We start from the raw sequence: 57671 nt of genomic DNA on the forward strand, positions 1-57671 counted from the left end.
CTAGTAAAGCTTAACAAATGGATTGCTTCAAAATAACATTTTAGGTCTCACATCATTGACAAAGGTACACTTTCTTATTTTTTTGCAAAATATTGCTCCCTAGTCAGATAATAATGCACCCGTGTCACTATGCGTCCTTCCTCATGCTTGTCCATGGCTGCGTAAGGCTCTTCGTGCGAAAAGATCATGCCTGACTTTTGCATGACACGACCAGAGGCAGGATTATGGATATCATGGAGGGCTACCAACTTGTTCATCCCAATCTCCTCAAAGGCTAACTTAATCACCGCCTGATTGGCTTCCGTCGTATAGCCCTGATTCCAGTATTTTTTATTGATAATATAGCCGATAGCTGCCGTTTTCAAGTCCAACCGAATCTTATGCAAGTCAATAGTTCCAATAAATGTGCCAGTCTCCTTCAGCTCGATCCCCCAGCGCCCCAAAGGATTAGCTAGGTAAAACAAGGCGATATTATTGCGGGTTTCTTCTAGATTTCTGTTGGTCGCAAAGGTATAGCGAACATTCTCCTCATCCGAAGCATATTCAAACATGGCTGGTGCGTCATCCAAAGTCACCGGGCGCAAGATTAATCGTTCCGTCTCAATTCTGGAATGCTGGCTCAGCTTAACATAAATATTTTCCATCTCTTCCTCCTGATTTTTCTTAACAGAATAGCATAATTCCCTGCCTAAAACAATCCTTTTTTTCTTGCTTTTTGCGACAGTTTCCTTTAAAATGAAGACATCACAATAATTGACCTAGGTTCCTTTGTAGTCCTGTATTCGGAGAGCCTAGCGTTAGAAAAAGGAGTAAAGCTCTATGTTAATCGGAATTCCAAGAGAAATTAAAAATAATGAAAATCGCGTTGCCCTAACGCCAGCTGGTGTGCACAGTCTTGTAGGAAAAGGTCATCAGGTTCTGATCGAAACAAATGCTGGACTTGGATCTGGCTTTGCAGATGCAGACTATGAAAAGCAAGGTGCAAAAATCGTTGCCACTGCTGCTGAAGCTTGGGCAGCTGAGTTGGTTGTTAAGGTTAAAGAACCGCTGGAAACTGAATACCAGTACTTACGTGACGACCTCCTACTCTTCACTTACCTGCACATGGCCGCTGCTCCCGAATTAGCCCAAGCTATGGTAACTGCTAAAACTGCCGGGGTGGCCTACGAGACTGTACGTGACGGCCAAGGACAACTACCACTATTAGTACCTATGAGTGAGGTTGCTGGTCGTATGGCGGTTCAAATCGGAGCTCATTTCCTAACCAAGCAAACAGGTGGTTCTGGTGTTCTCCTTGGTGGTGTACCAGGTGTGCCAAAAGGTAAAGTCACCATCATCGGAGGCGGTGTTGTAGGAACTCATGCAGCCCGTATCGCTCTGGGACTAGGCGCTCAAGTTACGATTCTCGATATTAGCGCCAAACGTCTATCCGTGCTAGAAGAAGTCTTTGGTAACCAAATCCAAACCCTCATGTCCAATCCATTTAACATTGAGGCAAGCGTCCGTGAAGCAGATGTCGTGATTGGAGCCGTGCTTATTCCTGGTGCTAAGGCACCAAAACTGGTGACTGACGATATGGTTAAGCAAATGCGCCCCGGCTCTGTTATTGTTGACGTGGCCGTTGACCAAGGTGGCGTTATCGAGACTGCTGACCGCGTGACCACCCATGATGAGCCAGTTTATGAGAAACACGGTGTCCTCCACTATGCGGTAGCCAATATCCCTGGTGCCGTAGCTCGCACTTCTACTATTGCTCTGACCAATGTCACCCTTCCTTATATCGAAGCGTTGGCTGGCAAAGGCTTCAGACAAGCTATTGCAGACGACGCTGGATTACGTGAAGGTGTCACAACCTATCATGGCCATATCACTAGCCAACCTGTTGCAGAAGGCTTGAACCTCGATTACACTTCTATTGACGAACTTGTCTAATCATTTTTCTCTTATATACAAAACCCGAAAGAACTTCTACTCTTTCGGGTTTCATTTGTCTTAAATTTAAACTTAGTATCACACTGCCATCCATTTAGGCAAGATCAACATTGCTCCAAATCTTTAAATTATCAAGTATGTTACTATTTATAGACATTTTACAAGAAGTATCTAATGCCAGTGATTCCTATTCCTGACTAGGCTCTTCTTTCTGGTACAAATTCATCCCGACCTCAGTATCCTCGACCAGAATATCATCAGTCTGCCCCAACAACAGCAAAGCGATGTAAAAGTCACCAACACAGCCTGCTGCATGAAGACTAGCTAAAGGCATGTAGAGAGTTGAACTGAGCAAGCCCAGCATGGCCAACAAGGTCAGAAGCAAGCTAATCAAAACAAAGGGAGCCAAACCAATGACCAAGAAGTCCTTACGATGGTAGAAGGTTCCTGGACTAGTCGCATAGGCCATCCCATTTTTAAAACCAAACTTAACCTTGGCTTTCCCTTTACCAAAAAACTTGAAGAAGAAAGCGTGGATGTACTCATGGATGATGACAAGTATAAAGGTAAAAATTAACAAGTAGGCCAGATCTAGACCCGAAAAATCATAATGATCGGCTCGGAAGATTAGCTGGGTCAATTTTGCAAAAAGCATGGAGAAAGGAAAAATCAGCAAGAGCCCCGCTACATTTAGACCGATTACATATTTCTTTTCTTCCATAAAGTTGATTTTTTTGATTAATTTCATGATGAACTCCTTTTGGGCTGACAAACAGCTTATTTGAAATATCTTTTAACTGCTTGATAAGACTCCGCATTGATATAGACAAAAATAATGGTTAAGACAATCATACCAGAAGCGACCTGCATTGGTGTCCCAACTCCAAGAATAAAGAGCAAGACATAAAGGCCTGGAATGAGGCGCTGATTGAGATTGAAGAGGGTTAAAAAGCTTTGTTCATAATGAGCCTGCAACTCCCCTTCATCATAAGACAGAGCATAGTCCTTCATCTCCTCAATGGTTGGCATAGCAGATAATTTATATTGACGAACCTTCTGAGTGGTTTTCAATACAAGAATTTGACCTAAAATCAAAGCAAGAAACAGTGCAATATCATAAAATGGAATGTCAATCGTCATGTCTGACCCTAGTAGCGGACCTAGGTAGCTCACTCCTACAAAGAGGGTGAATAGAGTCAGAGCATACGAGATATTATATAAAATCGTCGCATATTCTAGGGTTTTAAAAGTTTGACGATAGAGCTCATAGCTTCTGTCATCATCTTCTTCTATCTGGTAAGCCCCGTGCACTTTATGCGTCTGATAGAGCAAGAAAAAGGTTACGGGATAGAGAATAAACAAACTCGCTCGACCAATGTTCTTCAGCAGTTCAACATTTAAGAAGGTCGGCCAAGAGAAATACTCAAAATGAGCCATTATAAAACTGACTACTCCTCCTCCTAATATAGCAGCAAGAATGAAGATGCCGATATTTCTCAATATTCTTTTCTTTGTTGACATTGTTTTCTCCTATTCTTAAATAAGCGCAGTCAGCCAAGCCATGACTTGACTAATAAAATCAGAGGCAATCTCCAGTATTTCACGGCCAAATAAAGGTAAAATAATCAGCACTGTCATCAGAAAAATAAAGTGATTTCTGACTTTTTTGCTCATTTTATTCCACAAATAATCCTTTTGGAACCATCCTGCCAGATAGGCATAGCCCAAGGCTACAAAAATCCCTAGCTCAGTTGATGTTAGCACTACAACTGCGAAAAGCAGACGAATATAAGCTACTTTTATCCCAAAATAATCTGCCAAACCTGCGCAAACACCAGCAATTTTTGCTTGTTCTTCGTTAACTTTAAAGTTTTCCATAAATTCTTGCATTGTTTTTCTCCTTGTTTTACTTTCTCTCACTTACGGAAAGCACTAATATACTTACACAGCTTATCAGGATCAGCTCAAGTACTACCGTGATACAGAACTTGCTTACTAGTCTTCAAGACAAGATGGCTAGCATAAACTATCTACAGTAACTGATTTTTCCTGACTACCTACTCTTCCTCCACTAGGCGAAAGACATTTTCGACACTTTCGTTGAAAATCTGAGCAATTTTGAGAGCAATGACCACGGAGGGCGTGTATTCATCCCGCTCCAGCAAGCTAATCGTTTGCCGCGACACGCCGGCTTTCTTGGCTAAGTCAGTTTGATTCAGCCCATCTCTAGCCCTCAGCTCTTTCAGTCGATTTTTCAGCTTCATGACAACACCTCTCAGTCTTCTTTCAGTTCAACAGACTTGATATCGTCAATGCGCATGAGCTTGATTCTTGTTTGACCCTTTTTATTAGTATTCCTCAGCTTAACCCAATCCTCATCAGCATCAACTACTTCCCAGTCTTTTGTCCCTAAAACTTCACCGATGATGATCGGTTTTTTCCCAATCATTTCTTTAAAAAAACGTGACATTTCTCCACTCCTTTCTTTATTTCTCTCTAAACGTTTCAACTTCCTTTTCAGATTGTTCAATTCACTGGATGACATCAGCCACAAACCAGAAAATATCGGAAGTAGACACCAAAACAGTATCTCCATTAGTCCCTCCTTTTATCTTTTCTTCTTAACTTAAATACATTGTAACAGATTCTTTTCTTTTTGACAAGTATATTTGTCAAAAAAATAAAGATTTTTGTCAGAAAGACTTGAATCCTTTACAAATGTTTGAGAAAGATACCATGAAGGCTGTGCAGTTGGTAAATCCGAAATAACTTTTTGAAGGCATAAAAAAAGCCCCATATGAAACCAATGAAAAGCATCATTAGAAAGATTCATATGGAACGATATTATTTGATAGAAAGGAACTTGCTTATTTCTCCTTGTATAACTCAAGGAAATCCTGATAAGACTTTAAGAGATGCTCTTGGTCATCAGATGAATAAGAACGATCTAGTTTGACGTTTGTATAGAGATCGGTTTCTCCTTCAGACGCTAGAAGTCTGATACTGGTTTCATAAGAATCTTCTCCAGTTACAACTAAACTCCAGCCGCTAGCAAGTTTTTCCTCTATATTTGGAAATTGCTGGCTTAGCTTCAACTTTTTGATCTGGAGATTTTCTTCCCCCTGAATGAGGGTAAAGTTATGCGGACTATTGAGTAAAACCAAGCCGTACTTCTCTAGTTTGTCATCCAGATTACTAGCACCATAGACAGGATACTTATCACGGATACTCAGGGGCTTAAAATAATCTTTTAGATAAAAAGTCTGCCCGTTTTCAACATTCGTATAGAGAGTATAGATAGGCTCCTCCTCATGAGCGTTCGAGTAATCTTTTTCATCCTTACCGCCTGGTAGATAGACTTCAAAAGCAAAATAATATTGCCCATCCTGAGGATCTTGATAGAGCTGATGGCTAACTTTCCCTGGTATAGATTGGCTATGCAGGCTTTGAGCCAATTGGACTAAATCGTAATCTTTATACAACTCTTCAACTTGATTAAACAACTTAATTTTTACATGGTTCTTATGTTTATTGTCCTTACTAAAGGCCTGATAGCTATCGAAGTGAAAGGATTGATCTGAGTAATTCATTTCTTGCTGTAAGATATACTTATCAGACAAGATAGAAGAATTAGGATTTTTCACCATATAGATCTTGTCTTCAAGTTTTTCTATCTGGACTGCCTCATCTTTCGCTCTTGTAGCTTTCTCTTCTTGGGATCTTTTAGACTGTCTTTGCTCAGACTGAATGGTCGTTTTTTCCCTCTCAAAAACATAAAAAGCCAAAAATAAACCAAGTGTAAAAGCCAAGGTATAGCCAGCAACATTCAAAAAGATTTTATTTTGAAAGCATTTTTTTATATTTATCACTATCTTCTGCACCTACTTTTCCTCCGGAACTTTTACTTGACGAAGCTGCCCATCGATAAGAACATATATAATCCGACCAGACTTGATCATTTCATCGTGATTCAAGCTAGGCACATCATTTGTCTCAAACTGTAATGAATCAAGAAGTTGATGGCCGTTTTGTACTAATATTTTGGTCTTCCCTACTGCAAGATTGCTGTTAGTCCCAGTCTGATTCACTGTCATTTGCCCTTCTTCAAGACTAAATATAGAGAATATTTTGTACAAGATTCCTTGATCCACAATTCCCTTAACGATATTCATATCGGATTCATGTACATTGTTGTTTGCTTTATATTGAAGCCAGGTGATATAGCGTGTCTCTCTGGGTTTACTAATTTTAGAATCCTCAATCATCCTACTGTAATCACTTACAGATTTTGTACCTAATTTATAAGACATGGCTGTGTCGATGCTGACTTGAGCAAACTGTACATTCCATGTATAGGAATAATTGGACTCCATCAAACTTAGCATACCTATATGGTCTTCTAGGTTGAAATTCTGGAGATAAACAGGTCCTTTTTTAAAATCAACGGTGACTATTTCCCCAGTATTGATATCAAAACCGATAGGAATCATTCCTTCTACCGCATTAAGCTTACCTTCTTCTTTTACCCTCTCCATGAAGAAATCATATGAAAGGGGAGTCGATAAATCTTTTGTCTGTTTTAAAGCTCGGTCTGCCTCATAATCTTGTTTCTGTTGAGCAGACCAAAAGGGAGCTTCACCTGGATAATTGAAAAGATTAGCAAAATTTGAAACTTGTTGAGTTAGATCTTCTTTATATTGAAACTGTGGATAGATCGTAAAACTACCTTTTTTAGCCATTTCAAAAACATGAGGATATTCTTGGTAGAGATTGATGAGTTCTCCACCCTGATATGGTCGCATTGTGATGGTATCATTACTAGCAATAACGAAGCTCAGGTTCTTCAAGCGCTCTGCAAAGACAGGATTGGCTCTGACAGCCGATAATTCTCTATTAGTCCTGCTAGTAATCTTTTCCTCAGATGAAGAGCCTATAAGGCGAGTAATGCGACTTTCTAAGGTCCGTAGATCAATGATCAGTGAGAAAGTTCTCGCATCCCCATTGATTTCTTCCAGTCCTATTTCTATATAAGGAGACTTGGTTGGTGAGTCAAAGGCATCTATTTTCGCTGTACTGATGATCTTATATTTCTTCTTTTCTTTAAGGAGGATATCTCTTACATCAATCTTCCTCAGTGACTGAATTCCCTCATCTTCTTTATAAATATCAATTTGATAAAAATACTCAGACTTTTCTTTATCATAAAATGCTTGCCCTTCAGAAGGATCCTGAGTTTTGGGAATGCGATAATTCTGAGCAATAATGTAGCCTTCCTTCTGCTGGACATCACCAAACATATCAATAGCCAAAGCAACATTTCCGATTTTTTGAAAATCTCTTACTTGCCCATAGGCGATTTGATATTTGGACTCGGTCAGTCTAACATCTTCCTCGTTCCTGGCTGTAAGATGAGGGACGAGAGATTGATAGTAGACCTGATAAGTTACTAGAGCGAATAGAAAGAAACTCGATATTTTCAGGATTTTTTTGAGACGTGTTTGATTCATATTTTTCCCTTATAAAACTATAATAATACCATTTTATCATACTTTTCTTGTGCTTATGGCAGGAAGTTTACAAAAAATGTTATAATAGTCCATAATCTATCTAAAAGGAGAATAGGATGAAGAAGCTAGAGAATTTCTCTTGGCAGATGTGGCAGATTTATGCTTTAGCCGTACTAGTCATTTTTGCGGTCGCTGGTACTTGCTCTTTCTTTTTCACAAAAGAAGCTGCTTATGTGGCAAAAGAACAAAATTATGTCTATAAAGGAAAGAATCAGCGTTTAACAAATTATACAACAATTGGTGAGACCGAACCAGAATTCCCTATGATTGCTCTTTCTTTTAAAGAGAGTGACGGGTGGAGTTACTATGATTTCGCTGTCGGACGGAAATTTTTAGCATTTCAGGATTCCAAGCAGTATGTAGGTAGACTGAAAGCAAAGGACAAAGAAGAATACTTCCGAATTCGTTATTATAAACTGGGTCAGGAGCAAGGAGATGGCCAAACGATTGATGTCTTGAAACTCGTTCAAGAAATGGGCTATGTCACCATAGAAGGCGAGATGGACAATCTTATGTATTCTGATGGAAAAGATGAATATGTAAAAATCCAGATAAAAGACGATGTTGAAATCTATGTAAACCTAACCACTAAAAAAGCTACAAAAAAACAGCCCAAAGAGGCGATTCGTTTCGGATATGGAAGGCTCTATCGAGTACTTTCAAGTCCATCATTTATTACAGAGGCATATAAGGATGATAGAAAAAATGTATCCATCTATTGGCCCACTTTGTTTAGTTACAAAAAGAACGATTACCAATCACGTTTAACGGATAGTGATAGTAAACCAGAGGATAGCCTGACACTTTCAATATTGAAAAAATACGGCTTTATAGTAGTTTTAAAAGAAAACATGACTCTCAACGATAGCATCACCCTAACAAAAATGTTTTTCCCCGATGCCGACTCTTTTTACTGGAGCATTAACGAGAAGTATACAAAGAGTGGCAAAGAAGAAATGATCCGTACGGAAGAGGAGTTCAAGCAAGTCATTAAGGAGGAAGCCATTGAAAAAGAATTTAAAGATTGATACGGACAAGATAAAAAGTTTCATGGTACTTATATGTTTTCTAGTGGTCTCAGCTTTATTCTGCTATCGGAATCTAGAAGCTAATCTCAAAGGCTTTTACACCAATCGTAATTTTTGGGGAGAGATTAAGATAACTGGCTTTTCCTGGGCTGAAAAAATTTGGGGCATAGATGTCAATTATAGCTATACTGAAAAAATTAAGGAAAAAACCATCTCTGTTCCTGTAAAAAAATCGGTCCGCTTCAAACAATTAGTCATGCCTTATTTCGACAAGATGGATGTAGACGAGTGGAAGGGCCCTATGTTTGAGTTGGGAACGACTTATGATGAATCTATGAGAGTATATGCGCCAATTCTTGAAAAAGCTTTAGAAATTAACCCTGAGCGAACTAAATTAGAACAATCTTTGACGATAAAATTAAATCAGGCTTCACATCTAAAAGGAGGAACTGTTAAGCTGAGAAGCACTCTGTCTGACCAAAATTGGTTTCTTAGAGGTAAGCTCTGGTATAGCGATCGTATGGGAGATGCCGTTAGGAATAACCATTCTATTCTTGAAGAATTGTACGATTTGCCTTTAAATGATGCTTTATCACATAGCGCGGTTTATGTTCAAATTATCTTGCCAGAAGAAAGATACACGGAACATTTTTATCTAAGAGACCAAATCCAGCAGTTGCTAGAACAATTAAGCTTACCAGATGGAACCTATGTATTGGGAACGGTTGATGAGGAAATTGATCATTATGTTGAGGTTGAGCATGGAAAAATTATAGAAGGGAGATAGACATGTCAGACAATAAAGAGAGAAGGAAAGCAGGTTTCTCCTGGCAAAGAGGATTATTGATTGTATTTTATCTGGTCATCCTTGGCCTACCCTTTTTAAACGATGGATCACATCCAATTTATATTTTTCAAAACGAGGATTCTATCTTTTGGGGAAAAGATTTTAGAAATTTAACTAGTTCCTATTTTTTAACTTGTTTTACCTTATTTGCCATTTTGCCTGCTCTAGCTCTTTTATTCAAATCCATTTTGAAAAAGAGAGGCTATCCTTTTATAGCAAGCCTACAATCCTTCCTACTTTTCATATCTAGTTTTATCTTAATGATGTATACCCTGTTTTCTATCACTATTCAAAGAGATATTTATAGGCTAGATTGGGGCTTTTACTCTTGTCAAATCATTCTTCTAATTTATATTTTTAATGATTTGCGCTTTCTGAGAGCTAGAATTAAAAGTAAAACAGTGGACTAGATAGCAAGGTATGATTACATAGGAGTCATACCTTTTAATTTTTCTTACGAGCTATAACGTGCATTCAGAAGCATAGTAAATTTTACTTTCTATTTTAGCTGTTACAATCAAGCTAAATCCACTCGGATTTGGCTTTTTGAGTATGCAAAAAGATCTACCCAAATGGATAGATCTTTGTTTTCTTACAACTTACCAGCTACTGCATCCAAGAGTTCTTGGATTTTCGCTTGGTTGCTTCCTCCTGCCATGGCCATGTCTGGTTTACCACCACCACGTCCATCGACGATTGGAGCCAATTCTTTAACCAAGTTACCAGCATGGATGTCTTTGGTCTTGCTTGCAACAAGGATGTTGACTTTGTCACCAATAGCTGCGACTAGGACAAGAAGGTCAGAGTAGTCTTTTTGTTTCCAGTTATCCGCAAAGGTACGAAGGGCACCTGCGTCTGATACAGAAACTTGGCTCGCAATGTAACGGTGGCCGTTGACTTCCTTCACGTCCTTGAAGACATCACCTGCAGCCGCTGCTGCTGCTTTTTCCTTCAATTCTGCATTTTCTTTTTGCAATTGACGGAGTTGTTCTTGAAGACCTTCGACCTTGTGAGGTACTTCCTTGAGTTGAGGTGCTTTCAAGGTTGCTGCGACGGCTTTCAGAGCGTCTTCTTGTTCACGGTAAGCTTCAAAGGCTTCCTTACCAGTCACGGCCAAGATACGGCGAGTTCCTGATCCGATCCCTTCTTCTTTGACGATCTTGAAGAGGCCAATCTCAGAAGTGTTGCCAACGTGTGTACCACCACAAAGCTCGACTGAGTAATCGCCGATGGTTACAACACGGACTTCCTTACCGTATTTCTCACCAAAAAGGGCCATAGCTCCCATTTCTTTAGCTGTATCGATATCTGTCTCAACTGTTTTCACTGCAATGGCTTCCCAGATTTTCTCATTGACTTCTTGTTCAATGGCACGGAGTTCCTCTGCTGTCACCGCTTGGAAGTGCGTAAAGTCAAAGCGAAGGAATTCGACTTCGTTAAGTGAACCTGCTTGAGTTGCATGGCTACCAAGGATATTGTGAAGGGCTGCATGGAGCAAGTGAGTTGCCGTGTGGTTTTTCATGACACGAAGACGACGGTTGGTGTCGATGCTAAGTGTGTATTCTTGGTTCAAGGCAAGCGGAGCATGGACTTCAACTGTGTGCAATGGTTGGCCATTTGGCGCTTTTTGAACATCTGTTACAGTAGCCACGATGTTTCCAGCAGCATCCAAGATTTGACCATGGTCAGCAACCTGTCCCCCCATCTCAGCGTAGAATGGAGTCTCAGCAAAGATGAGAGAGGCAGTTCCTTCAGAGACAGCTTCTACTTCTGCATTGTCCGCTACTATTGCCACCAATTTTGAAGACAATTGAGATGCTTCATAGTTAAAGACGCTCTCAACAGTGATGTTTTGAAGGGTTTCATTTTGCATGCCCATTGAGCCGCCTTTAACAGCGGACGCACGCGCACGTTCTTGCTGCTCTTTCATGGCTGCTTCGAAGCCTTCACGGTCTACCGTCATACCAGCTTCTTCTGCGATTTCTTCTGTCAATTCCACTGGGAAGCCATATGTATCATAGAGTTTGAAAACGTCTTGTCCAGCGATCACTGATTGACCTTTTTCTTTCAAGTCTGCTACGATGCCTTGGGCAAAGTGTTGACCTGAATGAAGGGTACGAGCAAATGACTCTTCCTCGCTCTTAACGATTTTTTCGATAAAGTCACGTTTTTCAAGTACTTCTGGGTAGTAGCTTTCCATGATTTTTCCAACAGTTGGAACGAGTTTGTAAAGGAAAGGTTCGTTGATGCCCAATTTTTGACCATGCATGGAAGCACGACGGAGAAGACGACGAAGGACATAGCCACGTCCTTCATTTCCAGGAAGAGCCCCATCACCAATGGCAAAGGAAAGCGAACGGATGTGGTCCGCAATAACCTTGAAGCTCATGTTATCGCCATCTTGGTCGTAGACCTTACCAGACAATTTCTCTACTTCACGAATAATTGGCATGAAGAGGTCTGTTTCAAAGTTTGTTTTAGCCCCTTGGATAACCGCCACCAAACGCTCCAAACCAGCTCCCGTATCGATGTTCTTGTGTGGCAATTCCTTGTATTCACTACGAGAAACAGCAGGGTCTGCGTTAAATTGTGACAAAACGATGTTCCAGATTTCGATGTAACGGTCGTTTTCGATATCTTCAGCAAGGAGACGAAGACCGATATTTTCTGGGTCAAATGCTTCTCCACGGTCAAAGAAGATCTCTGTATCAGGTCCAGAAGGTCCCGCACCGATTTCCCAGAAGTTGTCTTCGATTGGAATCAAGTGACCTGGATCCACTCCCACTTCAATCCAGCGGTTGTAAGAATCTTTATCGTCTGGATAGTAAGTCATGTAGAGTTTTTCAGCTGGGAAGTCAAACCACTCAGGGCTTGTCAAAAGCTCATAAGCCCAAGTGATAGCCTCATCACGGAAGTAATCCCCGATAGAGAAGTTCCCCAACATTTCAAACATGGTATGGTGACGCGCAGTCTTCCCTACGTTTTCAATGTCGTTGGTACGAATCGCTTTTTGCGCATTGGTAATACGTGGATTTTCAGGGATAATGGTCCCGTCAAAGTATTTCTTAAGAGTGGCTACCCCTGAGTTGATCCACAAAAGAGTCGGGTCGTTTACAGGAACCAAGCTGACTGATGGTTCTACAGAGTGGCCTTTGCTTGCCCAGAAATCCAGCCACATTTGGCGAATTTGAGCACTTGACATTTGTTTCATTTTATTTTTCTCCTTAAATCTTTTTAATGTTTTTTATGATGAACTTTCCAGCATTTCCACATAGTCAATAGCGACGCAGAGGGAAATGACCAAATCTGCATAAGCCTCATCATAGACGCTCACCTGATAAGTAGAGGTTAGATGGAAGAGCTCTTTGGTAATCTCTGCTACGACTTGATCGCGGTCATCTAGTAATCGGAAGTTCAGATCCCAGATATTGCCTTCAACCCTGAGACCTAAATTGTCAAACTGATACTTATCACGCAAGATAGTGAACTTCTGACGGATATAAAAGCTATGTCCGTTGCTGAGTTTGATTTCAAACTGGGGCAGGAAGGTTAGAAAGGTTTTGGTGATCTGGCTGACAGTACGCCCCTGTGTGTCGTAGATTGTAAAGGTCTTGGGAATCTGGAAGAAAGAGCCTTCCACTTGGTAATCCACATTTCCTCGATCATCCTTGATATCAAAACGTTCGCCGCCTAAGCGAAATTTTTGTTTGACAAGATAGGTCTTCATCGCTTTACCTCCAGAGTCAAGATAAAAGACAAGTTCCTTGTCTGAAGGGCGAAAAACCGCGGTACCACCTTCATTCAATGAACTTGTCATTCTCATTAGCTATTTAGTTTGACACATGAGTAGCATGATTTTTCCTCTCACATGGCTCGCAGCACCGCCAATTCTCTGAGCTGAGATCTAGAAAATCAATTCTCAATAGTTTTATTATACTGACTTCTTGGCTTTTCGTCAAGCTTATTCTGCTGCAGGAGCTGGGTTTTCTTCAGTATGAGCAGCTTCTGACTTGTTCTCTTCTGAGCTAGAAGCCTCAGTTTTTGCTTCTTCTGAACTTGAAGCTTGTGGTTTCTTTTCCTCTGAACTAGAAGACTGAGACTTGCTTTCTTCTTTAGACGATGAGCTAGAAGTATCTCCTTCTACATATTGGGCAAAGACATTCTGGAAAGCTGGATCCTTCACTTTCAGATTCGCTTCCTTCAATTCTTTAGAAATAACAGAACGAATAAAGCTCGCATCGTTTTGTTTCTGAGTCAGAATTCCCTCTTTTAGTTGTTTCTTGTAATCTGTCCATTTTGCAGATTTTTGAGTTTTCTTCACCAATTTAACAATGTAGTAGCTCGCTGAATAGTTCTGCTTACCTCGTACAGTGATCACATCAGAAACGCCATTTTCTTCTAAGGCAAAAGTAGCTTTTTTAACGGCATCCGCAACTGTTGTTGAGGTTGAATCAAATTTCACCTCGCCGCCCTTATCTTTGGTGTCCTTGTCGGTTGAGTTTTCCTTAGCTAACTGACCAAAGTCTGCTCCCTCAGCCTTGGCTTTTTCAAGCACTTCCTTAGCCTTTTCTTCACTGTCCACCTTGATAATTTGAGCCGTTACTTCTGGTGTGTAAGTTTCAAAGAAAGCCTTGTAGTTGTCATCTGTCAACTCTTTTTCAGCTGCTTTCTTAACAGCGTATTCGACCAATTTATTTGCACGGATCTGATCTCTGTAAGCCTCTTCAGTCATTCCACTTTGGGCAAGAACCTTTTGGAAGGCTGAACCATAAGCAGATTTCATTTTTTCAAAGGCTTCTTCAACTTCTTTATCCGTCACTTTTTTGCCATACTTTTCTTCAAAAACTTGTTTAATTGTCATTTGAAGCAAAACTTGTTGAGAGGCACCATTATTTTTTACTTGATCGTAAAATTCATTAACGGTGATTGTCTCGCCCTTCATTGTCACAATATCTTTATCTTTTGCTGTTTGTGAACATGCTGCTAAAGCCACTACAGAAAAGAGAGTTACTGCTCCTGTAAGGATTTTTTTCTTCATTATTTCATCTACTCCTTCAATAAATTCACTTTGTCTATTGTACCACAAATCTAACTTGATATCTTAATTTTTCCTAAAAATTTTTGGAAATTAAGAAAAAAATCAAAGATGTCATTTTTTTCTAATCATAAGCAGGCCATCTCCCAAGGGAAGCAAGCTAGCAGTCAAATCTGAACTGTCCAAAGTTGCGTCAAAGAGACTGTGCAGTCCTCGGTAAATAGCCCGCTGGCCACGCCTAATATCCTCCAAAGGCTTGGCAACATCGCCACCTTGGAAGACATCATCAATGAGAACCAGACCACCAGGATTGAGGTGCTTGAGAACTTGGGGTAGAAAGACCACATACTTAGACTTGGCAGAGTCCATAAAGACAAGGTCGTAGGAATCCTCCAGTGTCTCAAGCAGATCCATTGCATCGCCTTCCAGCAAGGTAATCTGCTGGCGGCTGTCATACTTAGCAAAATTAGCCTTGGCCAGCTCAATCATCTCTGGATTGCGATCAATAGTCGTAATCTGAGCCTGGGGCGCATGCTCCGCCATCAAAAGGGCCGAAAAACCAATAGCCGTCCCGATTTCTAAAATCTTCTCTGGCTGCAGGCTTTCGAGTAGCAGGCGGAAATATGCCACTGTCTCATGGGGAATCACAGGTACATTTTCAGCTCTGGCAAATTCTTCCAGCTCTTTGAGTCCACCCGTAACTGGCTGGAGACGCTGCCTCATAAAGTCTACAATTTCTTCTTTGACCACTGGCCGCCGCATATTGGGATTGGAGTTTTGATTATAAGTCTCGACCATCTTATGCCAGTCCCAACTTCTCTACTAAGGCTTCAAATTCATCCAGACGACGCTCAAAGACAGCAAAAGCAGCATTTAGGTAGTCTTCTTTTTCCATATCCACACCTGCTTTTTTGATGACATTGAGTGGATAGTCAGAGTTCCCAGCCTTGAGATAATCCAGATACTTGTCCTTGTCTTCCTGACTGCCATGGACAATCTTTTCAGCCAAGGCAGAAGCCGCTGAAAATCCTGTTGAATATTGGAAAACATAGTAATCGTAGTAGAAATGCGGAATCCGAGCCCACTCATACTGAATCTGTGGATTATCTTCTTTTTTCAGTCCATAGTATTTCTCGTTCAAATCAGCGTAGAGCTCATTGAGAAACTCGCTGGTCAAAACCTGACCTTCTTGGTCAGCCTTATGGATGGCATGCTCAAACTCAGCAAACTGGGTTTGACGGAAGACCGTACCTCTAAAGCCATCCAAGAAGTGATTGAGGATAGCAAAGCGGGTAGCATCATCTTCTACTTCTTCCAAGAGCTTCTCTGTCAGGATGTTTTCATTGGTCGTCGAAGCAATCTCAGCTAAGAAGATAGAGTAGTCTCCATAGACATAAGGCTGGGTCTCACGGGTGTAGCTGGAGTGCATACTGTGGCCTGTCTCGTGCACCAAGGTAAAGAGATTATCCAGCGTGTCCTGCCAGTTGAGCAACATAAAGGCGTTGGTGTCATAAGAACCGCCAGAGTATGCTCCTGACCGCTTGCCTTGATTTTCATGAACATCAATCCAGCGCTCTGAGAATGCTTTCTTCACTCGGCTCAAATAATCCTCACCCAGAATAGCCAGAACTTCCTCAGACTTAGACAAGGCTTCCTCATAAGTGAACTTGTAGTCTGTCTCTGACAAAGGTGTGTACATATCATACATCTTCAAGTCAGAAATACCTAAAATCTTCGCTCGCAAAGCGATATAACGCTGCAAAAGAGGCAAATGCTTATTGACAGCTGAAACTAAGCTGTCATAAACACTCTCAGGAATAAAGTCAGATGACAAGGCCGCTTCACGGGCAGATGAAAACTTGCGGACTTTCGCATTGTAGTTGTGAACCTTGACATTGGTCTGCAGAGTCTTGGCATAGGTATGCTGATACTGCTCATAGACGCTGTAAAGAGCCTCGTAGGCTTCCTTACGGATCTCTCGGTTCTTAGACTCGACCAAGGTAATATAGTTACCGTGGCTGAGCTGAACTTCATTTCCCTCTTCGTCATGCACCATCGGAAAGACGATATCTGCATTATCCAAGATAGCAAAGGTTTCGCCTGCTGCGCCAAAAATTTCACCAGCACCAGCCAATAGCTCCTCTTCGCGCTGGGTCAGGATGTGGGCTTTCTTTTCCAAAAGCTTGTCAAAATAATGCTGATACAGCTGCAAGGCTGGCTGCTCAGCCAAGAAGGCTTGGTATTGCTCTTCTGTAATCGCCATAAATTCAGGCTCATAAAAGGCAAAGTTTTGTCCGAATTCGCTATAAAGAGTCATACCCTTAGCCTGATATTCTTGATACTTGGCTACACGAGTATCCTGGTCATTCTTCATGTGAGCATAAGAATAAAGCTTTTCAATCCGGCGCATCAAGTCCAGCTGCACTTCAGTCGTTGTTAAGAGACTGTCCGCTGAATCCAGCAAATGTCCAGCCAGACTAGCTGCTTTCTTCACTTCTTCTGAAACCTGCGCCAACTCTGCTTCAAAGGCTTCATCTGTTGGGAAAATAGTACTCAAATCCCAAGTATATTTTTCTTCAATTTCATTTCTTTGTTTTGCCATAGAAATTTCCTCCATCTTTTCTATTTTATCATAAAAGCTGGGGAAATCCTCGCATAAAATACTGGTGGATAGATAATTTGAAGCTGCTTATTTTTTTCAGTCTGATAATAGCGATGAAAGTGCTGGTAATAGGGAGTTAAATCTTTTGTTATTTGACAAAAAGAAGCACCTTGGACAGGCCGAACCTGCGGATAAAAATCCTCTACTGACTTGGTCAGAAGATTGTCTCCTTTTTGATAAAGCTGGGCTTGGAGCTTCATCCATCGAGGCTGCTGGTAATAAAGCTGCTGACGAACATAGCGACAAATCTCTGGATCCTGCTTAGCCAGATAGCTTTCTAATCCCTGCTTTTGAAAGGGACTGCGTAGGACAGATAAAAGACATCCTTGACCAAAAGGAAAGGATTTGACCTTGTACTGAGCTCGCCCATGCAAGTCCTCGTGGATCAGATACTTAAGCCGAAGCTCCTGCTTTTTCTCATCCAATTCCCAAAGATGAAAGCCCATATTTTGACTAAAATAAAGAAAGTCCTTTTGTAGTTTCGTCAGCGACTGTTTTAACCATAATTTCTTGCCCAAGAGCCAGAGGACCTGATAGCCATGCTGGCGATAGGACAGGGTTCGTTCTTCAAGCCTTTCCTGACTGAGTGGACTGCATTGGACCTCCAACGCTATGCGTCCATCCAGTAAAAGGTCGGCGATCTGCCTTATCTCAGGCAAAAAGGCCTCCACCTGAACCTCTTGGCTTTGCTTTCCCCAGCTATAAAGGCCAGCTTTCAAGTTCAAATGCTCCGCACTTTCATTTTCCGTATAAAACGAACAATTTTCAAGAGAAATATGAGCAAAATGCGGTCGCATGACCCTTCCATTTTTGAAGCGGACCGCCCCCGAACAAGCCGGACAAAAGGTTTGTTCGCCTAGGGACGGCTGGTTTTCCATGGCATTCAGCAAAATCCCCTCTTCATTTTTCGCAAGCAACATGAGCATTTCCCTTTCAAAACAATGTCTTTTATATCTTTATTCGTAATTAAAAAGCCAAAGTGAGAGCTTGTGAAATGGAACGAAGTATTATTTATTCTCTCACTTATGCAATCTCCCAAAACAAAAACGAGCTGAAAAATTTCCAGACTCGTTTTTCCTCATCCAAATAAATTCTGATTCTTCTTTTCAGGAACTTTCAAGAAGAAAGCAAGTAAGAGCACTAGACCTATAATGACTGTCAACATAAGATTCATCCTGTCATAGCCAAAGTGATCCAAGATAGACCCTGACATATTCTGAATGAAAATCGTGCCCAAATTTCTCCCTGTCTGGAGCAGCGCAAAGGCTGTCACCAAATATTTTTCATCCACCAAATTTGCTACAATGCGCAGACTAAGCATGGTCAGTACCATACCAGAAGCATGTTTAGAAAGCAGTGTAACTGCTATTTTCGAACCTAAGCCAAAATTCAGAGCATAAACCGCATACTGAAGGAGCATCATGCCCAAGCAAATATAGAGCAACTTTTTGACAGAGATTTTATCCATGAAAAGGTAGGAATAAAAGATTAAGGGCGCCTCGCATAGTACAGAGACAGCTACGACCGTCGTTGCCCAGTCAACACTCAAACCACTGGCTTCTAGCATGGACGGAATATAAGTGTGACCTGTATTGCCCACACCTGAGTAAAGGGCAACAAGAATGAGATAAAAAAGATAGGTTTTGTTTTTAAGAATGGCTGAAAAGAGCGATCGACCTCTTTTTTCAGTCTTTTTAGTCAACCTATCCCGCTTAGGATTCATGCCAAGAATCCCTATAATACTCAGCAACATAGTCCCAATAAAGACCAGATAAATGGCCTGGGGAGAAATATTTTTATAAATCAAACCTGCCAGCTGAGAACCAAAGGCATAACCGATTGTCCCCCAAATCCGAATTTTCCCGTATTTATAAGGGCTCTGGGTCGCCAATACATCCATCACTGTGCTGACTCCGTTAATGAGCATCAAGACAAAACTGTAGCAGATGGCTAACAGCCAGAGATTGTCAGCTTGCATAAAAAATATGGCTCCCATAATGATCAATCCAAAGCTGACAAGCGAAACTCTCTTGATTCCGAGTGTATCACTCAACATTCCCATGATGGGCTGAGCCAGCATGGAAGAAAAGAAGGAAGCTGATACAACAATGGATACTTGACCCGCCGTGTACCCCTGATCCAGCATATAAACCGATATCAAGGTCGAAAACAACGAAAGTGAAAGAAAATAAAAATTATACATCAGAAAATAAGCAAAATAGCTATTAGAAAACTTTTTCCCCATCATCAAAACCTCTCCAAAAATAGAATAGAGAGTGGGACAGAAAGATGAAATCAGCCTAGTAGAGCCCACTCAACCACTGCGTCTTGCTCGATAATCCAAAGACGATTGAGAGGCTAGGACTTTTGTCCCAGCCTCTATTTCAGCTTGCAAGCTAAATGCAATCATTTATTTATTTTTTCTAACTCTTGCTTTAGCTTTTCTCGATTTCCGATTCTCAATATAGAAAATCAGGATAATAATGACAATTGGCAAGGCAATTAACCAGCGGTTGCTTAGCAAGTCACTATACCAAGTTTTATTATTTTCTTTCTTAGTGACTTCTTCTTTGGCAGACTGGGTAACAGAAGTATCTACTTCCTCCACTTTCATCTCATCAGAGATCTTTGGAGAGAGCGTGTATAGATCATTTCCGGCCTTCAAGACACCATTCTCAACTACAGGCTTTGCCTTCGCATCTCTTTTGATTGTCGCATAAAAATCTTCGGGCAGATTGTAAGTTTTTCCACCAATCTCCTGCTTCCCTTTAGAGAACAGTTTCTTATACTCGTAGTCAGCATAAGATTTTTCGATCAAGGCATTTCCAAATGGATGACGGTAATATTCACCGTCTTGGTCAGACCAGTCGCCAACGCCCATGATAACGCCAATCACGCGCTGATTTCCACGCTTGACAGTTGCAATGTAGTTGAAGGCACCGTTCGGACTTGAACCCGTCTTCAGACCATCTACTCCCTCCAGAGCGTAGCGAGCACCCGGCAGTGAGTAGTTATAAGTCTCAAATGTTTCTTCATAAGGCGTACCAGCCTTGACGGTCACTTTGGCCTGATTGGTATAGTTTAAAATATCTGGATAGTTCTTTACAAAATTATAAACTAAAATTCCTAAATCACGTGCCGTTGTTTGGTTGCTAGCGAAGTTATTATATCTCTGAGGAGTATAGTAACCTTTGAAGGAAACTGCCGCAGCACCACTGGCATTAAACCATTTGGTGTTGGTCATGCCTAGTTCCTGTGCTTTCGCGTTCATCTTATCCAAGAAAGCATCGGGATCATTATCCGATAGGTAATTTGCCAGCATCACTGTTGTTGCGTTAGAAGAAGGCACAACTGTCATGGTAATCAGCTCAGAAACAGTATAATTGACCCCAGCCACGATTTTATTATTGGAAATTTCATAAATTCCCGCAACGGCCTGATCTTGCGGTGTCGCCTTAATCACCGTATCTAAACTGAGTTTTCCCTCTTTAATGGCTTCAAAAACCAAGTACAAGGTCATGATCTTACTCATGCTGGCTGGATCGCGAACCTCATCAATGTTATCCTGCCACAGTATATCACCCGTATTTCCGTCAATCATCAAAGATGACTTAGGGCGATTGATTGCTTGTACATTTTCATTGGGATACATTTTTCGTGCCATATCTACCAATTCATCTGCCGCAGCAGAAAGCGGTGATAGAAAGGCGGACAAAATCAATCCAAACACCAAAAACTTCTTCTTCACATTTATCCTCCAAAAAAATCATTCCTAACTAGTATATCATATTTTTAATCATGTTTTTGATAAATATAAAAAATCCTACCTAAAAATTAGATAGGAAATAAATTGTTAGGCTTCTAATAAACTTAGAGCTTCTTTGTCTGCAATAATTACGACATCTTCATGGCCCTGAAGGGCGCTAGCTGGCACAGTTTCTGTCACCTCTCCTCGGACTGTTCCTGCGATGGCTTGAGCTTTAGAAGCGCCATAGGCAAAGAGGATGATTGATTTCGCATCTAAGATATTCCGAATTCCCATTGAGATGGCTTGAGTCGGTACGTCCTCTATCTTCTCAAAGAAGCGAGCGTTCGCTTGGATAGTTGATTGCTCCAAATCGACGATATGGACAGTGCTATCAAAACTAGTTCCTGGCTCATTAAAGCCAATATGACCATTGGTCCCAATTCCCAAAATTTGCAAATCCACTGGATGATCAGCCAAGACTTGATTGTAGCGTTTCACTTCTACTTCCACATCTTCTGCTACACCGTTTGGCAAAAAGCTTTCTTTGAAAGGCTTTTTATTAAATAGCTGCTCATTCATAAAGTAACGGTAAGACTGGGGATTATCTTCTGAAAGTCCCACATACTCATCCAAGTTTACACTGGTAAGCTCTGACAAATCTAGGTCACTGGCAATGATTTGCTTGTAAAACTCAATCGGACTACTTCCTGTTGCCAACCCCAATGTTTTGGCCCCCTGTGCCAACTTTTCTTTCAAGATTTCTAAAGCTACTTTTGCGCCTTCTACTTGATTCTCAACACGAATAACTTTCATTCTATTCTCCTATTTTCTTGATTGATTCCTTATTTTATTATATGGTATAGACCAATTTTTGTCAAGTAGATTCTGCCTAATTTTTCAAATTTTACTGAAGGACTTAGCGTCAAATCGTGGTATAATAAAAGTATGCTATTACCAATGATTATAATCTTTTTACTAGGAATTGCCCTTTTTACCGCTGGGCTTTTCTTAAAAAAACATCTAGGTTGGCAACTAATTTTTTTATGCTTGGGAATTTTCTTTATCAGTATTCCCTTTTTGCTTGCCGCCTACTATATTTGGATCATGAGAACTATTTAAGGAGATAGAATGAATACTGCTGATTTTGATTTTCACTTGCCGGAAGAACTGATTGCTCAAACTCCTCTGGAGAAGCGAGACTCTTCTCGCCTGCTCATTGTAGACCGGGAAACTGGCCAGTTTAGTGACCAACATTTTGACAATATTATTGACCAACTTGAGCCAGGCGATGCCTTGGTTATGAATAACACCCGTGTCCTGCCAGCCCGCCTTTATGGGACCAAGCCTGAAACCGGCGGTCATGTAGAGCTCCTGCTCTTGAAAAATACCCAAGGAGACTTCTGGGAAGTTCTAGCCAAGCCCGCCAAACGACTCAGAGTCGGAACGCGTGTTTCTTTCGGTGATGGCCGTTTGACTGCTACTGTTACAGAAGAGCTGGAGCACGGTGGACGGATCGTTCGCTTTGATTATCAGGGCATTTTCCTAGAAGTTCTAGAAAGTTTGGGTGAAATGCCCCTGCCACCTTATATCCATGAGAAGCTAGAGGACCGTGAACGCTATCAGACAGTCTATGCTAAAGAAAACGGCTCTGCTGCCGCTCCTACCGCTGGCCTCCATTTCACAGAGGAATTGCTGGATAAAATTGCGGCAAAAGGCGTTAAACTCGTCTACCTGACGCTGCATGTCGGACTCGGAACTTTCCGTCCTGTATCAGTTGACAATCTGGAAGAACATGAGATGCATTCCGAATTTTATAGCTTGTCTGAAGAAGCAGCTGAGACCCTGCGTCAAGTCAAGGCTAGCGGCCACCGCATCATTGCTGTCGGCACCACGTCCATTCGTACTTTAGAAACAATCGGCAGCAAATTCGATGGTCAAATCCAAGCCGACTCTGGCTGGACCAATATCTTTATCAAGCCAGGCTATCAGTGGAAGATTGTCGATGCCTTTTCGACCAACTTCCACTTGCCAAAATCAACCCTTGTCATGCTAGTATCAGCTTTTGCTGGACGCCAACTGACACTGCAAGCCTATGAGCACGCTATTGCTGAGCGCTATCGCTTCTTTAGCTTTGGCGACGCTATGTTTATCAAATAAATACAGGTGAATCTATGAATAAAATCGAAAGTAGGCATCGCCTCATCCGCTCCCTCATTATGGAAAAAAGGGTCCATACCCAGCAAGAACTCCAAGAACTACTGGAAGCAAATGGTGTCATTGTCACCCAGTCTACTCTCTCTCGTGACATGAAAACTCTCAATCTAGTCAAAGTGACCGAAAATGACAAATCCTACTATGTCATTAACAGCATCGCCCCTTCTCGTTGGGAGAAAAGACTGCGCTTCTATATGGAAGATGCCCTCGTCATGCTCCGCCCCGTTCAGCATCAAGTCGTCATGAAAACCTTACCCGGACTAGCCCAATCTTTTGGTGCCATTTTAGACGCTCTAGAGTTGCCCCAGATTGTTGCTACCGTCTGTGGAGACGATGTCTGCCTGATCATCTGCGAGGATAATCAAGCTGCTATCGAATGCTTTGATAAACTCAAAGAATTTGCACCCCCATTTTTCTTTAGTAAATAACAAAAGAGTTGGAAAATCCAACTCTTTTCATTTTGATTCACAGTTTTTACTTGGAAAAATCCTCAACACTGATATCTATCCTAGCAATTTTACTCTCCTGCCAAGCGGCAAATAGTCTCAGCATAGATATCCATCGCACGATAGAGATCATCTAAAGACGCTCTTTCATTGGCTTGATGCTCCGTCTGCTCAGCACCTGGGAATAGAGCGCCGAAGGCCACACAGTTTGGCATGGTTCGAGCAAAGGTAGCCCCACCAGAGGACATAGCTGGACTGGTATCGCCCGTCTTTTCTTGGTAGATAGCCATCAGGGTGCTGACCAGTTCGCTGTCCTTAGGTACATAAAGCGGAGCCAGATAGTCAAATTCTTCATAGCTCAGCTGGTAGCGCCCAGCAATCTCTGCTAGTTTTGCCACTAGCTGATCTTTATCCGCCAAAACAGGAATCCGAATATCAATACGTATTTCAGACTTTTCTGAGTTCAGCGTCAGACCTGCAATATTAAAGGAGAGTCTGCCAGAGGGTTCATCCGAAATGTCGCCAAATAAACGGCCGCCAGTCGCATCTTCTCCCACCGCTTCTGCAATAAAGGCCAAGGCAGGATGAGCTTGTAAAGGCTGCAAAACTGTCGCCAGTCGAACAATAGCATTGATACCTTCAGCTGCATCCTTGGCATGCTTAGGGAGGCCGAGAACAGTAACTTGATGATCACTTTGCTCGTAGTCAAAAGAAGCTGCCTGCAAACCTGCTACGACCTGGTCCAAAAGCTCTCCTTGGTAGCTAGCCTTGCCAGGTACAACATTAAAGGCTGCCCCTGCTTCTAGCTCTAGCTGATCTGAGCCAGGACCGTGTAGCTTGACCTGTAGGAGGCCTTTTTCAGCATAGGTCAGAGGGAAGGAAGAATCTGGTGCAAAGCCAAGCGTCGCTGTTTCTTCTAGTTCATTGTACCGCCCCATGCAGCGCCAGAGGGTCTCCTCGTCTGTACCAAAGATAAAACGTACCCGCTTTTTAAATGTAACTCCTCTATCTAGCAGAGACTTGACTGAGTAGAGAGCAGCCATTGACGGTCCCTTATCATCTTGAACACCACGTCCGAAAATCCAGCCGTCTTTGATAGTTGCCTCAAATGGCGGGGTCCGCCAATCCGCCTCATCACCTGATGGAACAACATCCAAATGACAGAGAACGGCCAGGAGCTCTGCTCCCTGACCGATTTCTGCATATCCGTAATAACCTTTAGGGTCAAGATAGGTAGTGAAACCTAAACCTCGACAAATCTCTAAAGTTTTTTCTAGGACATCTTGGATTGCTTGTCCAAAAGGTGTTCCATTTTCTCCCTCGTTAAGTACAGAAGGATAGGAAATCAAAGTCTTTAATGATGTAAGAAATTCATCCTTCACTTGATTTGTTATATCTATTTTCATGGAATCACCTCACTCACTATTTTATAGGAATGGAAGGAAAGTTCCAAGGAGAAGAAGGGCGATAGTCACTACAATGATAGCGACAACGAGTTTGCCCATGAATTTCCACCAAGTACCGATATTGATACGTCCAAGTGCAAGAGCTCCCATCACAATACCAGATGTTGGTGCGATCAAGTTCAGGACACCTGAAGCAGATTGGTAAGCAGTGATAATCAAGCTAGGACGTACATTTACAAATTCTCCGAGAGGAGCCATGATACCCATAGTCGCGCTGGCAAGACCAGATGAAGATGGGATCAAGAATGACATAGGCAGATAGAAGATATAAGTCAAAACGATAAAGACTTGTGAAGACAGACCACTTAGGCCTTCTTTACCCCAGTTGAGGATAGTGTCGGTAATCATACCATCGTTCATGATAACTTGGATACCGCGGGCAATCGCTACGATCAAGGCAACACTGAGCAAGTCAGCAGCACCATTCATGAAGGCAGAGATAATCTTGTCCTCTTTAAGACCATAAACAACACCGATAAGGATACCCATAAAGGCGAAGAGCATTGCGCCTTCTGGGAAGTACCAAGTACCCAAAGCAGCTGTAGATGAACCAACAATCTTACCGATAACTGGAAGACCAGTCAACCAAGTATTAAAGTCTCCAAAGAAAGTAATGCCCAAGTCACCCCATGGAATGAAACTCAATACCATCAAGACGAAAGTAAGAACAAAGAGTACGAAGACATGTTTTTGTTTCTTAGTAAGAGTTGAGTTGACATTTTCTTCGTCTTCACCAACATTGAAGAATTTCATATCTTCATCACGTGTTGCATAAGTGAGAGACTTAGTTGGATCTTTTTGGATCTTATCAGCATACTTGTAAACGAACCAAGTACTAAGACCAGTCAAGACAAACCAGAAGATTAAACGAAGGATAATTCCTTCCCCAAGACCTACACCAGCAGTTGATGAAGCGATACCTGTCGCAAATGGGTTCAAGGTAGATGCCAAACATCCAATCTGTGAACCGAGCAAGATAATGGCAACCCCAGTCAAGCTATCAAATCCAACAGCCATCATAACTGGCACAAGAAGAGGATAGAAGGCCATGGTTTCTTCACCCATACCATAAGTTGTACCACCAAGGGCAAACAAAGGCATGAGAACCAAAATCAACATCTTTTCGCGGCCCTTGTATTTCTTCACAATAGAAGCAATACCAGTATCTAGCATACCAGTTTCATTGACAACGCCAAGGAAACCACCAACCATGAGGATGAAGAAGGCTACATCAATCGCTGCACTGGTTTCTTTAATCAGCGAGCCTTCCTCTGGATGAGTACCTAGCATAGCCCGAATCGGTGCCATGAGGACATCCCAAATTCCTTGCGGATTTTGCGGTTGAGCCTTGTAAACACCATCTACAAAGGCACCTGCAGGGATAATCCAAGTCAGCACTGCCATAACAGCAATGATTAGTAACAAGACGGTGTAAGATGAAGGCATCTTAAACCCTTTTTTAGCTTTTTCACTCATTTGTTTTTCCTCCTAATGTCTAACAAAGTGCAAAAAACCAACCACTTTCTTAAATAAATATTTAAGAAAAACGCTTTTAATTTATAATTATTTTACCATATTAAGGTCTAAAAAACTAGTATTTTTTGAAAATATCACACTTATTTTCAAAAATTATTCCTAATTTGATATAAAGATGTTAGAAATTAAATACATCTTACCAGTAAAATAACTTATCCTTTTTCAATAATTGTTCCGCTTTCAGATTCAATCAAAGCTCCAAGGTTTTCAAGGGAAGTAATAACTGCTTTTCCTTCTGGACGGCCATTGACAAAAGCGATAGCTGCTTCTACTTTTGGAAGCATGCTTCCTGGTGCAAATTGGTCTTGTTTGATATATTCTTCCAGCTGAGCAACATTCACATGTTCCAATTTTGCTTGGTCTGGTTTATTGTAGTTTACAAAGACATAGTCTACACCAGTCAAGACGATGAAGAGGTCAGCTTCGACTAATTCTGCCAAGCGTTGAGAAGCAAAGTCCTTATCAATAACAGCTTCCACACCAGCCAAATGACCGTTGTCTTCCTTGATGACTGGAATTCCGCCACCACCAGCAGCAACGACCACTTGACCAGCATTCAAGAGGGTACGAATTGTTTCGATTTCCTTGATATCCACTGGTTTTGGTGAAGCAACAACCTTGCGCCATCCACGACCAGCATCTTCTTTGAAAGTTGCTCCGCTCTTTTCAGCTTCTACTTTTGCTTCTTCTTCTGAATAGAAAGGACCAATTGGTTTACTCAAGTTGACAAAAGCTGGGTCATTTTTATCTACAACAACTTGTGTCACAACTGAAGCAACATCTTTTTCTATGCCTTCATCCAAGAGAGCATTTTGCAAGGCATTTTGCAACCAGAAACCGATGCTACCTTCTGTCATAGCAACAAGTGAATCGAGCGGGAAAGCAGGGTTCTTTTCAGAATCAGCCGCCAAGTGTTGGAGCAAGAGATTTCCAACTTGAGGACCATTACCGTGAGTGATGATCAAATCATCCCCGTTTTTGATCAGTTTCACAAGGTGCTTAGCTGTTTCCACCAAAGCTTCCTGTTGAGCTTTTGCTGATGGATCAGAAGAGAGAATCGCATTTCCTCCCAAAGCTACTACAATTTTACGATTTGCCATAAGTTCTCCTTTATCACATTCAATCGAATGCGCTTAGATTTCAGATTAATGATTTTTCAAATACTTTATAAGAAATAACAGATTTCCATCATATAAAAGAGGACTGGACTAAAGCTATTAGTCGCAGCCCTCATAGCTGTTGGTATTACGGTTTATAAATTATACTTTTGGAATGTAAAGGTTGCCGAGTGTAGCAGCCATAACAGCTTTGATTGTGTGCATACGGTTTTCTGCTTGGTCAAAGTGGCGAGCGTACTTGCTACGGAAGACTTCGTCTGTTACTTCCATTTCTTCTACGCCAAATTTTTCAGCGACATCTTTACCGTAAACAGTATTTGTATCGTGGAATGCTGGCAAGCAGTGCAAGAAGATCAAGTCTTCATTATCAGCTTTCTTCACCAATTCCATGTTAACTTGATAAGGTTTCAAAAGTGCAACGCGTTCTGCGAATTTGTCTTCTTCACCCATAGATACCCAAACGTCTGTGTAAAGTACGTCTGCACCCTTAACAGCTTCGTCTGCATCTTCAGTGATGAGGATGTGTGCGCCGCTTTCTTTAGCAAAGCCTTCTGCCAATTCAACAATTTCTTTTTCTGGGAAGAGTTCTTTTGGTGAGAAGATGTGAACGTTAACGCCAAGGATAGCTCCTGTTACCAGCAAGCTGTTAGCAACGTTGTTACGTCCATCACCACAGTAAACCAATGTCAAGCCTTCCAAGCGACCAAAGTTTTCTTGAACTGTCAAGTAGTCAGCAAGCATTTGAGTTGGGTGCCATTCGTCAGTCAAACCATTCCATACTGGAACACCTGAGAATTCTGCCAATTCTTCTACCATGCGTTGGCTGAAGCCGCGGAATTCAATCCCGTCAAACATACGTCCCAATACTTTAGCTGTATCTTCTGTAGATTCTTTCTTACCAAGCTGGATATCATTAGCACCAAGGTATTCTGGATGCGCACCAAGGTCGATAGCTGCTGTAGTAAAGGCTGCACGCGTACGAGTAGATGTTTTTTCAAACAAGAGAGCGATATTCTTACCAGCAAGATAGTGGTGCTGAATATTGCGTTTCTTCAAGTCTTTCAAGTGAGCTGAAAGTCCGATAAGGTATTCTAATTCTGCACGAGTAAAGTCTTTTTCTGCAAGGAAGCTACGTCCTTGGAATACTGAATGTGTCATTCTGTTATTTCCTCTTTCTAGTTATTAAATTTTCTATTGATAAATTGTCGAACACGAATTAAACTTCTTCACGTTCAAATGGCATAGACATACAACGAGGTCCACCACGGCCCCGAACCAATTCACTTCCGCGAATCTTAATCAAGCGAAGCCCGTATTCTTCCAAAATCTTGTTGGTTACGGTATTGCGGTCATAAACCACTACCACACCAGGAGCGATAGTCAAGGTGTTAGAACCATCATTCCATTGTTCACGTCCAGCTGCTACGATATTGCCGCCACCGCAACGAATCAAATGAACTTTTTCTACGCCAAGGTTTTGAGCCAGAAGCTCAGCCAAGTCGCCTTTTTCTTCAACGATCTTCAGTTTTTCGTTTTCATAAGTGACTGAGTAAACGCGAAGGTCGCCTTCGATTTCTGGGTGAATGGTGAACTTGTCATAGTCAACCATAGTGAAGACAGTATCCAAGTGCATGAATTTACGGTTGTTAGCAAATTCAAATGCCAATACTTTCTTGAAGCCAACATTCTTCTTGAAGATGTTCACCAAAAGTTTTTCGATAGATGCTGCGTCTGTACGTTGAGAAATACCAACTGCCAGTACATCTTTAGAAAGAACTAACTCATCTCCACCTTCGATACGAGTATCTTCTTCACGGTTGTAAACCAATTCCACTTTTCCAGCGTATTCTGGGTGATATTTGAAGATGTATTTACCGTAGAGAGTTTCACGATTACGAGTATCTGCATACATGTGGTTGAGTGATACAGCATTACCAATAGTAGCAAATGGGTCGCGTGTGAAGTAAAGGTTTGGCATTGGATCAATCGCGAATGGATAATCAGATTCTACCAAGTCAGTCAAGCCTTTAGCTTCTTCAGGAATTTCTGGCAATTCAACTTTTTGAACCCCGGCCATTGTTTTTTCAACCAATTCTTGGTTGTCCTTGATACCATGCAGCAATTCACGAATAGCTTTCTTCGTTTCGCGTCCACGAATATTTGCTTCTTCCAAATATTCTTCGATGAACTGTTCACGAATTTCTGGAGAAATCAAGGATTCAGCAGCCAATTTTTCGAGATAAAGAACTTCGATTCCTTCATCACGAAGAGCTTGAGCGAATGCATCGTGTTCTTTTTGAGCATCTTCCAAGAAAGGAATGTCATCAAAAAGAAGACGTTCTAGGTAGTCCGGTAGCAAGTTTTCCAGCTCTTTGCCCGGACGGTGCAACATAACTTTTTTCAGTTTTCCAATTTCTGAGAAAACATGAATTGGATGTGTAGACATCTATTGTCCTCCTTTTCGTTGAGGTTTGGTTTCCCAATCCCTTTTATGCTATTATTCTATCATGGATTGGAAAGGCTTACACCTAAAATCTTACATTACAAATGCCAATTCCTTTGCGTTTTTTATAAAACATTATAATATTTATTTATTTTAAAGCGTTTTCTTTGCATATTTTGGTTGTTCTATTATTTTTAGGAATATATATTTTTTTGTAAAAAATATATGTTCAATTAATATTAGAATATGATCAGAAAAAACTTTTAAATGTGTAAAAATGTTTGAAAAAAGCCAATCAAATGATTGATTAGCTTTCTTCAAAATACCTCATAAAGTAATCCTTATTCTTAAATGTCAATTTTTTATGCTCGTAGTCAATCACTTCTTCTTCTCTTAGTTTTTTTAGAACCTGATTGACTGTTTCACGTGTGGTGGCTCCTAGCTTGGCCAACTCTTTCATACTCAATGGAAATGGAAGTGTATCCTGCTCTTTGCACAAATCCATGCATAAAATAGATAGAGACTGGGTTACACGGTCCGTCGCACTTGCTGAGACGACATTCCTCAAGCGTAATTCCTGAAACTCTAAAATTTGTGATAAACGCTTGGTAATAAATAGCAGCTGATCCACGTTCTTTTTAGAATAGTCTTCAAACAAGTCCATCGGAATGCTGAAGTACTCGACATTGGTAACCGCACTAGCTGTATAATGATAACGCTCGTCGAAAAACATGCCCCCATAGGGAAACACACTATTCATTTTAACATAGTCCATATATGAAAAAGTATCGGTCGAATCGTACTGCTCGATACGGACATAACCTCGATGCAGGAGGAAAAGACGATCCCTACGGTCCCCTGAAAAGAAAATAATCTGTCCCTTGGGAATCTTGCGGAATTGAATCTCAATAGCAATCTTATCAAAAATTTCCACAGGAAAATGTGCAAATGCTGGATGCTGTCTAATAATCTGATAATGTTCCTTATTGATCATAATAACCCTTCTTGCTCACTACTAGTATTATAGCATAAATCCGCTTACAAAAGAAACGAATTGCTTTATCCACGTTACTTCTTGCAAAAAGACTGGAATCCATTTCCAGCCTTTTAAGTGTTCTATTTGCTAAAGTATTGATTGAAGCAAGCTGTATCCTGTCATTTATTACTAAGATTTCCTGACTCTAGCTTCAGAAAAATAAACCAGCAGAAATTTCTTGGTCAGATATACCAGAGCAAGAAATTCTACAAAAATCATAACTTCGACCAAGATAGGCTGAGCAAGCCAGCCAACCTGGACAAGAGCAGGCGCTAGATTAATAAGGGCATGGAAGACCAGAGCTGCCAAAAAATACTTTGCTGTTCTCTCTTTTACAGCTGCCCAAACCCAGAAGGTCAGGAAAACTTGAATCGCAAGTGCTAAGATTCGTTCAAAAGCCAGTAAATAAATCTGACTCGCCTGTAGTTTTTGCACATAAGAAATCATCGCTTGGGGTAATTGCGCCAGCAAAGTGCTGTCCCCTTGGCTGACTAGATGAGCGAGGACAAACAGACTCAAGAGACCTGAAATACCGATGAAAAGAGCTTCGATCCCGCCGTGTCCTAAACCATAGGCCAGACTATCACCGATAGTCAGTGGACGCTTCTTTTGTAAATATCGAAAAATCACATAGCGCGCTGTCTCCTCAAAGATAGCCGCCGTTGCAATGCCATACAAAACATAGAGCAAGGGAGCATTTTTCATTAGAGCAATCGTTCCATCAGCCTGAGGCTGTAAAACCAATCGATGTAGGAGATTTTCGAAAATCTGACTAGACAGATAAAATCCAACCCCTCCCAAGAGGAAAACAAGCAGGGAAATCTGCTTGGTCTTTTTAAAATAAATTACTGGAATGACTACAGCGGCTAAAATCAGCACCATAGCAATCAAAATATGCGTTTGAAGCATGAAATCGTCTCCTCAACTATTAAAAGTTTTACTAGAATTATACCTTTTTCCTCCCAGATGTCAATCCTCTAAAAAAGCTGGTCAGAAAACTCACATTAAGAACAAAATGCGAGGATCAATCTCGCATTCTACAACTATTTTCTATAAAGCAGCCTCATTCAGCAGGTTCATTGCAGAGCCTAGTTGCTGGGCCAATTTTAATTCATGTTGACCCGGTGCCACTCATTGATGATATAGGCAATTTGACCAACCTGATCAATACCAACTCCGCTGATCTCCTCACTAGCTTCTGTGCTGCCACCTAGATAGGCTGTATAAAGTGCCACAATATAGGGCTTCTCCTCCATGACAATAGCATCAACATTAAGAGCCTCTCTAACATACCCAGGCTTTTGGTAAATTGTCAAATCGTTTAAATAACGTTTGTAATATTCACCAGGGAAGGAAACACCGATAAAATAAAGAATATCTTTGTATTTTTCTTGATTATTCCACAGATACTCCAGAACTTGAATATAGTAGTCCGTTGTTGTTTTATTTTCGCCGCTGATCGTCTTGATTTTAGCTTTTGACCGACCATACCTTTCAAACATGCTGTAGGCCTTGTCCATCCCACCCAGTCGCTCTGCTAACGCATAAGCGGGCGTATTTTCAGAGTAGACCAAGGAATACTCCTGCATATCAGTAATAGACATGGCGCCATTGAAGGCCGCTACATAGTTATCGTGCTCTCCCTTGTATTCATAGCTGGTGTTGGTAATATCAAACTGCTCTTCCAGCGATAATTTTCCTGCTGCTACCTCATCAACAACCAACATATTAAGGGGAAGTTTATAGGTAGATCCTGCTGTCATAGGCTGGGTATCATTCATGGCATAAGTTTGCCCACTTGTCAGATCTTTATAAGAAAAAGCAATCTGAGAAGAGTCAATTCCCATGTCATCCATGTAAGCCTGAACAACTTGTGGCAAGGTCATATTCGCATAATCGTAAGATAAACCCAAAGCTTCCATGGTTGGAAGATCCTGCTCTATCACCTGTCGCTTCTCTTCCATCGTCTTGCTAGCACGCGCAGTCGCCTCAGATTTTGTTTCTTCTCCTTCTGTAGAATGTGAGGAAGCGATTGATTGACCTGCTTCTGCTATCTTTTTATCAGCTCGCTGTGGTTCCACCAAAAGACCCAAATAACAAATAAATAAGAAAACACCACCGAACCAGCAAGCCAGTTTCTTTATGTCATTTTTAATCAAAGTTTTTCTCCTAATATTTTAGTATTATAAAAGATTCTCATTAAAATGACAAGTAGAAAGATCCATTTAAGGGCATTTTAAAACGAATCATTGCGATCCGTTTTAATTTTATCATTTGATGATGAGAGCATGAGGGGATTTCAACTGGTAGGGAGTCAAATCATGGTTTGCTACTTTTTGACCATGCTCGTCCACCTCGATTAGATTATTCGCAAAAAGGAAATAATAACGACCGTTTTTCATTGTAAAAAATGAAGATCGGCTGTCTTCCTGCTGGATTTCAGGAAAGGTAAGAACCGTTTCTTTACCAGAGTCAAGCTGATAAAGGGTCCAGTAAATGCCTGATAAATGGCTTGGCTCATGGGCGATCAGCAAATTATTGTGAACAGGGTCATGATAAATGTCAAGAGGATAGCTAGTCGAAAGCTGGATGTACTCCTTGCTATGATTGGTCAAGTCATATACCAAAATCTGTCGACCGCCTATATAGCCTTCTGCTGACTTACCATTGAAGGCTTCCGTCAAATAGAGCTTCTCGCCAATATTGACCATACGTAAATATGGATTAGCTTCTTCCAAATTGATTTTTTCTTGGATAGTAAATTCCTTGTCCATCCGCCAAAGCTCCGTCTGCTCGGCGCCTGTCGCACCTCCCACCTGACTGACCAAGAGATACAAATCATCGCCCATGACGACAAATTGATTGCTGGCATTGATGGTTTCGGCATTTTTAATGCTTTTAGAATGGACGACATTCAAGGTCAAATCATACTTATAAAACTCAATACGATCCATAAAGACAGCTGTCGCATAATAGTAAGTTCCGTCTGTTGCAGAAGTATAAATAGTATGCCCCTTAGTAGGAACAAAGCGCTCTTTTAAGGTCTTGCTATCAATAGTTGCTACATAAGATCGATACTGACTATCTTCCTTGGTCTTGGCAAAAAAAGAGTCTCCATCCGCCGCAACAAATCCTTCCTTCCAATAGCTCAGTTCTTTATTTCTGGCAATGGTCTCCAGTTGCTTCAGCCTTCCATTATTTTCCTCAAAGGTAAGGATCTTATTGACATCAAAAATGGCTAATTGATAGTCTTTCTCTTTATCAATAGCATGCTTTTGAGCTAATTGACAGCCTGCCAAGGGCAAGGATAGAAGAAAGAATATAAGGATCTTGATAAGGTTACTTTTCATCATTTCATCACTTTCCTTTCGCAACAATCCACAAAACTATAATATCATGTGCATCTTCTAAAAGCAACTTTATAGAGGTCTCTTAACCTGAGCAATCACTTGTAATTGTTGGGAGCAGTGTCATAGTAAAACGGTCTTTAGACTACTTAAAAAACGAATCATTAAGATTCGCTTTGTACTTTTTATTTAGCTGCTGCGTAGAGTTCATCCACTTTATTCCAGTTGATAACTGAGAAGAAAGCCTTGATGTAGTCAGGACGCACGTTGCGGTATTTCACGTAGTAAGCATGTTCCCAAACGTCCAAGCCGAGGATTGGTGTCTTCCCTTCTGAGATTGGTGTATCTTGGTTTGCTGTTGAAGTTACTTCAAGCTTCCCTTCTTTGTTGACAACCAACCATGCCCAACCAGAACCGAAACGAGTTGTTGCTGCTGCAGTGAAGGCTGCTTGGAATTCTTCGAATGAACCAAATGTCGCATCGATTGCTGCTGCAAGTTCTGCTGAAGGAGCTGTCTTTTCAGGGGTCATCAATTCCCAGAAAAGAGCGTGGTTCAAGTGTCCACCACCGTTGTTGATCACTGCTTGGCGAATATCAGCCGGAATAGACTCAACATCTGCCAACAGTTTTTCTAAGTCTTCACCAATTTCAGGGTGTTTTTCAAGCGCCGCATTTACGTTATTCACGTAAGTCTGATGGTGCTTGTCATGGTGAAGGTGCATTGTTTCCTCATCGATGTAAGGTTCCAAAGCGTCGTATGCATAAGGTAGATCTGGTAAAATAATTGCCATTTACTTGTCCTCATTTTCTTTATTATAATAAAAATCATAACGCAAAAACGCACATTTTTCAACTATTTTGCTTATAAATTTTCCTAATCTTTTAGAAGTTTTCTGTCGCAATTCTCAGCAAGGCAAGGTCAAAAAGGTAATCCTTGTCATAAAGGCCAGACTTGATCTGGTAGTCCGTTTCAATCAAGCAGGTCAGGGTTCTTTTCAGAAAGTTGAGGCTGAGCCCACGCGCATCCTTGAGTGCAAACTTGACTTGGAAGGGATTAATCTTGCGGCCTAGATAGTCTGATAAATCAGCCACGATTTGACTCTCGGATCGGCCATTGTCCGCTAAAATTTTAACCTGAGTAAACATCCGAAACTGGCCTAGCATGATGGCAATCAGCTTGATTTCATCTTCACCCTGCAGTGTTAAGTCTCGCACCAAACTCCGTGCCGCATCAATTTGTTTCTGTAAAATCAGCTGGGTCAAATCAAAAATATTGTCCTGCAAGGTTTTAGGAATGGCCTCAGCGATGTCTTCTAGACTGACTTGCCCCGACTCCTTATAAGACTTGAGAAAAGCCAAGTTTTTACTGATTTCGCTGAAATGAAAGCCTGATTTGATGAGCAAGTGGTCAAAAGCCTTCGGAGCAAAGTCCAGACCTTCAAGCTGGGCCTGTTTGGCAAAATACTGGCGTAAATCCGCTTCCTTAATCTCAGCTGCTTCAAAGATCTGTCCGTCGCGCTTGAGCATCTTGACTAGTCGGCGTTTGCTGTCCAACTTGCCTTCCGCGAAAATGATCAATTTGGTCGTACTACTAGGATTTTCCAAATACTGCTCGAAGGACTTGAGCTCTTCATCCGACAAATAGCGCTTTTTTGCTGTCGTTAGATCCGCAAAATGATCTAAAATAATAATCTTTTCATCCGCAAAAAAAGGCAGGCTGACTAAATCCAGTTCCACATCTGGATAAGGCGTTTCTTTCATATCAAACAGCATCACATTCAAATCTGCTGGATCATAATGAATCTGCTTCAGAAACTCATCTTTTAACAGCTCAAATTGCCCCAAGTCATCTCCCGTCAAAATCGTTAAAGGCGGAAGATTTTCGGGAGTGATTTTCCTAATTTTTTCAATTGCTAACACAGTGGCACTCCCTTCCAATTTCTTGATTCATAGTCATGTATAAATTGTAACAAAAAACAGCAGGAAAGTCTGCTGTTTTTCATCATTCTGACTAGAATATCAGGGACTAGAAGAATTGCCCCAACTGCATGATGATTGTGACCAAGAGGGTGATCAGAAAAAGAACGCCACCTAGAACTGCAATCATGCTAAACTCTTGCTTCTCTCTTTTCAACGGCTTCCTACGATTATCTAGCTGCTCTTTGATATGTTCCTGCAGAATTCCCTTTTTCTTCTCTGGCATGATTGTCCTCCTTTACTGAATCTGCATAAAGGAACTTGCCCTCATCGAAAGCAAGTTCTCATCTATATGGTTAAAGAATGGCCCTATATTGCTCCAGACTAGCCTGATTAGCAGCCTGCTTCTGTTTGTCAAGGGCGGTTCCCATCTCCGAAGTATGAGTCAGGACAGCTTGGATTTTGTCCACCATGGCCGAGACATTTTCTGGCGCATAAATGTGATCATCCGCAATAAATCGACGGCTATGGCAAGTATTTTTAAAGCTGAGAATCAGCATGTTGTTATCAAAGGCTGTGCGACAAGCATTGAGAATTTCATCGCTGATATTGATATCCAGATACAAGTCACATCTATCAAACAGCTCTGCAACCTTGGCTGGACGGATATTTGGATAAAGCGAAACATTCGGATAACGATTGAGCCCCATCAAATGGCTGGACATTTCTGTGATTGCTCCGATATGGAAATGCACAGTGGGCAGCTGAGTCACGAGTTGCTCTATTTGCTCAAGCTGATCGCTATTGGTCAAAATCAAGGCTTCTGGATTCATATTGTTCAGGCGTTGGTAATCATAAATATAGCCAAGATTGTGGAAATAGACTTTTTCTTCTGGAGTCGCTAAACTTTGAATCTTCTCATATACCTGCCTATCCTGGACGGCGATGCGGATATTACGATGAGGCAACTTCATAGCCGCTTTCATATTGCCTGGTAAAGCCTCTCCGATAGGCTCTTGCCAGAAAAGAAGATCTTCTGCACGGCCATTTTTAGGACGAAGAGCGTAGGCCACCAAGAAGGGCGTCGCTAGAGAGTTATAAATAATGCGATCTGTATCATATCCACGATATTGAAGATAAAAGACGACAAATTCTTGTTTGGATTTAAAGATATGACGTTTTCCTTCCAGTGTCAGGATAATATCACCAGTCAGATGATTTTCCATAATGACCACGACATTGTTCTGGTCAAAATAGCGAGTATGGGTCGGACGTTGTGTCTGAGCATAGGTTATTTGTGCGAAAAGGCGTCCTTTGCGATTGTAGATATCTGCCGCTCGAACCTGCCCCCCTGTATCCAACCATTCGACAGCCCGTACACGTCTTTCATGCGTTGGTTGGCGATAGAAAATATTCGCACGCTTCTTGCCCATATCCAAGATTTCGCCATTTACATTGCTGGAGCGAATCTCCCATAGGTGCGTTTTGGGGACAAGATTAAAATAAATCGGCCGGCCTTCCGGTGTGTCCAAATCTCCTGTAAAATAACTGTAAGGAGACTCGACATCTGGTGAAAGATAGCCATCGTCTTGTACAACAACAACAGGACAATCAAGTCCTGCTGCTTTTAATGAACGTAACAAATCAAAACTTGCTTGATCATAGCGGTCAAACAAACAAATCATAGTGGTTATGCCTTTCTTTCTGAATCCTACTCAGTTGGTCTGAGCCGATCGGACAAGATCAGACCAGCGCTGAGCAATATGCTCATCAAGGTAATGCTCAGCTACCTCATAGGATACACGGGACAAATCTTCCTGAGAATGTTGAGTTAATAGCTGAACAATCTTTTCCGCATACTCTGTCGTCATAGCATCTAAATCATCTGGACGAGCCTTAGGAATCAGATAGCCATTTTCCCCATCGCGGATAAAGGTTGGATTGCCATAACGAACATCAAAACCAATGATGGGTAGGCCAGAACCAACTGCCTCCAACAAAGTCAGACCAAAACCTTCGCTTGTAGATGCAGCTAGATAAGCGGAATAATTCTTGTAAATATCCGTCATATGATGATGCCCCATCAGTCGAATATAATCTTCTGCCTTCAGATCCGCAAGCAACTTCCGCAGCATAGCTTCTTCACCGCCTGTACCGTAGATATCAAAAGTGATTTCAGGTAATTGCTCATGTGCCTTCACTACAGAGTGAATCAGCCAATCAATATGCTTTTCACTAGCTAAACGAGAAGCCGTCATCAAAGCGAAAGGCTTCCGTGGGCCTTCTGGTCGGCGCAACTGATCCAAGCTGCCCACAGGAATAGTTAAAACCTCTTTCGGTTTGATGTCGGTATATTGAGCAAACTGTTCTTTTAGAAGCTCTGTTTGAGCATCCGTCGAGTTGATGATGTAGTCCACTTCTTCCGCATATTCAAATTGATACTCGTAGTAATTATTCCACAGGATATAATCTTTTTCCGCGGGGTTTTCACTAAAGTGGTCCGCATGAACGATGACAGCTAGTTTGGCAGCCCCCTTATTAGCGAAGATTGGCTGGCCAATATCTGTCTCCCGATCTAGGATCAGTAAATCCTTATCGGTCAATTTCAAGCTTCTCATGAAATGAGCAACAAATTCCTGCTTGGAGTAAAAGACCTGATCTGGAAAACGATAAACTTGCGTTTCTGGCTTACCGTCTACTTCATCGATAATCTCTTCGTAAGCCACACTACCATCTTCATTGAGCCAAGTCCGTTGGTAGAGACGAGCCCGACCATCTACAGGACTATAGTATTCAATAAAGTTTTTGGTATAAGTATAATATTCTTTCTGAATGAGGCAGCCACGCGAAACAATCTCAGCCCGCTCAATCAGCTCACTATCCATATCGCAAGCATAGCACGTTACGAAATCATTGTCTCCAAACATAACTCGGAAGGTCTTGTTCTCAGGATTCCGAACAATTTCTAGAGGTTCTCTATCAAAACTAGCTAAAACATGTGACAGAGTATAGGTCGTTGGAGCAATCTTAACATCTGTAAAATACTGATAGAGCCAAATGACCTCAGAGTCTTCAAAGCCGATATTCTTTGTCAAATGTTCAATATTATCAGCTGAAATAAAATCCATAAAGATGAATTTTGCCTCTAAGCCCACACTGCGAAGCAATTTTGCACGATAAATCTGCGCATACTCTACTCCGCTGCTTGCCCAACCAATTCCTAGGTTGATGTTATAAATTGTCATAAACCATATTCCTCTTACAAAAGACTATCTTTTTTAATTCTTGAAAGGCGTTTAATGATTTTTCCTTTCTTCTTCTTTTCTTTCTCTTTGCTTTCATCTTTAGATTTTTTGGCAGGAAAAGTGAAATAAGTAACAGGAATAGAACTATCTGTACCTGTTTTAGCAAATGTTTGCTCAATATTTACAACTTCTTTTTGTGGAGCAGAGATTTCTACTGGGACTTCTTCCTCACCAAAAACATCTGATTCATTTACTTCTTCTTCGTGCGCTTCAAGAGAAGCTTCATCGAATAAACTTTCAGCTTCAACTTGCTCATTTGAAGCCTCGTCTTCTTCCAAAGGCGTATCAAACAAACGCGTAGCTTCATCTTCCTCTAAAGGAGTATCAAATATACTTGCAAATTCGTCGTCTTCCGAAGCTTCCTCGATTAGACTTGAGAGGTCAATTTGACTCTCTAAAGTTTCTTCGTCTAGAATGTGACCAATTTGACTAAGAAGCTCTTTGATTTTTTCCTTTTGCATCTTATAGAGCTTTTCAGTTTCAAGACGTTTTTTCGTCAATTCATCAATTTCTCCAAGAATAGATGATCGAACTTGTAAGAAGTCTTTCTGAGCTTTTTCTAAAACTTCTTGGGCTTCTTTTTCTGCCTTTTCATGCGCTTCAATGATCAGTGATTTAGCATATACGACAGCTTCGCCAATTTCCCTTTCTTGGTTCTTTAAAGCATCAATTTTTTTGCGTAAAGATTCAATTTTCTCATTCTTTTCACGAATTTCATTATCAAATCCTTCTTCTAACGATTCAATGTATTCTTCAACTTCCTTGGCACGATAGTTACCAAATAAGGTCTTTTTAAGTCTCATTCTGCTCCCTCTATTTTTCATTTATCCTAATTATATACTATCTTATCAATTGTAGCATAAAATAACGCTTATTACCATTGTTTTCTAAGTCTCAGACCAAAAAAATCCGAATTCTACAGAGGGAGATAGAATCCTATTCATCAGCTATTTCGATGATTTTTTAAGATTGTTTGCATCTGCTTTTATAAACAAAAATACCTGAATAGATGACATGCAATCCATTCAGGTATTTTCATAAAAGGTAACTAGATCTAAAAGCATCTATTCTAGAAATTAAGATCTACCCAGCTAAGAGGGGTGTAGCTGAGAAGCTCAACACCATCATATTCTACTGTTTTAACAATCTCTTGAATATTTGTTTTTAGCTCTTCTATTGACAGGCTATCTGACTCATCTAATACCAAGTCATCTTCCACAACAAATAGTGGCTTTTGATAGCGGTCATAAAGCTTGTTCATCGCCAGACGGAGACCGACAGGGTCGATTGGATTCTTGTTGGCATTGTTATAAGCATATTTATTGATAAAAACTTCTTGAGAGTTGCTAGAAGCATGATAACTAAAGCTAACAAAATCAACCTTACCGACTCTTAGGTCAAAGAAGTCATCATTTTCAATATCCAAGGCAATCTGCTCCCGCTCTAAGCGACGCAAGAAATGATTTGGGTAACAACCACGAACTTGAACATCTGTAAAGACGTAGTTTTCACGATTCTTGACTTCTGCTTCCATTGCATCAATCGCACTATCTAGATTTTGACTATAGTTACGACTAACTACCAACATGCCGCCAAATTGAAATTCTGGATTGATTGATTTTCCAAGCTTAACAGCACGTGCCGAAGCGACCAATTGATAGTGAGCTGCCTGCCAGATTCGTTGGTTCCGATTTTCTCCATCCTCAAAAGACAGACCGCCACCAAGATATGGTAAATGGTGTAAAATATTAAATTCATTAAAAGTAATCCAATATCTTACCTTGTCTTTAAAATGTCTGAAAACAGCTTCTGTATAATGCTCATAAAGTTCAATCATCTTGCGGCTCTTCCACGCGCCGTATTTTTCATACAGGTGGAGAGGAAGATCGAAATGACTTAAAGTTACAATCGGTTCAATGTCCTTTTGCAACACTTGATCAATGATAGCTTCATAGTACTTCAAGCCTTCTTCACTTGGCTGCGCTTCTTCACCCGTTGGGAAAATCCGCGCCCAAGAGATGGAGATTCTATAAGCATTAAAACCCATCGATTGAATTAGATTTAAATCACTAACATAATCCGGTTGACTCGCTAAAGTAACCTGTCCCAGAAGATCATAGGAACCTATCGGTACTTTTTTATAGTTGATTTCCCCGGTCAGTACTTCCGCACGAGGCTCACTGATTGGTAGTACATCCGTCGTACCCAAACCTTTGTTGCTGTTGGGCATCGTATTTCTCATCATAATGACTCCTTTTGATTTTGTGAATATAGGAAGGGATACTACTGTATATTCTAGTATCTTTAAGATTATCGCTGTTCTTTCTTGTTGTGAGCGATAGAAGCCAATCCAGATAATGCACTAGCGACATTTTTTAAGTCAGGAGAAATTGGCTGTAAACCTGGTCTTACCATCTGATATGCCTCTTGGTCTGTTACGCTCAAGTTTGGACTTGTAGAATCTTGCACAGACAAGCTTTCTTGAGCTAACTGAACGGACTCTGAAGCTTCTTGAGATTCAAGGCTCACACTTTCACTCGATTCTTGTTGATAAGCAAGACGCATGGATTCAGTTCTTGACAAACTATTTGAGAGAGATTCTGAAATGTGTAAACTATGTGAAAGAGACTTAGATTCTGAAACGCTCTGTTTATAAGAAAGCAACTCTGAGATTGAAATACTATAAAATTCAGATAAAGAAACTCTCACGATACTTTGACTGATTTGCTCTGATTCACTCAAGGAAATCGATTCACTCAAACTCAAGGAAGATGAAGTGCTAACACTATGACTGAGGGATTCTGAAAGACTGATAGAGGTTGAAGTGCTCTGACTCACGGATTCTGAAACCGAAATCAACTTGCTCTCATATGTAGATTGGGCAACAGAGGCACTAACTAATAGTGAGGAACTTAGCCAATTATACTCTGAAATGGATTGACTCTCACTCAAAGAGATTGAAAGGCTCGCACTCTCACTCAAGGATTCTGAGATACTATGCATCTGGCTAACACTTTCATATTCACTCACACTTAAGGAGCTTGAAAGGCTAAGACTTTGACTCAAGGATTCTGAGACACTAAGACTCTGACTAAGGCTTTCAGACTCACTCAAGGCAATTGATTCACTCAAGGCAATTGATTCACTCAAACTTAAGGACCTTGAAACGTTGACACTGTGGCTGAGGGATTCTGAAATACTAATAGAGATGAAGGCACTTTGACTAATAGACTCTGAAATTGAGGTCAACTTGCTCTCTAATTCAGATTGGGCGACAGAGGCACTGACTGATAATGAGGAGCTTAACCAAGTATACTCAGAAAGGGATTGACTCAAACTCAAAGAGCTTGAATGGCTAGCACTATGACTGAGCGATTCAGAGACACTGAGACTGAGACTATCTTGCTCAGATTGACTCAAGGATTCAGAAACACTGATACTCTGACTGAGACTCTCATATTCGCTCAAGGAAGCCGATTCACTCAAGCTAAGGACTTCTGAAATGCTGGCACTTTGACTAATAGACTCTGAAATCGAGGTCAACTTGCTCTCTAATTCAGATTGGGCAACAAAGGCACTGACTGACAATGATGAGCTTAACCAAGTGTATTCAGCAATAGACTCGCTAAAGGAGATAGACTCGCTAAAGGAGATAGACTCGCTAAGACTGAGAGATTCCACTGTCCATCTCCTCAAAGATTCTGAAGCAGAAAGGGACTGGCTATAGCTGATTGATTCTGATAGTTGCTGACTCTCCTTGGCTGATTCTGACTCGAAAAGAAGTTGAGAAAATGCTTCACTCAAGGATAGAAACTTACTGATGCTCAATGATTCAGATGCCGACAGGCTAAGTGAAGTAAACTCAGACTGAGCCAACCACTCAGAAATAGAGAGACTCAGACTAGTGCTTAGAGAAGTCAAGAAGGTATCTGGGTTACTTTCACTTACTGAAGTTGAACCAAAATCGTCACTCGAATCTGAAAGGCTAACTGAGGCCGCTTCTAAGGCACTTAAAGACTCAGATTCAGAAAGACTCAGACTAGCACTAATTGATTCAGAAAGAGAAGCTGACCGGCTATCCGCTACCGAAGTTGAAACGAATTCGCTCAAAAGGATAGAAGCGGATTCTGAGAGGCTGAGTGACTCGGATTCTACCAGACTCCAGTAGGCAGACTGGGAAAGACTTTCACTCTCACTGATAGAAGCAGAAAGTGATTCGTTAGCATAAGCTGATTCTGACTCGGAAAGGCTGAGTGACTCGGACTCTACCAAACTCCAGTAGACAGACTCAGATAGGCTCTCACTCTCACTGATGGAAGCAGAAAGTGACGCGCTAGCATAAGCTGCTTCTGACTCAGAGAGGCTGTGAGACTCAGATTCTACCAGACTCCAGTAAGCAGACTCAGATAGACTTTCGCTCTCACTAATGGAAGCAGAAAGTGATTCGTTAGCATAAGCTGCTTCTGAATCGGAAAGGCTGAGTGACTCGGACTCTACCAAACTCCAGTAGACAGACTCAGATAGGCTCTCACTCTCACTGATGGAAGCAGAAAGTGACGCGCTAGCATAAGCTGCTTCTGAATCGGAAAGGCTGAGTGACTCAGACTCTACCAAACTCCAATAGGCAGACACGGAAAGACTTTCACTCTCACTGATGGAAGCAGAAAGTGATGCACTGACATAAGCTGCTTCTGAATCGGAAAGGCTGAGTGACTCAGACTCTACCAAACTCCAGTAGACAGACTCAGATAGGCTCTCACTCTCACTGATGGAAGCAGAAAGTGATTCGTTAGCATAAGCTGCTTCTGACTCAGACTCTACCAAACTTAATGATTCTAATTCTGAGCTTACCATGGTTGATTCATGGGAAGCAACTTCATGAATGTCATCAGAATTTTCTGATGTCCATAGCTCTTCATTATAGTCATTTGAACCATTGTAGACTTCTGTTGACGCTGAAAGTGTCGCATCCTGATAAGAAGATTGACCTACCAGATAATCTTCATCCGACTGTTCAACAATGTGAGCAAGGGAGTCCTGAGAAGAGACCTCTAAAGAATCATTCTCCCACTGCGAATCTTGAAGAGAAGGCTCACTTGTTGCAACGGAATCACTGTAGGAATTAGCTGCAGACAAGCTAAGAGAGTTTTGAACGCTCGTTGATAGACTCTGGCTGAGATTTCTTACCAAATCATCTACTACTAAGCTATTATTGGCTTGAAAATCCTCAAAGGCTTCCATGATAGACATTGGCTCTGCCAATGATTCTAATTCCTCGTTAGGGTCTACCACAGGCTGATTTTGGTCTTGTGGTTTTCGGCTCATCGGTTTTAAGATGGCTGCATCTGGATTATAATAATCATCATCCTCCGTCACCAATCGTTTAAACTTCGATATAACGCGCTTAGACCCCTTGGCTCTTACTTTTTTATTTTTACCCATAATATACATTTTCTCCCGAATGCAGTTATATCCTTATTATAAAGTCTATAGCAGAATCTGTCAAAGCATTAGCCAAAGAAAACCTCTAATTTCCCTGTCGGCTGAATATTGATAGAACTCAGTGCCATATTTTTTATAATTTTAAGACTCATGTCTGCATTCATTCTTTTATATGACTCAAAAGCCTCTTTATGAAACTCATATACAGGATTCTTTTGCGCATAGCCACGACTGATTACTAAAGCTTGAAATTGTTGTAGATAGTCAACTTGTTCCACCCAGCAATCATCCACTGCTCTTAGCACTGCAATGCGTTGAAGCTGCCCAAACAGTTCTGAATCCTCAATCCTATCTCGTTTTCGCTGATATTCTTCAATAAAAAGCTTGGATAGAAACTTTTTAACTTGCTGAATATTTGTCACATCTAGATTTTTTGGAATGTCTTGACAATAGTAACTAATGTTATCCAAAACAAAACGATACAAATCAGCTTGCTCTTTAAAGGGATGTTTCTTCACATAAGCATCCATGGCATCTGATAGCACAGATAGAAAATAATCTAAATCAAAATCCGGATGAGCAATGATGTCATTCCGTTTATTATAGATGATTTGCCGTTGAATACGGATACTTTCATCGTACTGCTCCGTTGAGCGTCTTGAAGCTGCTCCTTCATTATCACTGTTTTTCTGAGCTTCCGCCACAGCAAATTTCACACGAGCAGATTTTAGACGAACCTTCTGCTTTTCCTCTGGCTTGGCAACTTCTTTTTGATAAAAATCATTTATCCATTTACTGCCAGACTTTGTAATAATATCATCCTCAAGTGACACGAAAAATTTACTTAATCCTGGTGCGCCTTGACGGCCTGCACGACCACGAAGCTGCAGATCAACTCGCTCGCTGGACATTCTCTCTGTCCCAATAACTGCCAGTCCACCTAATTTGGCAACCCCATCTTCTAGGATAATATCCGTTCCTCGACCAGCCATGGAGGTTGCGACGGTCACCGCAGAACGTCGGCCTGCCTGAGCAATCATCTCTGCCTCTTTTGCAGCATTATGGGCATTTAGCACATTGTGAGCAATCCCTTCCTGTAGCAAGAGCATGGAGTAAATTTCTGACATTCTCACTGATCCTGTCGCAATCAGAACTGGCTGACCTTTTCTGTGTAATTTTTTAATATAATCCAAAGAAGCATAAAGTTTCTGAGGAATCGTCAGATAAATCTCGTCTGGATAGTCAATCCGTTGATTGGGTTTTCTAGTCGGTACAACGACCACTCCCAAATCATATACTTCACGGAATTCGTCTTCGCAAACCTTACCCGTACCCGTCATGCCAGCCAACTTAGGAAACATCTTGAATAGATTCTGGTAGGTAATGGAGGCCATGGAGCGTGTTTCTAGGGAAATCTTCACACGTTCTCTCGCTTCCAAGGCTTGATGCAGGCCAGATTGGAGCTTATTCCCTTCTAAAAGTCGACCGGTTCCCTCATCCATCAATTTGACTTCACCATTATCCACAGTATATTGGCGGTCTTTTTCAAATAAATGATTGGCTCTTAAAGCCAAATTTATTTGACGAATCAGTTGGTAGTTATTGGGATCGTAGGCATTTTGCACACGGAAGTAAATTTCTGCTTCCTTGACACCTTTTCTCGTCAACCAGACTGAAGTTCGAGTCGAATCCAGCTTGAAATCTTCTCCTTCTTTCAAGGTCTTAACAAACTCATCACAGGTAACAAATAGATTAGACTGAACCCGCGGAGAGCCTGAGATAATCAGAGGCATTTGCGCACTGTCTAGGAGAGCTGCATCAACCTCGTCAACCAAACAGAAATAGAACTTCGGTAAGAATTTCTTTGATTTGGATGTTGCCAAATTTTCCTCAAGGTAGTCAAATCCCAGCGCACTGTGTGTGGTATAAACGATATCACTTTGATAAATCCGCTGCTTTTGCACAACCTTTAACTTTTTAGCTGGATTTTCTGAAACACCAATCCCAACTGTCATTCCTAAGTAATGAAAAACAGGAGCCATTTGTTTAGCGTCACGTATCGCCAAATATTCATTGGCCGTAACCAAGATGGTGCTGTTTCCAGTTAAAGCATTTAAGTACAAGGGAAGAACCGCTGTCAGCGTTTTGCCCTCTCCTGTCCTCATCTCGGCAATCTGATTATCTTGCATGACTAAGGCACCTAAGATTTGTACATCGTAAGGATAAAGCCCCAAGACGCGCTTAGCCGCTTCACGAATGGTGACATAGGCTTCTGGTAAAATTTCCTGCAGCCTTTCTCCCTTAGAAAGACGGCCTTTAAACCATTGAGTTTTAGCCTGCAATTCTTTATCTGACATAGCTGCATAATCATCAGAAAGCTGATTAATCTTTTCTAAGATTTTTTTATATCGCCTTAGTTTAAAGGAATTAGCTAAATGTAATTTTTTAGGCTTCATTCTTTCTCATCCACTCTTCCGTTTTCTCCAAGTCTATTTTTTGAAGCAAAAAGGACTGATCCAACAAATAATCAATTTTGGTTAGTACCCGTGGCCTATTTTTCAGATGGGCATATTCTTTTACTCTAGCTGAGTTGAAGCGTTCCAGTAGCAAATCTCTAAATAAAGGATAATTCACCCTATTTCGATAGCGATCAAGAACATGCTGATAATCCAATTCTGACATAAAATCATCAGTCACTAAAGCATAGGTATTTTCAAATTGCTGTGAGTAAAGCAAGGCTGCGACATTTGAAATTGGCCCATAGCCAGCAAAAGCGACCTTTTCAAAAGAATATTCTCGAGATAGCTTTTCAATTGTTCCAAGCAAGATTTCGAAGAACTCTTTTTCCATATACAAAAGAGCGTCTTTATAGGAAGAATTGACTACCAGCAGATTTGAAAAATGTTCCCGAACGATTTCTGGAATGTAGCCCGTCCGATTGAAATCAGGCTCCGTAAAGCAAACGTAAATCGTCTCTTGATTGACGTCCTTATGCAACAATTTCGAAATCCAATAGCGATCGACTGTATAATCTGCCACACCTTCTTCGGCAATATAAATGCTTTCAAACAAGAAACGATGGCAACCAGAACTCACTAATTGAATTTTATAATGATGGGTATTGTTCGGAACGCGAACGCTCATGGTTTCACCCTGCTTAATGATTTGATTAAAAATCTCCTCATCACGCGCATTCATAAATTCAATCTTCAAGTAGGTCGAATTTTCAGGAAGAGTCCCCAGATGGCTGCCAAAGATATATTTTTCTCCTCGCTTCAATTCAGGAAGCTGGCTCGTATTTCGTAAAGCCTGATAGTTTGCTTGCGAATGCCATTCATGAATAACTGTCCCAGATGGCATGAACTGATTTTCATATAAGACATGCCCATCTGCTAGCAGCTTAACAGACGATCCATATAGATACTGAGATACACTTTGCATATCCCAATAAGCAAAATAGATTTCTTCCTTGTATCTCACGAATCAAACTTCCTTTCAAAATTATTCGCTAGCAAAGCTTTATATTGGTTAAAGAACCACTCGACGACTCCTTGTGTGTCATCATTGTGTCGCCCAGTCAATCCCTTACTAATGATATTAACGCGATAAGCTCGCTTTCCTAGCTCTTCTAGCATATCAGGATAGGCCGTGTTATCATAATCATCATGTTGCATATAAGACACAATAAATCTAGTCTTTGAAAAATTGGCCGCCTTGAAAGCTATCCAGAAATGTTCATTGAGCTGGGAAATCCCTTCTTCTGAGAGTTCACCTGTCGCACGAAGTACCATGTCTAAAGAGGTAGGGAAACCTCCAGGACGAATAGTGGACTCATTCTCTGCAACATCACCTAAATTCACTACGGGTTTTCCGACAATCACTGCATGAGGCTCTAACTTGGAAGCATAATACAGGGCACCAAAGGTTCCCATTGATAAGCCCGACAAGATTAACTGGTCACTTGTAAAGCCCAATTCATCTAAACAATGACGGATGACTTGAATCAGCTTTTGCTCAAGCTCTTCTGAGCCGAGATAGAAAGCTCCCCCCTCAGAACGCGGATCTCCAATCAGCAAGAAAGGCGATCCCAAATTGTTCATCATCCAGTAGCCCTCAAAACCTTCTGCCGGACGATAACCAGAGAAATAAATATTGAGAGGTGGCTTTAAATCACCAGGATGGAAGTAGTAAATCAATTCCTCCCGATTTTTATCCACAACACGATTTCCACCGATCAATAAATCCCCATAACCCAAATGAGACTGGCGATGATGGAATGGTCCAATTTTTACAATTCCTTGTCCCCTCACTTGAACACTGACGCTTAGGTAATAAGAATCGCTGGTATCCAAAACGAGAGGCTTCTCAAAAGTTTCTTTATCATAAATCCACTCTTGCATGGGAGAGCTTCCAACTGGGTAGCCTTTGATGACATAACGAATCAAGCAATCGTCCGAGTGCCTGAATTCTGGCCACAAATCCAAAGGAGTATCTCCATTCAAAAAAATATTGTACTGATAGGTTGCTACAGTTTGGTAATCCTCACCAAATTCCCCACACAGACGGAGATAGTTGGTTCCTTCATAGTCAATCTGACCCTTAAAAGAAGGATTAATCGTCAAGTGATTGACACTGAGCTTGGTACCACTTTGCTGAGAAGAAAAGCCTCTAGAGAATAGATACAACATCTGAGCGGGATCTTCAAAAACAGACTTGACCGCCTTTTTGCGCATAAGGAATCTTTCCAAGGTTCTAGTAGTAATCTGACAGCGCTCATGGTAAAACAAGCGATAAACCTGAATCAGACTATCCAATACTGTAATGTACTCAAAATGTTCGACAGTATCTACCAAGACAACATCATAAGGTTTGACAGGCTTGGGTTTCTTCAGCCTATCTTGCTTTAAAATACCAATATCTTCTGGCAAGAGAGACATGATGTTTTCTGGCTTTACAAATGTCCATGCGATATTACTAGGAATTTCATATTGATCTTGCCAATTCTCATCGGCAATCTGTAGGACACTAATTCTCTTCATTTAGCTTTAATTCCTTTATCGTATTTTTCCACATTTCGACAATTTCACCCCTTGTGTACTGTTCAATCTTCTTAACCGAATGTACCAAAGATTGGTTCCAATGCTCCAAATCTGTGAGATAGTACAAGAGGGCGTCTTTCAGGCTGGAAATATCATCCATGATCCAACCATTTTCACCGTGTTTGACATAAGAAGAGCTATACAAATTCACTTGAGGAATCCCTCCGCTGATACCTGCAATTTGAGTTCGTATATCTGCCGGGCTTCCCAAATCCAAGATGACGCGAACATACTTCAGAGCCTTCGCCAAATCGATATCACTATGAATCACCACAGTATCAATTCGCTCTCTGAGGCTATCATCATCTTCTAAGCGTGGATCACCACTCTTAGCGGCCTTATCTTTGTCAACAAGGAGCAATTTTTCTGCATACTTTGTTGATGATAAAGATTCCTCAAGAAACTGTCGAATAGAAGCTTCTCGACCAAAATCCTGACTCTGCGTCCCAACCAATAAGTCAATCCACTCATGTTGCAACATCATATCAAACAAGGAAGTAAAGACATATTGAAGATGATGTTCTGGTAAAGTATCGAAATTGACATAGATGATCAACTCTTTTTTCCGCTGACTATGCCCAAGATTCAACTGAGTGTCATAAGGGGGAATCTCATAATAAGCAGGAAGTTGCTCTTCTTCTACTTCCTCTACTTGTGCTGCAATCTTCTCGATTTTGTCTAAGCTATCTACCACAAAAAATGTCGTATCTTTTAAATCAGACAATAATTGTTCTGTATTCGTAATCGGATAACGATTGCCAAAGAAGGACAAGACAACAAGATGATCCCTCTTAACACTTTGGAAAAAATGATTATGCTGCACATCTGCTGAAACAATAATCGAATCATCCTTGGTTAAAACAGAAGCCAAATGCTGCTCTAGCTTTTCTTTAACAAGCTCCTCAATATTCTGATAGACATCCTTAGCAAATGTTCCCTGCGCTTCAGGATTGATAATGACCTGCTGGTTATCAGCTGTCAAAAACTCTCTGAATTGCCATATTCCTTGTGCATTCAGATAGTCCTGATAATAAGGCTGATTATGCTCAAAGTAGATAATACTGGAGACAAAGCCACGGTCATCAAAAACAAGCTGATAATCTATCTGATTATTTTCAAAATAGGTAATATCAAAAATATTACCTATTTGTGAAAAATTAATCTGAGCATGAGGTAGGTGATCAACGTGAACATCTACAATAAAAGGAGTATAAAAGATTTCTGCTCCCTGTGGCCATTTCAAATCATCCAAACGAATTTTTCGTGCAGGCACATCTGTCAGACCTTGTATGCTATCAAATAGATTCCACATTTCATCTGATGAAAGTCTTTGTTGATAAAAGAAAGTTCGGATATGAGGTGAGTAATTCAAAATCAGGACAGAGTTGGCTTCTCCTGACTGTTGAAACATCCGCAATAAATTTACGGCATCATCAAACATCATATTTTTCGGTTGCAGATAGAAAGGTAGGGCGGTAGAATACCATTTTCGATCTTGTTTATACCATGAAGGTACAAAGTAAAACATATCCCACTATTCTCCTTTAAGTTCTAATTCTCTATGATAATAAGTCCCAATTCTCAAGATTCGTATTTCTTCGCGCAAAGGTATAAGCATACTAATCAGAATAACTAGCGTGCTGGGCAAGGTCAAAAAGAAACTTGGCAAAGGCAAGAAGAAATTAACAAAATAAGGCAGACCGACATACAAGATTAGATAGATCGCTCCTGTATTTGCTTGCAAAGAAATATGATGTTTTAACACTTTTAAGGTTTCTTTCCCAGGCTGAATATAGTCAAAATATTCTCCCTGACGCTGCAAGCGCTTGGCAGTCTCTTCCGGTTCCAAATTGATATAGGCAAACAAAATAGCCAAGAGGTAAATTGCAACTAGATAAATTAGGAGACTCAGAGGTTTTGTAAAATCAAATACATTCCCAATTTTTACTGAAAATCTTTTTCCAATCCAGTCTACTAGTAATTGGACCAATATCAAGACACTTGTTGCATACATGATGGGCATTCCACCAGAAGGAATGAACTTAATCGGCAAATAAGATTTATCATTGTAACGACTGCTTAACATGATCCGATTAAGAGGCAAGCGTATCTCCGCTTTCTCACATACAACAGCAACAAAAGTCAAAAGAAGATAAGCTATCGCCGCAGCAACTAACATCATGCCACCTCGGAGAGAAGACAGAGATTGACCAATCAAGATTATTAATTGATTGGCAAACTGGAGCAAAATCCCTGAAATGATAATAATGGTTGACCCTCCCACTCCTTTACGAGTATTAAGACTTGACAACCAAATAATGATAAAACTGCCTGTCACAACTGTGAGTAAAACTGGTAGATTATAGAGCCAATCATCTACAAGAAGTAGAAAGCGACCATTTCCTCTATAAGCGGTGTACATAATGGCTAGTCCCTGCACAATCGCAAAGAACAAGGTTAAGATCTTTTGAAAGAAATCTGTTTTTTTAAGGGACCAAGATTGTATATTCCAGCTTTTCTTTAGGTTCATGACTTGCCATACAATCATCGTCGTAATCCAAGGTCCTAAGCCCAAAGAAAATACTGAAATCTGAGAAACATCAATTCCTGCCAAAATATACAAAGAAGCCAAGGGATTGCCTTCCTTTATCCGAAAAGCTTCCATACTGCCATTGTAACCTGGAAGCAAGATATGCCTTCCTAATATATAAATAGCAATGATGAACAGTGTAAAGAGGATTCTCTTTCTAAAAATATTCTGACGCTTCTTTTTCTTAAGACCAAAGTGCTCCATTTATTATCCTTTATTTGTATTGTGGACTTGCCCAGAGCCCTCTTTTCATACATAAACTTGTCTTTTAAGTCAAAGACTTAAGAAAGCAAGTCCATTCCATAGAATTATAGATAAGGAATCAACTTGCTTTCTCTATTTTGATTACAAAATGTGGGGCAATTCGTCATTTAATTAAAATCTGATCGAATTTTTTCCACCATTTCCTGATAATTCTCATGTGAGAATACTTGCTCTGAAACCCCTTCTGTTTATACATTATCAAAGGCATAAACAGGCTTACCAGACTCTTGAAACTCTCTAATTACAGTATCGAATTTCTGATCGTGATTGATATCAAGATAAATGTCACAGCTTGCAAGTAAATCTCTCAAAGGATATGGCAAAATTGCAGCGTGCAAGCGAACATTTTCATAAGCCATCAGTTTGAGTAACTTATCAGACATCTGTGTGTAGGCAGCAATATGAAATAGACAGTTTGGTAATGCACTCGCCAAATCTTCAATTCCCTCTAGTCTATCTGAGTTTGTCAAGGTTACACAGTGGAGAGTAAAGCCTTCATCCCTCTGTTTAATAGCTTTCTCGACATCAAATTCATCTGTCTCAATAATTGTAGACCAATCAAGAGAATTGTAAAACCACCATACTTCACGCAGACGCATGTTGGAAACAGTGTTCCATGGTTTTTGACCAGAAATATAATGCAAAACAGCAGGCAGTGGAGAGAGTGGGATTTAGAAAATCCAGTCATGCTGATCTAGCGCAGCTCCCAAATCAAAGCCGATTTGAAAATTGTAAGTATCTTCCAAATCAAGTTTTTTGCCCTCAAACATCAAATTCAAGATAGACTGATCACCTTCAGTAACATTGGCTAATTCTCGATCTGTCAACTCGACCAACTGCTGAGCCATGTTTTCTTCACGCCAACGCTTATTATTGATGAGCATCATTCCGGAATTAAAGCCCAAGCCTACTCCATATGTCGCGCGAGTCGTTGCTACATAATAATCCTCCAGATCTATCTCAAAAAGATGGTCCAGATTTCGTGTCACAACAATATCACAATCTAAATATAAAACTTTATCTGCTGCAACGTAATTCGGTATAAAATAGCGCCCATAAGCCATATAGTTAATGTGAGCGTAAGTTCCAGCTTCCCATTTTGATTTCACCTGATCATCAATCTGATCATTGAATAATTTCACATCGTTCAACTGACTACCAGCTGCTTCTACCTTCCGACGCGTATAGTAGAACCATTCTTGAGGAATATCCTGATTAAAAACATAAATATCTAAATTTTTATGGTGACAGCAAAGAGATTTTATTGTCGTTTCAATCTATCTGATATACCCATAATCTCCCGAAACCACAATGGCTTTTTTCTTTTCCAAAACACTACTCCCACTACGCTTATTCTATTCTCTAAAAAAATCGCTATTAAGCCTTATTATACCATAAATTCCGCCTTTATTCAAACACCTTCTTGAAAGCTAGACCTAACTTTTCTAGCCTTAAAATAGAGGTGAAAGCTACTCACACAAAAAGAAGAAAGCTTGCTATAAGCGCTTCTAATATATCCATCCTTTTAAAATCAGACAGCCGCCACCTGTAACGTCTTTAAATAGGTGCTGATCATGCTATCAAAACTTATAGAATTAGGCTATCTCAAAGAATTAGCAGGTATTTTCTTGAGAAAAATGAGAATGGGACAGAAATCGGTCATTCGTTAGAATTCGATTTCGTCGTCCCACCTCCGCACAGTTGAGTAGGGCTGTAAAAGCTGATGAAATAAGCCTAGTAGAGCCCACTCAACCACTGCGTCTTGCTCAACAATCCAAAGACAATTGAGAGGCTAGGACTTTTGTCCCAGCCTCATCTTACCCTACTTACATCACTTAGTTATTATGTACTCGATTCATGTATTCGGTATAGGATTCCGTTTGCATCAGTTCCTTGGCATTTTTGACCCGCTCGGCAGTCGGGGGCTTCACCCCTTCCAGTGAATAAGGAATGCCCAGCTCCCGCCATTTAAACTCTCCCATCGTATGATAAGGTAAGATTTCAAACTTATCAACATTCTTGAGTGTTTTGACAAATTTACCTAGCTCAATCAAATCATCATCACGGTCCGTCAAGCCTGGCACCAGAACGTGACGAATCCACACTGGCTTCCCGATATCTGAGAGGTATTTTGCACAGGCCAAGATGTTTTTATTCGTCTGGCTGGTCACGATTCTATGCTGTGCTTCATCAATTTCCTTGATATCCAGCAAAACCAAATCCGTCACCGCCATCAGTTTATCAAACTTTTCTAGATAACGAGGCGTATTTCTAAAAGGCAGAGCACAAGTATCCAGCGTACAATGAATCCCCAGTTCTTTGGCCTTAGTAAAGAAGGCAATCAAAAAGTCAATCTGCAGAAGTGCTTCTCCCCCGCTGACGGTAATGCCGCCTTTATTGCCCCAGAAACCTTTGTAACGAAGAGCTTCTTGTAGGACATCATCCACGGTCCGCAACTGAGATTTATTGGTCTCCATCTCCCAAGTATCTGGATTGTGGCAATATTGACAACGCATATGACAGCCCTGCAAAAAGACGATGAAGCGGATGCCAGGTCCGTCCACAGCTCCAAAACTCTCCGTAGAGTGCACCATTCCCGTTACTTTCCCATAATCAATAGCTTCTTCAACCATAATAATCCTCTTGCACTTGAAAACGTTTTATTTTATCTATATTATATCACGATTTGACTAAAAATAGATAGATTCTGCCTATTTTTTAGAAAACAAACTGTTTTTCAATTTCATTTTCATTGTGTTACAACAGATAGGATTTTCAGTTTTTCTAAAAACTACTACTCTCCATTTCCAGCTTTCTCCATAAAAAAGCCGCCCTAGGGGCGACCCTTTCGGAGATTGTTATGAAAAAAGGTGTGGAACTATAGCCATAACAGCTGCTCATCTGTTAAACTAAAGTATTCCTTCTATGCAAATAAAGTTAAGAGGGCTTCATTTGATGCTTCTAGTATACTGCGCCATACTTAAAAGAAGCTTAAGCTGGTTTTAAGCATTATTTTACCAGAATAGCCAAGGTTTCATAAGGCTGCAGGGTCATGGTCGTTGCTACTGCTGTCTCCTCGTAATTCGAAATCAGCACCTGCCTAATTTGATAATATCTAAAAATGCTCTATCTTCTATCTCTTCGACGGCCGCCAGTTTCAGTATACAGAAAGCCGGCACAAATTAGATAAATTTCGCTTTATGGACTTTGCTACACGGCAAAAAGAATGAAGTCGCTGATGCATCGAGCATCAAAAATCTCCTCTGTCAGCTAAAATCTAGCGATCAGAGGAGTTTTCCTGTTCTTTGGTTTATTTTTTAGTTTTTTATATTTAGGAGATGATATGAAAAATTTATGAAATTCTTATACGAGAATCTATTTCTTGCTTCTATTGCTACTACTGGTTAGGCTACTTATTTTAGCTTGGAGCGGATGAATGATCCCTTATAATTTACTTTAACTTTATATGTCATTGGACTGCCCTCATTTCTTATTTGTTGAGACTAGTATAAGACTTTCAGCTTAAGCATTCCTTATAAAAATCTTGCGGAAAACTTAAAAAGAAGCTGAATTATTTTTCAGCTTCTTCATTTTCTTCAATGATTTCAGATATTTCCACTTTCACCTTGGTGACACGGCCATTCTTGACCTTGTCATTGGTCAAAATCAGTTTTTTATTCTGACTTTCCACTTCATAGCTGAGCCGTTCTGTTGGATTTGGAATGGTCCCAACACCAGTCAGATAATAACCAGCAATGGTGTCCACATCATCACTATCGATTTCAACTTCAAAGTATTCATTAAAGTCATTGAGGGTCATTGTTCCTAAAACAATGTAGGTATTCTCACCGATTTCATGAACTTCGATGGCAACCTTGTCTGTCTCATCGTCAATCTCACCGACAATCTCCTCCAAGAGGTCTTCCAGTGTAACCAAACCTGCCATACCACCATACTCATCCAACAGAATCGCCATTTGATTTTGGGTATTCCGGAGAGATTTGAGCAAATCATCTACAAAAATCGTTTCAGGTACAAAGAGTGGCTCTTGCAGAATCTTACGCAGAACAATATTGTCAAAACCATTTACAAAGCCTTCATTCAATAGACGTTTTGTGTGAATGAGACCAATGACATTGTCCTTGTCGCCATCATAGACAGGAATCCGCGAAAAACTCTGCTTGAGAATGCTTTTGATGATTTCTTGAGTATCGTCCTGAATATCCACCATAAAGGCATCCGTCCGCGGTACCATGAGTTCACGCGCCATCAGCTCATCCAGCGAGAAAATACCCTGCAACATTTCGATTTCGTCTGCATCCAGCGTCTCCTCGCTCTTAGTCAACATGTACTCAATCTCATCCCGCGTCATCTTTTCGTCTGCATCGTCGAACTGCATCGGCGTAATCCGACTAAGGAGATTAGTCGAAGCTGAGAGCAACCAAACGAAAGGACTGACGATTTTCCCTAGGAAGATAATCACAGGTGCGGTACGAATGGCTAAACTGTCCTTGAGATTCATGGCAATCCGCTTAGGATAAAGCTCGCCCAAAACAATGGAAATATAGGTCAAAAGAGCAAGTGCCAAGAAACTAGCAACTGCATGTGCCGTTTTGGAATCACCCATCC

49 protein-coding genes and 1 pseudogene (1 of these 50 running past the window's edge) are annotated in these 57671 nt (G+C 40.9%); 7 read left to right on the forward strand and 43 right to left on the reverse strand.

Annotated elements, in window-relative coordinates:
- Positions 1 to 74: 74 nt before the first annotated feature.
- The gene (locus tag FXF62_RS09570) at positions 75 to 644 is read right to left on the reverse strand and encodes a GNAT family N-acetyltransferase (RefSeq protein ID WP_149518555.1); all 570 of its coding nucleotides are present in this window, start codon (positions 642 to 644) and stop codon (positions 75 to 77) included.
- Between the two features lie 175 nt (positions 645 to 819).
- Between FXF62_RS09570 and ald the strand changes: the two genes are divergently transcribed.
- Positions 820 to 1932, forward strand: a complete 1113-nt coding sequence (gene ald / locus FXF62_RS09575; RefSeq protein ID WP_149518556.1) for an alanine dehydrogenase — start codon at positions 820 to 822, stop codon at positions 1930 to 1932.
- A 187-nt stretch (positions 1933 to 2119) separates the two neighbouring features.
- Here ald and FXF62_RS09580 read toward each other — a convergent pair whose 3' ends face one another.
- The 7 genes from FXF62_RS09580 to FXF62_RS09615 form a co-directional block, all read right to left on the reverse strand.
- Positions 2120 to 2680 (reverse strand): DUF3267 domain-containing protein, encoded by a 561-nt coding sequence (locus FXF62_RS09580; protein ID WP_149518557.1) that lies wholly within the window; start codon positions 2678 to 2680, stop codon positions 2120 to 2122.
- 29 nt (positions 2681 to 2709) lie between these two features.
- Positions 2710 to 3453 carry a DUF3169 family protein gene (locus tag FXF62_RS09585; protein ID WP_149518558.1) on the reverse strand — a complete coding sequence of 248 codons (744 nt, stop codon included), beginning with the start codon at positions 3451 to 3453 and terminating at the stop codon, positions 2710 to 2712.
- 15 nt (positions 3454 to 3468) lie between these two features.
- Positions 3469 to 3822, reverse strand: coding sequence for a PspC domain-containing protein (locus FXF62_RS09590; protein WP_125382461.1), 354 nt, complete (start codon positions 3820 to 3822; stop codon positions 3469 to 3471).
- A 167-nt stretch (positions 3823 to 3989) separates the two neighbouring features.
- A complete protein-coding gene (locus tag FXF62_RS09595; RefSeq protein WP_005590740.1) occupies positions 3990 to 4196 on the reverse strand; it encodes a helix-turn-helix transcriptional regulator in 207 nt (68 codons plus the stop codon).
- Between the two features lie 11 nt (positions 4197 to 4207).
- On the reverse strand, positions 4208 to 4402 hold the full coding sequence (locus tag FXF62_RS10925; RefSeq protein WP_262881638.1) for an aspartyl-tRNA synthetase: 195 nt from the start codon (positions 4400 to 4402) through the stop codon (positions 4208 to 4210).
- 397 nt (positions 4403 to 4799) lie between these two features.
- Complete coding sequence (locus FXF62_RS09610) at positions 4800 to 5801, reverse strand: hypothetical protein (RefSeq protein ID WP_262881639.1); 1002 nt, start codon at positions 5799 to 5801, stop codon at positions 4800 to 4802.
- 12 nt (positions 5802 to 5813) lie between these two features.
- The gene (locus tag FXF62_RS09615; RefSeq protein WP_149518562.1) at positions 5814 to 7439 is read right to left on the reverse strand and encodes a hypothetical protein; all 1626 of its coding nucleotides are present in this window, start codon (positions 7437 to 7439) and stop codon (positions 5814 to 5816) included.
- Between the two features lie 116 nt (positions 7440 to 7555).
- Between FXF62_RS09615 and FXF62_RS09620 the strand changes: the two genes are divergently transcribed.
- From FXF62_RS09620 to FXF62_RS09630, 3 genes are read left to right on the forward strand one after another with little or no spacing between them, the layout of a single operon-like run.
- Complete coding sequence (locus tag FXF62_RS09620) at positions 7556 to 8527, forward strand: hypothetical protein (RefSeq protein ID WP_149518563.1); 972 nt, start codon at positions 7556 to 7558, stop codon at positions 8525 to 8527.
- A complete protein-coding gene (locus FXF62_RS09625; RefSeq protein ID WP_149518564.1) occupies positions 8505 to 9314 on the forward strand; it encodes a hypothetical protein in 810 nt (269 codons plus the stop codon). The genes FXF62_RS09620 and FXF62_RS09625 overlap by 23 nt, the downstream gene beginning before the upstream one ends.
- 2 nt (positions 9315 to 9316) lie before the next feature.
- Positions 9317 to 9784: a hypothetical protein gene (locus tag FXF62_RS09630; protein ID WP_149518565.1), complete on the forward strand. Its 468-nt coding sequence runs from the start codon at positions 9317 to 9319 to the stop codon at positions 9782 to 9784.
- A gap of 182 nt (positions 9785 to 9966) precedes the next feature.
- On the opposite strand, the gene alaS is transcribed toward FXF62_RS09630, so the two are convergent.
- The 9 genes from alaS to FXF62_RS09675 form a co-directional block, all read right to left on the reverse strand.
- Positions 9967 to 12585 (reverse strand): alanine--tRNA ligase, encoded by a 2619-nt coding sequence (alaS, locus tag FXF62_RS09635; protein ID WP_149518566.1) that lies wholly within the window; start codon positions 12583 to 12585, stop codon positions 9967 to 9969.
- A gap of 33 nt (positions 12586 to 12618) precedes the next feature.
- Positions 12619 to 13197 (reverse strand): LURP-one-related/scramblase family protein, encoded by a 579-nt coding sequence (locus tag FXF62_RS09640; protein WP_187984265.1) that lies wholly within the window; start codon positions 13195 to 13197, stop codon positions 12619 to 12621.
- A gap of 138 nt (positions 13198 to 13335) precedes the next feature.
- Complete coding sequence (gene prsA, locus FXF62_RS09645; RefSeq protein WP_149518567.1) at positions 13336 to 14412, reverse strand: peptidylprolyl isomerase PrsA; 1077 nt, start codon at positions 14410 to 14412, stop codon at positions 13336 to 13338.
- 111 nt (positions 14413 to 14523) lie between these two features.
- A complete protein-coding gene (locus tag FXF62_RS09650; RefSeq protein ID WP_149518568.1) occupies positions 14524 to 15207 on the reverse strand; it encodes an O-methyltransferase in 684 nt (227 codons plus the stop codon).
- A 1-nt stretch (position 15208) separates the two neighbouring features.
- Complete coding sequence (gene pepF, locus FXF62_RS09655; RefSeq protein WP_149518569.1) at positions 15209 to 17011, reverse strand: oligoendopeptidase F; 1803 nt, start codon at positions 17009 to 17011, stop codon at positions 15209 to 15211.
- A gap of 20 nt (positions 17012 to 17031) precedes the next feature.
- On the reverse strand, positions 17032 to 17991 hold the full coding sequence (locus tag FXF62_RS09660) for a competence protein CoiA (protein ID WP_149518570.1): 960 nt from the start codon (positions 17989 to 17991) through the stop codon (positions 17032 to 17034).
- A gap of 158 nt (positions 17992 to 18149) precedes the next feature.
- Positions 18150 to 19316: an MFS transporter gene (locus FXF62_RS09665; RefSeq protein WP_187984266.1), complete on the reverse strand. Its 1167-nt coding sequence runs from the start codon at positions 19314 to 19316 to the stop codon at positions 18150 to 18152.
- Positions 19317 to 19481: 165 nt separating this feature from the next.
- Positions 19482 to 20819, reverse strand: a complete 1338-nt coding sequence (locus FXF62_RS09670; RefSeq protein ID WP_149518572.1) for a D-alanyl-D-alanine carboxypeptidase — start codon at positions 20817 to 20819, stop codon at positions 19482 to 19484.
- Between the two features lie 105 nt (positions 20820 to 20924).
- The gene (locus FXF62_RS09675; RefSeq protein ID WP_149518573.1) at positions 20925 to 21632 is read right to left on the reverse strand and encodes a glucosamine-6-phosphate deaminase; all 708 of its coding nucleotides are present in this window, start codon (positions 21630 to 21632) and stop codon (positions 20925 to 20927) included.
- Between the two features lie 315 nt (positions 21633 to 21947).
- On the opposite strand from FXF62_RS09675, the gene queA reads away from it, so the two are divergent.
- Positions 21948 to 22976, forward strand: a complete 1029-nt coding sequence (gene queA / locus FXF62_RS09680; RefSeq protein WP_149518574.1) for a tRNA preQ1(34) S-adenosylmethionine ribosyltransferase-isomerase QueA — start codon at positions 21948 to 21950, stop codon at positions 22974 to 22976.
- A gap of 14 nt (positions 22977 to 22990) precedes the next feature.
- Positions 22991 to 23461 (forward strand): arginine repressor, encoded by a 471-nt coding sequence (locus tag FXF62_RS09685; RefSeq protein ID WP_005590761.1) that lies wholly within the window; start codon positions 22991 to 22993, stop codon positions 23459 to 23461.
- Positions 23462 to 23550: 89 nt separating this feature from the next.
- Here the strand turns inward: FXF62_RS09685 and FXF62_RS09690 are convergent, their stop codons facing one another.
- The 25 genes from FXF62_RS09690 to pflA all read right to left on the reverse strand — a co-directional run bounded on the left by FXF62_RS09690 (position 23551) and on the right by pflA (position 55675).
- Complete coding sequence (locus tag FXF62_RS09690) at positions 23551 to 24885, reverse strand: dipeptidase (protein WP_149518575.1); 1335 nt, start codon at positions 24883 to 24885, stop codon at positions 23551 to 23553.
- A 21-nt stretch (positions 24886 to 24906) separates the two neighbouring features.
- Complete coding sequence (locus FXF62_RS09695; protein ID WP_149518576.1) at positions 24907 to 26421, reverse strand: YfcC family protein; 1515 nt, start codon at positions 26419 to 26421, stop codon at positions 24907 to 24909.
- Between the two features lie 212 nt (positions 26422 to 26633).
- Entirely contained in the window at positions 26634 to 27581 is a 948-nt protein-coding gene (gene arcC / locus FXF62_RS09700) for a carbamate kinase (protein ID WP_149518577.1), read from the reverse strand.
- A gap of 159 nt (positions 27582 to 27740) precedes the next feature.
- Positions 27741 to 28757 carry an ornithine carbamoyltransferase gene (gene argF, locus FXF62_RS09705; protein ID WP_005590765.1) on the reverse strand — a complete coding sequence of 339 codons (1017 nt, stop codon included), beginning with the start codon at positions 28755 to 28757 and terminating at the stop codon, positions 27741 to 27743.
- Between the two features lie 58 nt (positions 28758 to 28815).
- Positions 28816 to 30045 carry an arginine deiminase gene (arcA, locus tag FXF62_RS09710; protein ID WP_015605471.1) on the reverse strand — a complete coding sequence of 410 codons (1230 nt, stop codon included), beginning with the start codon at positions 30043 to 30045 and terminating at the stop codon, positions 28816 to 28818.
- A 304-nt stretch (positions 30046 to 30349) separates the two neighbouring features.
- On the reverse strand, positions 30350 to 31036 hold the full coding sequence (locus tag FXF62_RS09715; protein ID WP_149518578.1) for a Crp/Fnr family transcriptional regulator: 687 nt from the start codon (positions 31034 to 31036) through the stop codon (positions 30350 to 30352).
- 171 nt (positions 31037 to 31207) lie between these two features.
- Positions 31208 to 31987: a YhfC family intramembrane metalloprotease gene (locus tag FXF62_RS09720; protein ID WP_149518579.1), complete on the reverse strand. Its 780-nt coding sequence runs from the start codon at positions 31985 to 31987 to the stop codon at positions 31208 to 31210.
- Between the two features lie 197 nt (positions 31988 to 32184).
- Positions 32185 to 33237 (reverse strand): serine hydrolase, encoded by a 1053-nt coding sequence (locus FXF62_RS09725; protein ID WP_149518580.1) that lies wholly within the window; start codon positions 33235 to 33237, stop codon positions 32185 to 32187.
- Between the two features lie 111 nt (positions 33238 to 33348).
- A complete protein-coding gene (locus FXF62_RS09730) occupies positions 33349 to 34431 on the reverse strand; it encodes a hypothetical protein (RefSeq protein WP_149518581.1) in 1083 nt (360 codons plus the stop codon).
- A gap of 179 nt (positions 34432 to 34610) precedes the next feature.
- The gene (gene sodA / locus FXF62_RS09735) at positions 34611 to 35216 is read right to left on the reverse strand and encodes a superoxide dismutase SodA (protein WP_062005403.1); all 606 of its coding nucleotides are present in this window, start codon (positions 35214 to 35216) and stop codon (positions 34611 to 34613) included.
- Between the two features lie 91 nt (positions 35217 to 35307).
- The gene (gene holA, locus FXF62_RS09740) at positions 35308 to 36345 is read right to left on the reverse strand and encodes a DNA polymerase III subunit delta (RefSeq protein ID WP_149518582.1); all 1038 of its coding nucleotides are present in this window, start codon (positions 36343 to 36345) and stop codon (positions 35308 to 35310) included.
- 106 nt (positions 36346 to 36451) lie between these two features.
- Positions 36452 to 36628 carry an XRE family transcriptional regulator gene (locus tag FXF62_RS09745; RefSeq protein WP_149518583.1) on the reverse strand — a complete coding sequence of 59 codons (177 nt, stop codon included), beginning with the start codon at positions 36626 to 36628 and terminating at the stop codon, positions 36452 to 36454.
- A 70-nt stretch (positions 36629 to 36698) separates the two neighbouring features.
- Positions 36699 to 38027, reverse strand: a complete 1329-nt coding sequence (gtfB, locus tag FXF62_RS09750; RefSeq protein WP_149518584.1) for an accessory Sec system glycosylation chaperone GtfB — start codon at positions 38025 to 38027, stop codon at positions 36699 to 36701.
- 30 nt (positions 38028 to 38057) lie between these two features.
- Positions 38058 to 39587, reverse strand: coding sequence for an accessory Sec system glycosyltransferase GtfA (gene gtfA / locus FXF62_RS09755; RefSeq protein WP_149518585.1), 1530 nt, complete (start codon positions 39585 to 39587; stop codon positions 38058 to 38060).
- Positions 39588 to 39601: 14 nt separating this feature from the next.
- Positions 39602 to 40450, reverse strand: coding sequence for a hypothetical protein (locus FXF62_RS09760; RefSeq protein ID WP_149518586.1), 849 nt, complete (start codon positions 40448 to 40450; stop codon positions 39602 to 39604).
- A 266-nt stretch (positions 40451 to 40716) separates the two neighbouring features.
- Positions 40717 to 41892, reverse strand: coding sequence for a family 1 glycosylhydrolase (locus tag FXF62_RS09765; RefSeq protein ID WP_149518587.1), 1176 nt, complete (start codon positions 41890 to 41892; stop codon positions 40717 to 40719).
- A gap of 65 nt (positions 41893 to 41957) precedes the next feature.
- Complete coding sequence (locus tag FXF62_RS09770) at positions 41958 to 45089, reverse strand: hypothetical protein (RefSeq protein WP_149518588.1); 3132 nt, start codon at positions 45087 to 45089, stop codon at positions 41958 to 41960.
- 68 nt (positions 45090 to 45157) lie between these two features.
- Entirely contained in the window at positions 45158 to 47545 is a 2388-nt protein-coding gene (secA2, locus tag FXF62_RS09775) for an accessory Sec system translocase SecA2 (protein WP_149518589.1), read from the reverse strand.
- Positions 47535 to 48569 (reverse strand): accessory Sec system protein Asp3, encoded by a 1035-nt coding sequence (gene asp3, locus FXF62_RS09780; protein ID WP_149518590.1) that lies wholly within the window; start codon positions 48567 to 48569, stop codon positions 47535 to 47537. Before asp3 ends, secA2 begins: the two co-directional genes overlap by 11 nt.
- The gene (gene asp2, locus FXF62_RS09785) at positions 48566 to 50128 is read right to left on the reverse strand and encodes an accessory Sec system protein Asp2 (protein WP_149518591.1); all 1563 of its coding nucleotides are present in this window, start codon (positions 50126 to 50128) and stop codon (positions 48566 to 48568) included. Before asp2 ends, asp3 begins: the two co-directional genes overlap by 4 nt.
- Positions 50115 to 51716, reverse strand: a complete 1602-nt coding sequence (gene asp1 / locus FXF62_RS09790) for an accessory Sec system protein Asp1 (protein WP_149518592.1) — start codon at positions 51714 to 51716, stop codon at positions 50115 to 50117. The genes asp2 and asp1 overlap by 14 nt, the downstream gene beginning before the upstream one ends.
- A gap of 6 nt (positions 51717 to 51722) precedes the next feature.
- Complete coding sequence (gene secY2 / locus FXF62_RS09795; protein ID WP_149518593.1) at positions 51723 to 52982, reverse strand: accessory Sec system protein translocase subunit SecY2; 1260 nt, start codon at positions 52980 to 52982, stop codon at positions 51723 to 51725.
- A gap of 248 nt (positions 52983 to 53230) precedes the next feature.
- A complete protein-coding gene (locus FXF62_RS10950; RefSeq protein WP_316578650.1) occupies positions 53231 to 53641 on the reverse strand; it encodes a glycosyltransferase family protein in 411 nt (136 codons plus the stop codon).
- 72 nt (positions 53642 to 53713) lie between these two features.
- Positions 53714 to 54319, reverse strand: a complete 606-nt coding sequence (locus FXF62_RS10955; RefSeq protein ID WP_316578651.1) for a glycosyltransferase family 8 protein — start codon at positions 54317 to 54319, stop codon at positions 53714 to 53716.
- 558 nt (positions 54320 to 54877) lie between these two features.
- Positions 54878 to 55675, reverse strand: a complete 798-nt coding sequence (pflA, locus tag FXF62_RS09810) for a pyruvate formate-lyase-activating protein (protein ID WP_149518594.1) — start codon at positions 55673 to 55675, stop codon at positions 54878 to 54880.
- Positions 55676 to 56176: 501 nt separating this feature from the next.
- On the opposite strand from pflA, the pseudogene FXF62_RS09820 reads away from it, so the two are divergent.
- Positions 56177 to 56272: pseudogene (locus tag FXF62_RS09820) on the forward strand (trehalose operon repressor); the annotation flags it as partial.
- A 341-nt stretch (positions 56273 to 56613) separates the two neighbouring features.
- Here FXF62_RS09820 and FXF62_RS09825 read toward each other — a convergent pair.
- A protein-coding gene (locus FXF62_RS09825; protein ID WP_149518595.1) for a hemolysin family protein crosses the window boundary here: on the reverse strand, positions 56614 to 57671 show its 3' portion. Its footprint extends 283 nt past the window's final position; 1058 of the gene's 1341 nt are visible here — the last part of the coding sequence; the start codon falls outside the window, past its right edge; the stop codon is at positions 56614 to 56616.

This window comes from Streptococcus cristatus (genome assembly GCF_008369405.1).
GTDB classification, from domain to species: Bacteria; Bacillota; Bacilli; order Lactobacillales; family Streptococcaceae; genus Streptococcus; species Streptococcus cristatus_G.

Excerpts from the sequence above, each read along its gene's own strand:
- secA2 (WP_149518589.1), bottom strand. The coding sequence starts at position 47,545 with ATGAAGCCTAAAAAATTACATTTAGCTAATTCCTTTAAACTAAGGCGA.
- FXF62_RS09595 (WP_005590740.1), bottom strand. The coding sequence starts at position 4,196 with ATGAAGCTGAAAAATCGACTGAAAGAGCTGAGGGCTAGAGATGGGCTG.
- FXF62_RS09730 (WP_149518581.1), bottom strand. The coding sequence starts at position 34,431 with ATGATGAAAAGTAACCTTATCAAGATCCTTATATTCTTTCTTCTATCC.
- FXF62_RS09715 (WP_149518578.1), bottom strand. The coding sequence starts at position 31,036 with ATGATCAATAAGGAACATTATCAGATTATTAGACAGCATCCAGCATTT.
- ald (WP_149518556.1), top strand. The coding sequence starts at position 820 with ATGTTAATCGGAATTCCAAGAGAAATTAAAAATAATGAAAATCGCGTT.
- FXF62_RS09675 (WP_149518573.1), bottom strand. The coding sequence starts at position 21,632 with ATGAAAGTTATTCGTGTTGAGAATCAAGTAGAAGGCGCAAAAGTAGCT.
- FXF62_RS09640 (WP_187984265.1), bottom strand. The coding sequence starts at position 13,197 with ATGAGAATGACAAGTTCATTGAATGAAGGTGGTACCGCGGTTTTTCGC.
- asp2 (WP_149518591.1), bottom strand. The coding sequence starts at position 50,128 with ATGAAGAGAATTAGTGTCCTACAGATTGCCGATGAGAATTGGCAAGAT.
- FXF62_RS09660 (WP_149518570.1), bottom strand. The coding sequence starts at position 17,991 with ATGTTGCTTGCGAAAAATGAAGAGGGGATTTTGCTGAATGCCATGGAA.
- FXF62_RS09580 (WP_149518557.1), bottom strand. The coding sequence starts at position 2,680 with ATGAAATTAATCAAAAAAATCAACTTTATGGAAGAAAAGAAATATGTA.
- FXF62_RS09665 (WP_187984266.1), bottom strand. The coding sequence starts at position 19,316 with ATGGGGAAAAAGTTTTCTAATAGCTATTTTGCTTATTTTCTGATGTAT.
- pflA (WP_149518594.1), bottom strand. The coding sequence starts at position 55,675 with ATGGTTGAAGAAGCTATTGATTATGGGAAAGTAACGGGAATGGTGCAC.
- argF (WP_005590765.1), bottom strand. The coding sequence starts at position 28,757 with ATGACACATTCAGTATTCCAAGGACGTAGCTTCCTTGCAGAAAAAGAC.
- asp1 (WP_149518592.1), bottom strand. The coding sequence starts at position 51,716 with ATGTTTTACTTTGTACCTTCATGGTATAAACAAGATCGAAAATGGTAT.
- FXF62_RS09690 (WP_149518575.1), bottom strand. The coding sequence starts at position 24,885 with ATGAAAATAGATATAACAAATCAAGTGAAGGATGAATTTCTTACATCA.
- FXF62_RS10950 (WP_316578650.1), bottom strand. The coding sequence starts at position 53,641 with ATGCGTCTGCGTGAAGTATGGTGGTTTTACAATTCTCTTGATTGGTCT.
- FXF62_RS09695 (WP_149518576.1), bottom strand. The coding sequence starts at position 26,421 with ATGAGTGAAAAAGCTAAAAAAGGGTTTAAGATGCCTTCATCTTACACC.
- alaS (WP_149518566.1), bottom strand. The coding sequence starts at position 12,585 with ATGAAACAAATGTCAAGTGCTCAAATTCGCCAAATGTGGCTGGATTTC.
- secY2 (WP_149518593.1), bottom strand. The coding sequence starts at position 52,982 with ATGGAGCACTTTGGTCTTAAGAAAAAGAAGCGTCAGAATATTTTTAGA.
- FXF62_RS09570 (WP_149518555.1), bottom strand. The coding sequence starts at position 644 with ATGGAAAATATTTATGTTAAGCTGAGCCAGCATTCCAGAATTGAGACG.
- pepF (WP_149518569.1), bottom strand. The coding sequence starts at position 17,011 with ATGGCAAAACAAAGAAATGAAATTGAAGAAAAATATACTTGGGATTTG.
- gtfA (WP_149518585.1), bottom strand. The coding sequence starts at position 39,587 with ATGACAATTTATAACATCAACCTAGGAATTGGTTGGGCAAGCAGCGGA.
- FXF62_RS09615 (WP_149518562.1), bottom strand. The coding sequence starts at position 7,439 with ATGAATCAAACACGTCTCAAAAAAATCCTGAAAATATCGAGTTTCTTT.
- FXF62_RS09585 (WP_149518558.1), bottom strand. The coding sequence starts at position 3,453 with ATGTCAACAAAGAAAAGAATATTGAGAAATATCGGCATCTTCATTCTT.
- FXF62_RS09685 (WP_005590761.1), top strand. The coding sequence starts at position 22,991 with ATGAATAAAATCGAAAGTAGGCATCGCCTCATCCGCTCCCTCATTATG.
- FXF62_RS09630 (WP_149518565.1), top strand. The coding sequence starts at position 9,317 with ATGTCAGACAATAAAGAGAGAAGGAAAGCAGGTTTCTCCTGGCAAAGA.
- gtfB (WP_149518584.1), bottom strand. The coding sequence starts at position 38,027 with ATGATTTGTTTGTTTGACCGCTATGATCAAGCAAGTTTTGATTTGTTA.
- arcA (WP_015605471.1), bottom strand. The coding sequence starts at position 30,045 with ATGTCTACACATCCAATTCATGTTTTCTCAGAAATTGGAAAACTGAAA.
- FXF62_RS09590 (WP_125382461.1), bottom strand. The coding sequence starts at position 3,822 with ATGCAAGAATTTATGGAAAACTTTAAAGTTAACGAAGAACAAGCAAAA.
- FXF62_RS09745 (WP_149518583.1), bottom strand. The coding sequence starts at position 36,628 with ATGCCAGAGAAGAAAAAGGGAATTCTGCAGGAACATATCAAAGAGCAG.
- FXF62_RS09760 (WP_149518586.1), bottom strand. The coding sequence starts at position 40,450 with ATGAGACTTAAAAAGACCTTATTTGGTAACTATCGTGCCAAGGAAGTT.
- FXF62_RS09770 (WP_149518588.1), bottom strand. The coding sequence starts at position 45,089 with ATGGGTAAAAATAAAAAAGTAAGAGCCAAGGGGTCTAAGCGCGTTATA.
- FXF62_RS09650 (WP_149518568.1), bottom strand. The coding sequence starts at position 15,207 with ATGGTCGAGACTTATAATCAAAACTCCAATCCCAATATGCGGCGGCCA.
- queA (WP_149518574.1), top strand. The coding sequence starts at position 21,948 with ATGAATACTGCTGATTTTGATTTTCACTTGCCGGAAGAACTGATTGCT.
- arcC (WP_149518577.1), bottom strand. The coding sequence starts at position 27,581 with ATGGCAAATCGTAAAATTGTAGTAGCTTTGGGAGGAAATGCGATTCTC.
- FXF62_RS09620 (WP_149518563.1), top strand. The coding sequence starts at position 7,556 with ATGAAGAAGCTAGAGAATTTCTCTTGGCAGATGTGGCAGATTTATGCT.
- prsA (WP_149518567.1), bottom strand. The coding sequence starts at position 14,412 with ATGAAGAAAAAAATCCTTACAGGAGCAGTAACTCTCTTTTCTGTAGTG.
- FXF62_RS09765 (WP_149518587.1), bottom strand. The coding sequence starts at position 41,892 with ATGATGAGAAATACGATGCCCAACAGCAACAAAGGTTTGGGTACGACG.
- FXF62_RS09720 (WP_149518579.1), bottom strand. The coding sequence starts at position 31,987 with ATGCTTCAAACGCATATTTTGATTGCTATGGTGCTGATTTTAGCCGCT.
- sodA (WP_062005403.1), bottom strand. The coding sequence starts at position 35,216 with ATGGCAATTATTTTACCAGATCTACCTTATGCATACGACGCTTTGGAA.
- FXF62_RS10925 (WP_262881638.1), bottom strand. The coding sequence starts at position 4,402 with ATGTCACGTTTTTTTAAAGAAATGATTGGGAAAAAACCGATCATCATC.